The organism is Chromobacterium haemolyticum DSM 19808 (assembly GCF_000711885.1).
GTDB lineage: Bacteria > Pseudomonadota > Gammaproteobacteria > Burkholderiales > Chromobacteriaceae > Chromobacterium > Chromobacterium haemolyticum.
Genome location: NZ_KL543995.1, coordinates 340,024 through 397,694 on the forward strand (window position 1 = coordinate 340,024; position 57,671 = coordinate 397,694).

General features: G+C 62.6%; 47 protein-coding genes (2 of these 47 only partly in view). 21 read left to right on the plus strand and 26 right to left on the minus strand.

Annotated elements, in window-relative coordinates; translation table 11 throughout:
• A protein-coding gene (locus tag BR71_RS25050) for a HoxN/HupN/NixA family nickel/cobalt transporter (RefSeq protein WP_052370966.1) crosses the window boundary here: on the plus strand, window positions 1-871 show its 3' portion. It extends 80 nt beyond the left edge of the window; only the last 871 of its 951 coding nucleotides appear in the window; its start codon lies off the left edge, out of view; its stop codon occupies window positions 869-871.
• Between the two features lie 381 nt (window positions 872-1,252).
• Here BR71_RS25050 and BR71_RS21220 read toward each other — a convergent pair whose 3' ends face one another.
• The 4 genes from BR71_RS21220 to BR71_RS21235 all read right to left on the minus strand — a co-directional run bounded on the left by BR71_RS21220 (window position 1,253) and on the right by BR71_RS21235 (window position 8,856).
• Window positions 1,253-3,697: an alpha/beta hydrolase family protein gene (locus BR71_RS21220; RefSeq protein WP_043641829.1), complete on the minus strand. Its 2,445-nt coding sequence runs from the start codon at window positions 3,695-3,697 to the stop codon at window positions 1,253-1,255.
• Window positions 3,698-3,800: 103 nt separating this feature from the next.
• Window positions 3,801-4,796, minus strand: coding sequence for an LD-carboxypeptidase (locus BR71_RS21225; RefSeq protein WP_231138199.1), 996 nt, complete (start codon window positions 4,794-4,796; stop codon window positions 3,801-3,803).
• A gap of 363 nt (window positions 4,797-5,159) precedes the next feature.
• On the minus strand, window positions 5,160-6,518 hold the full coding sequence (gene fliD / locus BR71_RS21230; protein WP_043641832.1) for a flagellar filament capping protein FliD: 1,359 nt from the start codon (window positions 6,516-6,518) through the stop codon (window positions 5,160-5,162).
• Between the two features lie 286 nt (window positions 6,519-6,804).
• The gene (locus tag BR71_RS21235; protein WP_143330169.1) at window positions 6,805-8,856 is read right to left on the minus strand and encodes a site-specific recombinase; all 2,052 of its coding nucleotides are present in this window, start codon (window positions 8,854-8,856) and stop codon (window positions 6,805-6,807) included.
• A gap of 228 nt (window positions 8,857-9,084) precedes the next feature.
• Here BR71_RS21235 and BR71_RS21240 point away from each other — a divergent pair, with 228 nt between their 5' ends.
• The 3 genes from BR71_RS21240 to BR71_RS21250 are packed head-to-tail and all read left to right on the plus strand — an operon-like array spanning window position 9,085 to window position 11,032.
• Window positions 9,085-9,669, plus strand: a complete 585-nt coding sequence (locus tag BR71_RS21240) for a TetR/AcrR family transcriptional regulator (protein ID WP_043641834.1) — start codon at window positions 9,085-9,087, stop codon at window positions 9,667-9,669.
• A 56-nt stretch (window positions 9,670-9,725) separates the two neighbouring features.
• Window positions 9,726-10,220: a DUF4442 domain-containing protein gene (locus BR71_RS21245; protein ID WP_227108215.1), complete on the plus strand. Its 495-nt coding sequence runs from the start codon at window positions 9,726-9,728 to the stop codon at window positions 10,218-10,220.
• Window positions 10,217-11,032: a crotonase/enoyl-CoA hydratase family protein gene (locus tag BR71_RS21250; protein WP_043641839.1), complete on the plus strand. Its 816-nt coding sequence runs from the start codon at window positions 10,217-10,219 to the stop codon at window positions 11,030-11,032. The genes BR71_RS21245 and BR71_RS21250 overlap by 4 nt, the downstream gene beginning before the upstream one ends.
• A gap of 111 nt (window positions 11,033-11,143) precedes the next feature.
• Here BR71_RS21250 and BR71_RS21255 read toward each other — a convergent pair whose 3' ends face one another.
• The 5 genes from BR71_RS21255 to BR71_RS21275 all read right to left on the minus strand — a co-directional run bounded on the left by BR71_RS21255 (window position 11,144) and on the right by BR71_RS21275 (window position 18,856).
• On the minus strand, window positions 11,144-12,367 hold the full coding sequence (locus tag BR71_RS21255; RefSeq protein ID WP_043641842.1) for a branched-chain amino acid ABC transporter substrate-binding protein: 1,224 nt from the start codon (window positions 12,365-12,367) through the stop codon (window positions 11,144-11,146).
• A 279-nt stretch (window positions 12,368-12,646) separates the two neighbouring features.
• Window positions 12,647-13,735, minus strand: coding sequence for a ferrochelatase (gene hemH, locus BR71_RS21260; RefSeq protein ID WP_043641844.1), 1,089 nt, complete (start codon window positions 13,733-13,735; stop codon window positions 12,647-12,649).
• A gap of 220 nt (window positions 13,736-13,955) precedes the next feature.
• Window positions 13,956-16,253 carry a DNA translocase FtsK gene (locus tag BR71_RS21265; protein ID WP_052370969.1) on the minus strand — a complete coding sequence of 766 codons (2,298 nt, stop codon included), beginning with the start codon at window positions 16,251-16,253 and terminating at the stop codon, window positions 13,956-13,958.
• A 171-nt stretch (window positions 16,254-16,424) separates the two neighbouring features.
• Window positions 16,425-17,522, minus strand: coding sequence for an anhydro-N-acetylmuramic acid kinase (locus BR71_RS21270; protein ID WP_043641847.1), 1,098 nt, complete (start codon window positions 17,520-17,522; stop codon window positions 16,425-16,427).
• The gene (locus BR71_RS21275) at window positions 17,522-18,856 is read right to left on the minus strand and encodes a M23 family metallopeptidase (protein ID WP_043641850.1); all 1,335 of its coding nucleotides are present in this window, start codon (window positions 18,854-18,856) and stop codon (window positions 17,522-17,524) included. The genes BR71_RS21270 and BR71_RS21275 overlap by 1 nt, the downstream gene beginning before the upstream one ends.
• Window positions 18,857-19,097: 241 nt before the next feature.
• On the opposite strand from BR71_RS21275, the gene BR71_RS21280 reads away from it, so the two are divergent.
• The 10 genes from BR71_RS21280 (at window position 19,098) to BR71_RS21325 (ending at window position 30,100) form a co-directional block, all read left to right on the plus strand.
• Complete coding sequence (locus BR71_RS21280) at window positions 19,098-20,105, plus strand: hypothetical protein (protein WP_043641852.1); 1,008 nt, start codon at window positions 19,098-19,100, stop codon at window positions 20,103-20,105.
• A gap of 6 nt (window positions 20,106-20,111) precedes the next feature.
• Window positions 20,112-21,800, plus strand: coding sequence for a single-stranded-DNA-specific exonuclease RecJ (gene recJ / locus BR71_RS21285; protein WP_043641854.1), 1,689 nt, complete (start codon window positions 20,112-20,114; stop codon window positions 21,798-21,800).
• Window positions 21,797-22,381: an AAA family ATPase gene (locus BR71_RS21290; protein WP_244269677.1), complete on the plus strand. Its 585-nt coding sequence runs from the start codon at window positions 21,797-21,799 to the stop codon at window positions 22,379-22,381. Before recJ ends, BR71_RS21290 begins: the two co-directional genes overlap by 4 nt.
• A gap of 2 nt (window positions 22,382-22,383) precedes the next feature.
• Window positions 22,384-23,946 (plus strand): DNA recombination protein RmuC, encoded by a 1,563-nt coding sequence (locus BR71_RS21295; protein ID WP_043642029.1) that lies wholly within the window; start codon window positions 22,384-22,386, stop codon window positions 23,944-23,946.
• Window positions 23,947-24,080: 134 nt separating this feature from the next.
• A complete protein-coding gene (gene gyrA / locus BR71_RS21300; RefSeq protein ID WP_043642031.1) occupies window positions 24,081-26,792 on the plus strand; it encodes a DNA gyrase subunit A in 2,712 nt (903 codons plus the stop codon).
• Window positions 26,789-27,256 (plus strand): PaaI family thioesterase, encoded by a 468-nt coding sequence (locus tag BR71_RS21305; protein ID WP_043641856.1) that lies wholly within the window; start codon window positions 26,789-26,791, stop codon window positions 27,254-27,256. The genes gyrA and BR71_RS21305 overlap by 4 nt, the downstream gene beginning before the upstream one ends.
• Window positions 27,253-27,693: a PaaI family thioesterase gene (locus BR71_RS21310; protein WP_043641859.1), complete on the plus strand. Its 441-nt coding sequence runs from the start codon at window positions 27,253-27,255 to the stop codon at window positions 27,691-27,693. Before BR71_RS21305 ends, BR71_RS21310 begins: the two co-directional genes overlap by 4 nt.
• A gap of 104 nt (window positions 27,694-27,797) precedes the next feature.
• A complete protein-coding gene (gene serC / locus BR71_RS21315; protein WP_043642033.1) occupies window positions 27,798-28,886 on the plus strand; it encodes a 3-phosphoserine/phosphohydroxythreonine transaminase in 1,089 nt (362 codons plus the stop codon).
• Window positions 28,887-29,014: 128 nt separating this feature from the next.
• Window positions 29,015-29,671: an ankyrin repeat domain-containing protein gene (locus BR71_RS21320; protein WP_043641861.1), complete on the plus strand. Its 657-nt coding sequence runs from the start codon at window positions 29,015-29,017 to the stop codon at window positions 29,669-29,671.
• A gap of 84 nt (window positions 29,672-29,755) precedes the next feature.
• Window positions 29,756-30,100, plus strand: a complete 345-nt coding sequence (locus BR71_RS21325; RefSeq protein ID WP_043641864.1) for an MliC family protein — start codon at window positions 29,756-29,758, stop codon at window positions 30,098-30,100.
• Here BR71_RS21325 and BR71_RS21330 read toward each other — a convergent pair.
• The 8 genes from BR71_RS21330 to BR71_RS21365 all read right to left on the minus strand — a co-directional run bounded on the left by BR71_RS21330 (window position 30,097) and on the right by BR71_RS21365 (window position 38,769).
• Window positions 30,097-31,701: an EAL domain-containing protein gene (locus tag BR71_RS21330; protein ID WP_081862778.1), complete on the minus strand. Its 1,605-nt coding sequence runs from the start codon at window positions 31,699-31,701 to the stop codon at window positions 30,097-30,099. The genes BR71_RS21325 and BR71_RS21330 overlap by 4 nt on opposite strands.
• A gap of 33 nt (window positions 31,702-31,734) precedes the next feature.
• Entirely contained in the window at window positions 31,735-32,259 is a 525-nt protein-coding gene (locus BR71_RS21335) for a DUF2165 family protein (protein WP_043641866.1), read from the minus strand.
• 149 nt (window positions 32,260-32,408) lie between these two features.
• Window positions 32,409-35,165, minus strand: coding sequence for a magnesium-translocating P-type ATPase (mgtA, locus tag BR71_RS21340; protein ID WP_052370975.1), 2,757 nt, complete (start codon window positions 35,163-35,165; stop codon window positions 32,409-32,411).
• Window positions 35,166-35,422: 257 nt separating this feature from the next.
• On the minus strand, window positions 35,423-35,782 hold the full coding sequence (locus BR71_RS21345) for a hypothetical protein (protein ID WP_043641870.1): 360 nt from the start codon (window positions 35,780-35,782) through the stop codon (window positions 35,423-35,425).
• A 260-nt stretch (window positions 35,783-36,042) separates the two neighbouring features.
• A complete protein-coding gene (locus BR71_RS23200; RefSeq protein WP_052370977.1) occupies window positions 36,043-36,408 on the minus strand; it encodes a hypothetical protein in 366 nt (121 codons plus the stop codon).
• A gap of 295 nt (window positions 36,409-36,703) precedes the next feature.
• Window positions 36,704-37,075: a hypothetical protein gene (locus tag BR71_RS21355; RefSeq protein ID WP_043641871.1), complete on the minus strand. Its 372-nt coding sequence runs from the start codon at window positions 37,073-37,075 to the stop codon at window positions 36,704-36,706.
• A gap of 529 nt (window positions 37,076-37,604) precedes the next feature.
• The gene (locus tag BR71_RS21360; RefSeq protein ID WP_043641875.1) at window positions 37,605-38,279 is read right to left on the minus strand and encodes a glutathione S-transferase; all 675 of its coding nucleotides are present in this window, start codon (window positions 38,277-38,279) and stop codon (window positions 37,605-37,607) included.
• A gap of 16 nt (window positions 38,280-38,295) precedes the next feature.
• Window positions 38,296-38,769 carry an Lrp/AsnC family transcriptional regulator gene (locus BR71_RS21365; protein WP_043641876.1) on the minus strand — a complete coding sequence of 158 codons (474 nt, stop codon included), beginning with the start codon at window positions 38,767-38,769 and terminating at the stop codon, window positions 38,296-38,298.
• Window positions 38,770-38,908: 139 nt separating this feature from the next.
• Here BR71_RS21365 and BR71_RS21370 point away from each other — a divergent pair, with 139 nt between their 5' ends.
• Window positions 38,909-39,949 carry a histone deacetylase family protein gene (locus BR71_RS21370; RefSeq protein ID WP_043641879.1) on the plus strand — a complete coding sequence of 347 codons (1,041 nt, stop codon included), beginning with the start codon at window positions 38,909-38,911 and terminating at the stop codon, window positions 39,947-39,949.
• Between the two features lie 540 nt (window positions 39,950-40,489).
• Here the strand turns inward: BR71_RS21370 and BR71_RS21380 are convergent.
• Window positions 40,490-41,635 (minus strand): acyl-CoA dehydrogenase family protein, encoded by a 1,146-nt coding sequence (locus BR71_RS21380; protein WP_052370978.1) that lies wholly within the window; start codon window positions 41,633-41,635, stop codon window positions 40,490-40,492.
• 189 nt (window positions 41,636-41,824) lie between these two features.
• On the opposite strand from BR71_RS21380, the gene BR71_RS21385 reads away from it, so the two are divergent.
• From BR71_RS21385 to sbcC, 3 genes are all read left to right on the plus strand, one after another.
• Window positions 41,825-42,298, plus strand: coding sequence for a hypothetical protein (locus BR71_RS21385; protein ID WP_043641881.1), 474 nt, complete (start codon window positions 41,825-41,827; stop codon window positions 42,296-42,298).
• A gap of 73 nt (window positions 42,299-42,371) precedes the next feature.
• Complete coding sequence (gene sbcD, locus BR71_RS21390; RefSeq protein ID WP_043641884.1) at window positions 42,372-43,592, plus strand: exonuclease subunit SbcD; 1,221 nt, start codon at window positions 42,372-42,374, stop codon at window positions 43,590-43,592.
• Entirely contained in the window at window positions 43,589-47,014 is a 3,426-nt protein-coding gene (gene sbcC / locus BR71_RS21395; RefSeq protein ID WP_043641886.1) for an exonuclease subunit SbcC, read from the plus strand. Before sbcD ends, sbcC begins: the two co-directional genes overlap by 4 nt.
• 83 nt (window positions 47,015-47,097) lie before the next feature.
• Here sbcC and BR71_RS21400 read toward each other — a convergent pair whose 3' ends face one another.
• A complete protein-coding gene (locus tag BR71_RS21400) occupies window positions 47,098-47,577 on the minus strand; it encodes a GNAT family N-acetyltransferase (RefSeq protein ID WP_043641888.1) in 480 nt (159 codons plus the stop codon).
• Window positions 47,578-47,660: 83 nt separating this feature from the next.
• Here BR71_RS21400 and BR71_RS21405 point away from each other — a divergent pair, with 83 nt between their 5' ends.
• On the plus strand, window positions 47,661-48,599 hold the full coding sequence (locus BR71_RS21405) for a LysR family transcriptional regulator (protein ID WP_244269680.1): 939 nt from the start codon (window positions 47,661-47,663) through the stop codon (window positions 48,597-48,599).
• Between the two features lie 170 nt (window positions 48,600-48,769).
• Window positions 48,770-49,435: an O-methyltransferase gene (locus BR71_RS21410; RefSeq protein ID WP_043641894.1), complete on the plus strand. Its 666-nt coding sequence runs from the start codon at window positions 48,770-48,772 to the stop codon at window positions 49,433-49,435.
• Window positions 49,436-49,627: 192 nt separating this feature from the next.
• Here BR71_RS21410 and BR71_RS21415 read toward each other — a convergent pair whose 3' ends face one another.
• A complete protein-coding gene (locus tag BR71_RS21415) occupies window positions 49,628-51,181 on the minus strand; it encodes an MFS transporter (RefSeq protein ID WP_052370980.1) in 1,554 nt (517 codons plus the stop codon).
• 159 nt (window positions 51,182-51,340) lie between these two features.
• Between BR71_RS21415 and BR71_RS21420 the strand changes: the two genes are divergently transcribed.
• A complete protein-coding gene (locus BR71_RS21420; RefSeq protein ID WP_081554751.1) occupies window positions 51,341-52,303 on the plus strand; it encodes a LysR family transcriptional regulator in 963 nt (320 codons plus the stop codon).
• On the opposite strand, the gene BR71_RS21425 is transcribed toward BR71_RS21420, so the two are convergent.
• The 6 genes from BR71_RS21425 to BR71_RS21450 all read right to left on the minus strand — a co-directional run.
• Window positions 52,254-53,273, minus strand: coding sequence for a transporter (locus tag BR71_RS21425; RefSeq protein ID WP_043641896.1), 1,020 nt, complete (start codon window positions 53,271-53,273; stop codon window positions 52,254-52,256). The genes BR71_RS21420 and BR71_RS21425 overlap by 50 nt on opposite strands.
• Window positions 53,274-53,366: 93 nt before the next feature.
• Window positions 53,367-54,161, minus strand: a complete 795-nt coding sequence (locus BR71_RS21430; protein ID WP_162179246.1) for a hypothetical protein — start codon at window positions 54,159-54,161, stop codon at window positions 53,367-53,369.
• Window positions 54,162-54,185: 24 nt separating this feature from the next.
• Window positions 54,186-55,121, minus strand: coding sequence for a DUF6708 domain-containing protein (locus BR71_RS21435; protein WP_043641902.1), 936 nt, complete (start codon window positions 55,119-55,121; stop codon window positions 54,186-54,188).
• 43 nt (window positions 55,122-55,164) lie between these two features.
• Window positions 55,165-55,923, minus strand: a complete 759-nt coding sequence (locus tag BR71_RS21440) for a putative type VI secretion system effector (protein WP_156039081.1) — start codon at window positions 55,921-55,923, stop codon at window positions 55,165-55,167.
• Between the two features lie 10 nt (window positions 55,924-55,933).
• Window positions 55,934-56,683: a putative type VI secretion system effector gene (locus BR71_RS21445; RefSeq protein ID WP_043641905.1), complete on the minus strand. Its 750-nt coding sequence runs from the start codon at window positions 56,681-56,683 to the stop codon at window positions 55,934-55,936.
• A 10-nt stretch (window positions 56,684-56,693) separates the two neighbouring features.
• Window positions 56,694-57,671, minus strand: the 3' portion of a protein-coding gene (locus tag BR71_RS21450) for a T6SS effector BTH_I2691 family protein (RefSeq protein ID WP_043641908.1). It continues 1,914 nt past the right edge of the window; 978 of the gene's 2,892 nt are visible here — the last part of the coding sequence; its start codon lies off the right edge, out of view; it ends in the stop codon at window positions 56,694-56,696.

Consider the following 57,671-nt stretch of genomic DNA (forward strand, 5'->3'; position numbering starts at 1 on the left):
TTATCTGATGCTGTTTTCGGCTGTCGTGGTCATGGTGGTGGCAGCCTGGATGCTATGGCGTACTTGGCGAGACAATCTAGCCGCTCGGGCCATGCTGAAGCCGCCTCAGGGCGGCCGCATGATAAACACCGGCCATGGCTTGATGGAGGCGCTGCCCGTGCGGGAGGAGGGGCTGCGCGTGGCCTTGTACCAGTACGACACCGGTTTGCGACGGCTGAAGCCTGATGGACGTGGCTTGTCGCTGGCTTGGCGGCGCGGCGAAGAGCAAGGAGTGCTAGGTTTTGAAACTGAGGGGGAGTATCTGCTCAGCCCGTGTTTGCCCGCTGGAGCGCTTGTAAGCGCTTTGCTCTTGAGTCACGGCGGTCACGCTCATCGCTACCCTTTGCAGCTGGAGGCAATGGGCGGCGCCGAGCGCGCCGGGCCCTACCGTCGGGCGGAGGGCGCGGGGTCGACACAACGAGCGCGTCGCGCGTCGGCGGCGCTGCCCGTTTATCAAGACGCGCACGAACGCGCGCACGCGGAACAGATTCAGCGGCGCTTTGCGGGCAAGGAGGTAGGCAACGCTCAGATTGCGTTGTTTGGCCTGACTGGGGGCTTGATACCGTGCCCGGCCTCGGTGACTATTTTGCTGCTATGCCTGCACCTGAAGCACTTTTCCCTGGGGGCTACCATGGTGGCTGCGTTCAGCCTGGGTCTGGCCTTGGCGCTGGTCAGCGTTGGGGTGTTGGCGGCCTGGGGCGTGCGTCAGGCGAGCGCCCGCTTTGGCGGGCTGGGCGAATGGGCGCGGCGCGCGCCCTATCTATCTGCCGGTTTGATGTTGCTGGTTGGGTTGGCGATGGCCGCGCAAGCCGCGCGCGGCCTGGTCGCTTAGAACCTGTTCTAAGCGTCTGTTTACGATCTCGCGAGCTAAGGCGAGACAAGGCGAATGGCCGAAGAAGCGGAGTGTGCAGTGGTGCATGAGCATTCTGAAGCGGTTTTCAACGCCGTATCGCTGATGCGCAGCAGATCGTAAACAGGTTCTAGGACCCGCTAAGCAAACATCTGATCCTCCCTTGCGCCTCTTTGTCGTTGCCTGCGTCCGCGCGCCTAGGCTCAGGTTCTCCGCGAGGTTTTGTTGGCGGCTTGAAGTCCGCGGCGCATCGTAAGACGTGGCGCGGCGAGTGCTCCTTGCGAAATGCGCATGTACCCCATGTGCATTTCGCCTTTTCTGCGGTTTTCGCCATGTCCCGTTCCGAGACTTTGAACCGGGTACTTAGGATGGCCTCCGCGCGGTGCCGGCGCGGCCCAGGTATCGCTCCAGCCAGCGGTCCTGTTCCCACAGCATGTGCAGTATGGATTCGCGCGCGCGGTAGCCGTGGCTCTCCGCCGGCAGGGTGACCAGCCGCGCTGTGGCGCCTAGCCCCTGCAGCGCTTGATACAGCCGTTCGCTCTGTAGCGGGAAGGTGCCGGGGTTATTGTCCATCTCGCCATGAATCAGCAAGAGCGGGTCTTTGATCTGATTGGCGAAGTTAAACGGCGACATGGCTTGGTAGATCTCTTTGGCCTGCCAGAAATTGCGTTCCTCCGATTGGAAGCCAAAGGGTGTCAGCGTGCGATTGTAGGCGCCGGAGCGGGCGATGCCGGCATGGAACAGCCGGGTGTGAGCCAGCAGGTTGGCGGTCATGAAGGCGCCGTAGGAATGGCCGCCGACGGCGATGCGGGCCGGGTCGGCCACGCCCAGTCGAACCACTTCGTCCACGGCGGCCTGGGCGTTCATTTTCAGTTGCGGCAGGTAGCTGTCGTTCGGCTCTTTGTCGCCTTCGCCGACGATGGGCATGCCTGGGTCGTCCATCACTGCGTAGCCGCGCGCCAGCATGGCCAGCGGCCCCCAATAGCTGACGCGGTTGAAACGGTAAGGGGACTCCGTCACCTGGCTGGCTGCGGCGGCGGTTTTGAACTCGGTGGGATAGGCCCACATCAGCAGCGGCAGCGGGCCATCGCGTTTGGCCTCGTAGTCGGGCGGCAGGTAGAGGGTGGCGGTCAGCTTCACTCCATCGGCGCGTTGGTAGCGCAGCTGCTTTTTGGAGACGTTTTTCAGCTGTGGTGTTGGGTGCGGCATATGCGTTAGGGCAAGCGGTTCGGCGGCGTGCCCCAGCGTCAGACGGTAGAGATTGGGCGGCTGGTCGACGGATTCGCGGCTAAGCAGAAGCTCTTGGCCGGCGTCGTCCAGCAGTGCGGCCGGCTGTTCAAACCAGGGCGCTTGCGATTGCCATAGCCGCGTGGCGCGTTTATCGGCTAGAGCGTAGCGGTCGACGAAGGGGCGGTCGCCGTCGGGGCCGGCGCCTTCGCCCAGCAGATAGACGGACTTGCCGTCTGGCGTGGTTTGCAGCACGGATTGGCCGTTAGCGTTGCTGACCATGGCCGCCTCGCCTGGGTCGCTGTAGCGGTCTTCCGATTTGCGGCTGCTCAACAACTCCGGCGCGACATCCTGATCCGGGCGCGCGCGCCAGACTTTCAGTTCACGGGTTTTCCACCAGTGCTCGCGCACCAGAGCCAGGTCGCCGCGGCCCCAGCGGACGTCGGCAAAGCGGCTGGCTAGCCGCAGCAGCAGCCGCGGGGCTTGTTGAAACGGCGCGGCTTGCAAATAGAGCGCGTCGCGTTCGGTTGCTGCGCGGCCGGGGTCGCCTCCGTCCAGCGCCTCAACCCAAAACAGAGAGGCTGGAGCGTCGGCGCGCCAGGCGATTTCGCGCGGACCAGCCTCCACCGCGTCATTGCCGGACGGCATGCGTTCCAGCAGCGGCCGCTGAGTCACGGTGTGCGCAATACGGCCATGCCGGTCCAGTACATCGATGCGTTTAGGGAAGCGGGATATCGGCACCAGGCCGGAGTAGGGGCGCTGCAGGCGGGTGGCCAGCAGGTATTGGCGATTGGGAGAGCCGCTGACGCTGAGATAGCGGTCCGGTTGACCGATCGTACTGAGCTTGCCGTCCAGGCCGACCAGCGCCAACTGGCTTTGTAGTTGATAGTCGAGCAAGTCGGCGTCGTACGGGGTCTTGAGCAGATCGGGGTAGGTCCGGGTTTGAGAGAGGATGCCGCCTTCGCTTTGCTGGATGTTGGGGCCGCTGGGCGCTTGGGGTTGCTGCGGCGCGGGGCCTTGCTTCGCGGGCACGCGCTTGATCAGCAATTGTTCGCCGAACCAGGCGAAGCCGGAGCCGGTGGCGGCGTTGAGGTGGAAATCGCCCAGCCGGCGGGCGCGGGCGTCGGCGACATCCAGCAGCCACAGCTCCACGCCCTTGACGCCCCACAAGCTGAAGGCCACTCGGCTTTCGTCGGCGGACCAAGCGGTATCTGCGATGCGGGCGCCGGCCGGGAGGCCGCGTACCGTGCGGGCACGGCCTTGTTTCACGTCCAGCAGGGTCAGCGTGTTGCCAAAGTCGAAACGGCTGGCGGCGCGCATCGAGGGATTCAGGCGCAAGCCGGCCAGTTTGAGTTCAGGCTGAGCGACGTCGGCGATGCCGGGCAGGCCGGGGCGATGGATTTGCAGCAAGTTCCGGCGTTTGGGCCCTAGGCTTTGCAAGGGAGGGCGCGGCGCGTCCACTAGCGCTTGCAGCTCCGCGGGCGGGGTTTGATAGCCGTGCTCGGCGGCGCTGAGCGGCGCGGCGGCCAACAGTCCGACAATGAGCGGCGCGCCGGTCAACAGCGGGGAACGAAGGGACATGCGGGACTCCTGGCGAAGAATGGCGGGCAAGTCAAAAAACTTGCCCTAGTCTTGCCGGAGCGTCAAGGCGCGCCGCGCGGGTGCGGCGGCGGCCGAGTGCGCGCTAGAGCGGCGAGGCGGTACTAAGTAGTTCTTTTTGCTGCGGATTTGCCGGTGTCACCGGGTAGTCGAAGAACTGCAGCGTCAGGCCGCCGCCGTCCGCGCTGAAGCGGGCGGGGAAGCCCAGAGGCAGCGTGGTCTTGTCGTGGACATGACCAAAAGGAATGCCTGTCAGCACCGGAACGCCGGTCAGACGGCGGATTTCTTCCAATACCGCGTCCAGGGTGTAGCCGGGGTCGTAAATGTCGACTTGGCGGTTCATATTGAAATCGCCGATGAAAATGGCGCGTTGTTTAGCCAGTACGCCGGCGAGATGCAATTGCTGCAGCATGCGCTCAATGCGGTAGGGCTGTTCGGCGACATCCTCCAGGAACAGCAGACCGCCTTTGATCTCCGGCAGGTAGGGGGTGCCGACCAGGCTGCTGAGCACGCTGAGGTTGCCGCCCCAGAAAATGCCTTCGCCGCTGGCGTTGTGGCGTTGCGGCGTGTCGACGCGCAGTTGGCGGTTGGGCGTGGTGGTGGTGGTCAAGAACTCATTCAGCGTGAAGGCGCTGAGCTGCTTGGCTCCAAAGTCGCTGACCATGGGGCCGGCGAAGCTGCCCAGGCCGCCCTTGGCCAGCAAGGCCAGCTGGATGGCGGTGAAGTCGCTGTAGCCGATCAGTTGGCTGCCGGATTCACGCAGCAGCGGGCAGAGCCGGCCGTAGTCGATATGAGGCAGCAGCCGCGTGGCGCCGTAGCCGCCACGGCCGGCCACCAGCAACTGCGGCGCGCGGCGGCGCGAGATCAGCTGATTGAGGTCGCCCAGCCTTTGCGCGTCGCTGCCGGCGAAGCGCTGGTAGCGGCGGTCCAAGGCCTGGACGTTTTCAAGCTGGTAACCGGCCAAGCGCAGCCGCTCCACGGCTTGCTGTTTTTGGCGCGCGTCCGGCAGCGGGCCGGAGCAGGCGGTGAAGTAGAGGCTGCTGCCGGCGGCGGCCGGCGCGGGAAGCGATTGGTCAACCATGGTGCGACATCCTTGCAAGAGGCCAAGGCCGGCGCTGAGCGCGCCCATCTGGAGTAGTTGGCGACGAGAGTATTGAATGCGGGCAGTCATTGAGTCCGGGGCCGGTAAGGGCTGGTGCAAACGAGGTTCGACAGCGCTAGGCTGCGTGAGTTGCGCCAGTATACGGCAAACGCGGCGACGATGCTGAGCGCCGCCGTCGTGGTGCACTTTGAACAGGCTCATAGAGCCTATTTGCGATCTCGCGAGCTAGAGCGAGACAAGGCGAAAACGGCTGAGAAAGCGGAATGCACAAGTGGTACTTGAGCGTTTTGAGCTTGTTTTTAACGCCGTATCGCTGAAGCGCAGCAGACTATGAACAGGTCCTTAGGCAAGCAGATTGGCCAGGCTGGAAGTGGACTGCTGCATGGCGGACAGTTCGCTGTTCAGCGAGGTGTACTGGTGCAGGAGCGAGCTTTTCTCATTGGCCAACTGGTTGTTGAGCTGGGACTGGAGATTGTTCTCGTCGCTGATCTTGGTGTTGATGTCGCCTTGTTCGGTGGTGATCATGCCGTTGGGCCCCAGCAGGTTATTGATGGCGGTATTGAAGGTATTGGCGTAGCCGTTGTTCTTGGCATTGCCAAACAGATTGGCCACGGCGCCGGGGTCGGCTTTTAGCGCGGAGGTGAAGGCTGTGGAGTCCAGTTTCAGCGTGCCGTCCGCCTGCTGGGTGATGCCGACCTGGGCCAGGTAAGCGTAAGAGGAGGTGGCGTTGACGCCTGGCACCGGGGTGCTGAGCAGGCCGGCTAATTGCTCTTGCAGGCCGATCACATCGCTATTGTTCTTCATGCTGCCGCCCAGCGCGGAATTGCTGGCGCTTATCACCTGATTGTAAGCGCTGACGAAGCTTTGTAGCGTCGAGGTGACATTGGCGGTGTTCTGGCTCATGTTCAGTGTTACCTGGCCCAGTTTGTTGAGGTTGACGGAGGCGCCGTTGATCACATTGCTCAGGGTGTTGCTGCTGCTGGACACGTTGACGCCGTTGACGGTCAGCAACGCGTCCTGAGCGGCCGCGGATTCGCTGGCGGCCGCGCTGCTCTGGCCCAGGCCGGCCAGGGTGTTGCCCGAGGTGCCGCCGCTATCGCTGCCGCCGGCGGAAATGCTGAAGGCGTTGGCGGGGCCGGATTGCGAGGAGGCCAGCACCAGCGAGTAATGGTTGTTGTACTGCACCACCGATGCGTTGACGCCGATGCCGGCGCTGTTGATGTTGTCGGCGATTGAGGAGAGCGAGATGGTGGAGCCGTTCTGGCCCAATTGCACCGTGCTGGTGGTGCCGTTGACGGTGAAGCTCAGTGCGCTGGGGGCGCCGGCCAGCGCCGCGTTCTGGTCGGTGATGGCTTGTCCGCCGGATGTTTGGTCGAACACCAGTTGCCGCGGCTGTGCCAGTTGGGTGACGTTAAGCGCGTAATTGCCGGCCACGCCGCCGGAGGTGGCACTGGCGGTGGCGATGGTGTTGTCGGTGGAGGTGACCTGGAATTGTTGCAGGAAACTGCCCGAGGCCATGGCGGTGACCGAGGTCTGCAAGGCGGACAGCGCCGAGCTGATCTGACCGATGGAGCTGAGCTGGGACTGATAGTTGCTGACCCGGCTTTGGCTTTGGGCCAGCGGCCGGGACTCAATCGACATCAGTTGGCTGACGATGCTTTGAACGTCCAGCGGCCCAACGCTGGTGGTAATGGATGCCATGACGACTTCTCCCCGCGCGATCCGCTGCCATGGGCGCGCTGCAATGCTAGAGATTCAAGAGTTTTATTGTCGTAATGCGTCCGTCACGGTTGAGCCTCCGGCTGCCAGGCCGGCGCGAGCTAGCGCCGCAACTTCCATTGTAGAAGGCGGCGCGCTGCGCGTTGATGAAACCTTATCGACCATTCCCATCCGGACTTTAGCGCGGCGCGCGTGAATGAGCCGGCGGGGTGGTTTCCGTCATAACGCGGGCCGCGGCGGCGGGTTGACGTCGCCGCGGCTCGAGCCGTCACGAACCGTTCTTGAGTTCGGCGGCTTCGCCGGTTTCGCCCCCGTCTTCCGGCGGAGGGCTCTTGGGCGGCAGGAAGAAGGACAGCGGCGCGTTGAGGAAGCGTTTGAACAGCATGGGCACCAGCGGCCACAGCAGGCTGCCGGACAGCTTGCGCGAGCGCAGCGCCACCCACAGCGCCAGCGAGAAGCTGACCGCCAGGTTGGTCAGGCCGATCAGCGCCACGCCGGCGCAGCCCAGCAGCACGGTGGCCAAGGGCAATTGGAAGTCCTGCGCCACGGTGGCGAAGGCCAGGTTTGCGGCGGAAAAGGTGATGTGGCGGATGTCGATGGGCAGGCCGAGGATGAAGCCTATGGTGCCGGTCAGGCCCAGGAACATGCCAAAATAAAAGTTGCCTGCCAGCGCGCCTAGATTGTGCTCGATATAGCTGCCCAGCTTCCAGGCGCGGTGCTCGCCCAGCAACCGCTTCAGGCCGGCGTGGGAGGCGATGCGTTCCGGGATGCGGCGGTAGATCGCCTTGTTGTCGTAGTAGCCGGCGATCAGGCCGGACAGAAACAGGAAGACGCCGGCAATGGCGGCGTGCGGCAGCGCTAGGCTGTGAATGGGGTCGATATCGTGCAGCAGGCTTTGCGCCTTGGCCACGTTCACCACCGGCGCGCCAAAGGCGGCTTGCCAGGCGAAGGCGATCAGGCCGGCGGTGGGGATGGCCAGCAACACGTTGCCGAGGATGGCGACGAACTGAGTGCGCATCACTTTGACCACCAAGTCGGCCAGGTCTTCCAGCTGCTTCTTCTGGCCGTGGTTTTCATGCAGCACCGCGGCGATGCGGGCGGCGGTCATCGCCGGCTGCTTGGTGGCAATGGTGAGGTGCAGGATCTGCACGATGATGAAGCCTATGGCGTAATTGAGGCCGAAGGCGATGCCTTCCCACAGCGGGGGCAAATGGCCGCGGCTGAGCATCAGCTTGATCAGCGCCATGAAGCCGACGATCAGGCCGGCGCCCATCGCCGCCTTGGCCATGGTTGACCACTCCTGGCGGCTCTCGGCGATATAGTGCTCGCCGTGGCGGCCGGCGTGCTCGGTGACTTGCAGCGCCAGCAGCTCCACATTGGACTTGAACAGATCGCGCAGGCTGTATTTGCGGTTCTCCGCGCGCGCGAAGGTCACGATGAGCTGGAACAAATGCGGCTCTGCGGCTGGGTCGTGTTCTGGGTCCAGTATCGCCAGCAGCGCGCGGATGCGGGCGATGCTCTGCGCCAGCCGCAGGCCGTGGTAGGTGAGGTTGACCGAGATGCCGAAGCGCCGCGCATTCTTGCGCACCTTGTTGAGAATGCTTTCACACTGGTCCAGCAGCACCAGCACGTGCTTGTCGTCCTCGGCGCGCGGCAGGCCCTCCACCAGGTCGCGGCGGTAGCCGTCGACATAGCGCTGAACCTCGGCGTTCAGGTTGAGAAAAGGGGATTCGAAGCGCTCGATGTCCGGATTGATGCGCACCAGTTCCGGCTCCAGGCCGATGGCGGTGATCTGGGCCGACAGCACTTGCACCGACTCCAACAATTGCAGCCGGGTCTGCTGCCAGCCATCGGCGTTGTCGTTCTCCTGCCAGGCCATCGCCCGCCACAGCGCGTGCCAGGTGGCGTTGGGGATGGCCGCCAGCCAAATGTAGTCTTGTTTCCAGCTGAACAGCCGGCTGAAGCGGTCTTGCAGCGAATCCGCCTTATAAGGCATGGGCAGGATGCGCTCGCCGACGCGGCGCAGCAAGGTGGAGCCGAAACCTTCGTTGGCCAGGATGCCGCATTCGGTATACAGCGGAATCTGCCGGGTTTCGGTCAGCAATTGCAGCAAGGCCTTGCGCAAGGCCGCGCGGTAATCGGAATGGTGCTCCAGCAGATAGGACAGCGCTTGCAGATTGACCACCGCTTGTTGCGGTTTGCCGGCGTCGTCGGGGCGTAGGCACTGCAGCAGGGCGGACAGGGCGTCGAGCTGGGCCGGCGCTTGGCTGATCTGGCGCAAGGCCTGTTCCAGGCTGGGGGACTGAATGTTTTCGCTCATCTAGGGTGCTGGTTTGGATGAAAGTGAGTGGTGGGGGGCGCGACTCCGGCCTACGACCTTAATGGTAGGCGCAAGCGGCTGGATTTTCCGGCGTGGCGCGAGCGCCTGCTTCGAGGCGCGTGGAATCGGCATTGGGATTTAGAGATGGGGACGATTGATTCAGTTTCCAGCTTTGCTTGCAAAATCACGCAATTGACACCTTACTGACCAGTAAGTAGAGTGCTTCGCATGACTCAAAGCTCCGATCCCAAGACCGACACCCGCAAGCGCATTCTGGACATCGCCGAGCAGTTGCTGCTCAGCCGGGGCTTCAACGCTTTCAGCTACCAGCACATCAGCTCGGAGCTGGGCGTGCGCAATGCCGCCATTCATTATCACTTTCCCAAGAAAAGCGATCTGGGCGTGGCCTTGATCCAGCGTTACCGCCGGCGTTTCCAACGCTTCATCGACCAGCAGGCGGAGCTGGATCCCCAGGCGCAGCTGGAGGCCTACTTCGGCTTGAGCGACAGCTATTACCTGCAGCATCGGCAGATCTGTCCCAGCGGCATTCTCAGCACGGAGTTCCTGACGCTGCCGGAAGACATGCAGCAAGAGGCGGCGGCCTTCATCGACGAGATGCGGCTATGGGCGGTGGACATCACCCGGCGGGGGGCGGCCTGCGGTCAGATGCGTTACGCCGGCACGCCGGAAGCAATTGGCATGATGTTGTTTTCCGCCTTGCAAGGCGCGCTGCAACTGGCGCGCATCGACCAGCAAGCGCTGGAGACCATCAAGCAGCAGGTGCGCTCGGTGCTGGGGCTGGACGGGCATTGAGTGCCGGAATCACGACAACAACAGAGGGGCGCTACATGGAGTACAAGAAAAACAGCATGAGCCGTATTGCCGACAAAGTGGGCAAGTTGCCGGCGGGAATGCGCAGCACCGTATTGAGTATGATGTTCGGCAAGATCGTGCCGTTTCTATCCACGGCCGGCCTGCGTTTCGAGGAAGTGGGCCATCAGCGTTTGACGGTGTCCATCCGCAACCGCAAGAAGGTGCAGAACCACATTCGCGGCGTGCACGCCGCGGCGATGGCCTTGCTGGCGGAGACTTCAACCGGCTTTGTCGTTGGCATGAACATGCCGGACGACAAGCTGATGCTGCTTAAGTCGATGAAGGTCAACTACGTGCGTCGCTCGCAAGGCGATATGCGTGCGGTGGCCAGCCTGAACGCGGAACAGATCCAACTGATGCACGACACGGAAAAGGGCGAGGTGCTGGTGCCGGTGCTTGTCACCGACGAATCCGGCGAATCGCCGATCGAATGCGAAATGCTGTGGGCGTGGATTCCCAAGAAGCGCCCGGAACAAGGAGCGGCGGCATGATCAATCTGGAAACGATGCGGATCGAACTGAACGAACATGTGGCGCTGATTCGTCTTAACCGCGCGGATAAGGCCAATGCCCTGAACCGGCAAATGTGGCGGGATTTGCGCACCGCTTTCGAGTGGCTGGACGACACTCCCGAGGCGCGCGTGGGCGTGCTGGCCGGTGAGGGCAGGCATTTCTGTTCCGGCATCGATCTGGGCATGCTGATGGGCGTGCAGGCGGAGATCGCCGACGATTGCGAGGCGCGCAAGCGCGAAAAGCTGCGTAGGCTGATTCTGGAGCTGCAGGACTGCGTCAATAGCCTGGAACATTGCCGCAAGCCGGTGATCGCGGCGGTGCACGGCGCTTGCGTCGGGGGCGGCCTGGATATCGCGCTGGCCGCGGATTTCCGCTTCGCCGCCGCGGACGCGGTGTTCTCGGTGCGGGAGATCGACGTGGGCATGGTGGCGGACGTGGGGGCGCTACAGCGGTTGCCCCGCGTGGTGGGCGAGGGCATGGCGCGCGAACTGGCGTTGACCGGCCGTGACGTGGCCGCGGAAGAGGCGCTGGCGATGCGTCTGGTCAACCGCGTGCTGCCGGATGCGGCCGCGGTGCTGGAAGCGGCGCTGGAGTCGGCGCGGCTGATCGCCGGCAAGTCGCCGCTGGCGATGCGCGGCTGCAAGGAAGTGCTTAACTACAGCCGCGACCATTCGGTGGCGGACGGCCTTAATTATGTGGCGAGCTGGAACGCGGCGATGCTGATCTCCGAGGATATCCAAAAGGCCGGCATGGCCATCCTGACCGGCCACGCGGCGCAGTTCCGCGACTGAGCGCGGTTTGTCCGTTCCCAATGGCGCCTGCGGGCGCCATTGTCGTTGGCGGCGGGCAAAGAAAAAGAGGCGCGGAGCACCTCTTTTTGAGTCAAGCGGGTTCGGCAGCGCTTACTGAGCGGCGCTGGCGGCCGGCGCGGCGGCGGCTTCGCCGCCGACGGTGGACACCACTTCCCACTTGCCGCCCTTGACCTGATACACGGTGACCGCGCCGTTCTTGATATCGCCCTTGTCGTCAAAGGCGATCTTGCCGGTCACGCCGGTGTAGCCGGTCTTGCCCACTTCGGGCAGATAGGTCTTGGGGTCGGTGGATTTGGCGCGCTTCATCGCGTCCACCAGCACCATTACCGCGTCGTATTCATACGGCGCGTAGATCTGCACCTCGGTGTTGAACTGCTTCTTGAACTTATCGTTGAACGCCGCGAAGCCGGGCATCTTGTCGCGCGGCACGCCGCAGCTGGACGCGTATTGCCCGTCGGAGGCCTCGCCGGCCAGTTTGATGAATTCCGGCGTCTGCCATCCGTCGCCGCCCATCAGTTTGGCCTTGAGGCCCAGGCGCTGCATCTGCTTGGCCAAGGGGCCGGCTTGCGCGTCCATGCCGCCGTAGAAAATCAGGTCCGGCTTGCTGGCCTTGATCGAGGTCAGGATGGCGTTGAAGTCGGTGGCGGTGTTGGTGGTGAACTCGCGTTTCACCACTTCGGCGCCCTTGCCCTTGACCGCTGCCTCGAACTGATCGGCGAGGCCTTGGCCGTAAGCCGTGCGGTCGTCAATGATGGCGATCTTCTTCGCCTTCAGCCCGGTGGCGGCGAATTCGCCCAACGCGCGGCCTTGCTGCACGTCGTTGGCGATCACGCGGAAGGTGGTCTTGAAGCCTTGCTTAGTGTAGTCCGGGTTGGTGGCGGAGGGGGAGATCTGAGGAATGCCCGCGTCGGAGTAAATCTTGGACGCGGGGATGGTGGTGCCGGAGTTCAAGTGCCCCACCACGCCGGCGACGCCGGCGTCAACCAGGCGCTGCGCCACTTGGGTGCCGATTTTCGGGTCGCCTTGGTCGTCTTCCGACACCAGTTCGAATTTGAGCTTCTTCCCGCCGATCTCCACGCCGGTGGCGTTCAGATCGGCGATGGCCAGTTTGGCGCCGTACTCGTTGTCCTTGCCCAAATGGGAAATGGGACCGGACATCGGCGATACCTGGCCGATCTTGACGACGGCGCCGTCGCCAGCGGCTTGAGCCGGGGCCGAAGCCGCCTGATTGGCGGCTGGTTGCTCCTGCTTGCCGCAGGCGGCCAGGGTCATGGCGGCAGCGGCAATGACGCTGAGGCGGACATATTTGTTCATGTGATGTATCCCCTGATTCTCTATTCTGTAGACTCTAGTCATCTCTTTGTGGCCAACGGCATTTTGGTGAAATGACCGTTGGTTGCGTTTGATTATGGGTAGCTGTTTGCGCGAGTGTCAATGTCAAAACCGGGGAGGGATGCAACTATTTGTAAACTTCTTCGCCAATGGTGTGTCTAAAGCGCAAACGCCCCCTGGAATAATTGCCAGGGGGCGTTTCTTGTATTTCAAGTTTTTGAATTTAAAAGACTTGTTCGGATTTTTGCCGGCAGTCTTGTTTCAGGCCTTGGCGCCCAACGTCTGGGCTCGCTGCTGGCGCAGCAGGGCGTTTTCCTCCGGCGCTTCGCACCATCCCGACAGATTCTTTTTGATCATAGTCGAGATTGCGAGAATCCATTGCGGGTTTTCGTTCAAACACGAAATGTATCGATATTCGCCGCCCCCGTGGCTGAGGAAGGTTTCCTTGCCTTCCATCGCGATTTCCTCCAGCGTTTCCAGGCAGTCGGCGATAAAGCCGGGGCAGAGAATATCCAGCTTGCCGGTCTTGTCCTTGCCTAGTTGAGTCAATACTTCGCTGGTATAAGGCTGCAGCCATTCCGCGCGACCGAATCGGCTTTGGAAGCACACCTGGTATTCCTGTTGCGACAAGCCCAATTCTTCCGCCAATAAGCGGCCGGTTTTCTGGCATTCACAGTGATAAGGGTCGCCTTTGTCGCGGGTGAACTGGGGGACGCCGTGAAAGCTCATCACCAATTTGCCGCCGCGGCCATGTTGGCGCCAATGCGAGCGCACTTGTTCCGCCAGCGCGCGGATATAGCCGGGATCGTCGTGAAAATGACGAACGGTGCGCAGCTCCGGCATATTGCGCAGTTTCATCAGGGAGCGGAATACCTGATCCAGCGCAGTGGCGCTGGAGGAGGCCGCGTATTGAGGATACAAAGGCACCACCAGCAGACGTTCCACGCCTTGTTCTCGCATGCGGGCGATCACGTTTTCCACCGAGGGTTCGCCGTAGCGCATGGCGAAATCCACGACTAAGTCGCGCAGCCCCATTTCACCCAACTGGCCTTTGATTAACGCAGCCTGCTTGCGGGTGTGGGTATAAAGCGGCGAACCGTCCTTCTCCCAGATTGCCGCGTATTTTTTGGCGGATTGGGCGGGGCGGGTGTTCAGGATGACGCCGTTGAGGATCAGCCACCAGAGCGCGCGCGGGATTTCGATCACGCGGCGGTCGGAAAGAAACTCTTTCAGGTAGGGGCGCAGAGCCTTGGCGGTGGGGGCTTGCGGCGTGCCCAGATTCATCAGCAGCACACCGGTTTTGGGCGTGTAATCGTGGCGAAAAGGGGGTTCGGGCTTGAAATCCGCCATGCGTGACCTCTTGGTTGGTGCCGGGCGGCGTTGCGCCCGGTTGGGTTTTTAGGGGGGGCAGCGGCCGGGTGATCTTAAGACCTGTTTGCGATCTGCCGCGCGTCGTGAAACGAGGCTCGGTGAGTGCGCCATCCGGAATGCTCATGTACCGTGTGCACACTCCGCTTTCTCAGCGGTTTTCACCTTGTCTCGCCTCAGCTCGCGAGATCGTAAACTGTTCTTAGTCTTCGCGGGACGGCGCCAGCACTGCGCGGTTGCCGTTGCTTTCCATCGCCGAAACCAGGCCGGCGGATTCCATCTGCTCAATCAGTCGCGCGGCGCGGTTGTAGCCTATGCGCAGATGGCGCTGCACAGAGGAGATCGACGCCTTGCGCGTCTTGAGCACAATGGCGACGGCTTCGTCGTAAAGCGGGTCGGCTTCGCCGTTCGCCTCGCCGTCAAGGCCGGAGGGCGAACCGTCTTCGCTGTCGCTCTGGCCGGTGAGAATGCCTTCCACATAGTCCGGGCCGCCGGTGCTTTTCAGGAACTCCACCACATGGTGGACTTCTTCGTCGGCGACGAAGGCGCCATGGACCCGGACCGGATAACCGGTGCCCGGCGGCAGATAGAGCATATCGCCTTGACCGAGCAGGGTTTCCGCGCCCATCTGATCCAGAATGGTGCGGCTGTCTATCTTGCTGGATACTTGGAAGGCGATTCGCGTCGGGATATTGGCCTTGATCAGGCCGGTGATTACGTCCACGGACGGCCGCTGAGTGGCCAGGATCAGGTGGATGCCGGCGGCGCGGGCCTTTTGCGCCAAGCGCGCGATCAGTTCTTCTATCTTCTTGCCGGCCACCATCATTAGATCGGCCAGCTCGTCTATCACCACCACGATCAAAGGCAGGGTGTCCAGCGGCTCCGGGGTTTCCGGGCTCAGGCTGAAGGGGTTGGGGATCTTTTCGCCGGCCTTGTCCGCGTCCTTGATCTTTTGGTTGAACCCGGCCAGGTTGCGCACGCCCAGCTTGGACATCAGTTTGTAGCGGCGTTCCATCTCCGCCACGCACCAGTTCAGCGCGTTGGCGGCTTGTTTCATGTCGGTGACCACCGGGGCCAGCAGGTGAGGAATGCCTTCATAGATCGACAGCTCCAGCATTTTGGGGTCGACCATGATCAGCCGCACTTCCTTGGGCGTGGACTTGTACAGCAGGGACAAGATCATCGCGTTGATGGCCACTGATTTGCCGGAGCCGGTGGTGCCGGCCACCAGCACGTGCGGCATCTTGGCGAGGTCGGCGGACACGGGTTGTCCGGCGATGTCCTTGCCCAAGGCCATGGTCAGCTTGGAAGCCATGTTCTGGTAGCCGTCGGAGCCGACGATTTCCGAGAGGCGCACGATCTGGCGTTTGGGGTTGGGGAGTTCCAGGCCCATATAGGTTTTGCCGGGAATGGTTTCCACCACCCGGATGGAAACCAGTGACAGCGCGCGCGCCAGATCCTTCATCAAATTGACGACCTGAGCGCCCTTTACGCCCACCGCCGGTTCCACCTCGTAGCGAGTAATCACCGGGCCGGGATAGGCCGCCACCACTTTGACGTCGACCCCGAAATCGGCCAGCTTGCGTTCGATCAGCCGCGAAGTGTATTCCACCGTGTCCTGCGACACCGGTTCCTGTTGTTCCTTGGGCGCTTCCAGCAGTGTCAGGCCGGGCAGCGCGCCGTCCTTGGGGTCGGCGAACAAGGATTGCTGCACTGGCTTTTGGGCCTTGGTGGACAGCGGCACGTCCAGCACTGGAGGCTCGATCCGCAGCGGGATTTTCTCCTCGTTCTTCTTTTTCTCGGTGGTGATCTTGGCTTCGCGCTTTTGCGCGATCTCTTTGCCGATTTCGCGATCTTTGCGCGCCTGCCAGTTGTGCCACAGTTTCAAGGTGCCGTCTTCCAGCGCGCCGCCCAGCCGCTCCATGATGTCGAGCCAAGACAGGCCTGTGAACAGGGAAAAACCGATGGCGGCGAGCACGCTGAGCAAGAGGTAGGCGCCAGACAGGCCCAGGCCGTGGGCGATGCCGAGGCCGATGAAATGCCCCAGCATGCCACCGGCGGACAGGGGCAGATTGAGCGCTTTTTCCGCCAGGATGATGGCCTCTATGCTGGCGCTGGAAAACAGCAGCAGCAGAAAGCCGCCGATGGCGGCGACGGTGATGGGGTTGAGCTTGAAGCCCAGTGTTTCCATGCGCTGATAGCCCCAGGCGATGGCCACCAGGCAGAACACCACCAGCCACCAGGCCGACAAGCCGAATACGTAGAGCAACATATCGGACAGCCAAGCGCCGAAAGCGCCGCCGTAATTGCGCACGGTGGGATCTGAGGAGCTATGGGACCAGGAGGGGTCTTGCGGGGAGTAGCTTGCCAGCACCAGCACCAGGTAGACGGCCAATACGGCCATCAGCAACCACCACGCCTCGCGCAGCAGCGAGGCCAGCTGCGGCGGCAACGGGGTCTGGCTGTTTTTGACTACGGCTTTGCGCTTGAAAAGTCGCATTTTTCTCATGTTCGGCTATGACTGTCGCTGATTATAGCCTGACACGCCTCGTTTAAGCGTGTCGGAATGTATTCAGCTTTGCTGACAAGTCTTGATGGCGTTCCCTTTAGAGACTGTGTATCAAAGTCTGTTGTGTAGACACGCAAGGCTTTAGAACAGGCTGTGAGGCGCTTATTTGGGGTATAGTGCGCCGAGTACGCGTTCGCCGGCGGCGCCGGTCACTTCCGGCAGGTTGCCGGCGAGGCGGCGCAGGAAGCGCCAGCCCAGCCAGGCGAAGGCGGCGGCCTCCACTTGGTGTTCGGGCAGACCCAGCGCGGCGGTGCCGGCGATGTGTTGTTCCGACAGCAAGGCGCTCAGGCGACGCATCAGCGCGCCGTTGCGCGCCCCGCCGCCGCAGACGAAGATAGCCTGGTTTGCCGGGCAATGCAGGGCGATGGCCTGAGCGATGCCGCGCGCGCTCAGCTCCAGCAGCGTGGCTTGCACGTCGACGGCGGGCACATGGCGGCCCAGCAGTTTTTGCTCCAGCCAGGGCAAGTCGAACAGGTCGCGACCGGTGCTTTTGGGCGGGGGCTGACGGAAGAAGGGTTCGTCCAGTAGCGCCTGCAGCAGCGAAGACTCCACCACGCCCTGGCTTGCCCATTGACCGTCGGCATCGTAAGGATGGCCCTGATGTCGTAGGCACCAGGCGTCCATCAGCATATTGCCGGGACCGCAGTCGAACCCGATCACCGCTTGGTTTGGGTGAAGGCGGGTCAGGTTGCTGATGCCGCCGATGTTGAGAATCACCCGGTTTTGCTCCGGCGCGCCAAACACCGCCTGGTGGAAGGCCGGCACCAGAGGCGCGCCCTGGCCGCCGGCGGCCAGGTCGCGGCTGCGGAAATCGGCGATCACATCGATGTGGGTCAGCTCGGCAAGGCGGGCCATATTGCCTATTTGCCAGGTGTAGCCGGCGTCCGGGGCGTGGCGTATGGTTTGGCCGTGGCTGGCGACGGCTGCGATGTCGGCCGGCTTCAGCTCTTCAGCGGCCAGAAGGCCGTTAACCGCCTGGGCGTAGAGCTCGGCCAACTCATTGGCCAGCCGGGCGGCGCGATCCAGCTCATTGTCGCCGATGGCCTGCAGCGCCAGCGCCTGTTCGCGCAGTCGCGGCGGGTAGGCGACGAAGTAGTCGGCTTCGACGCGGAGCGCGCCTTGTTCGTTGAAGCGCACCAGCACGGCGTCGACGCCGTCCAGGCTGGTGCCGGACATCAGTCCGATCAAGCGTTGATTCATCAGTCTAGCAATGCGATGTTGGTGGGCAGTTCGCGCAGTAGTTTCAGGTGCGCGGTCAGCGCCTGGTTGCCGGATTTGAATTCGGCCAGCTGAGTGGCGCTCAGGCCCGGCGTCGGCAAGGCGTTGGTGGCCGGGTCCACCGCCTGGCCGTTGATCCGCACCTCAAAGTGCAGATGGGGGCCGGTGGAGCGGCCGGTGCTGCCGACGTAGCCTATCACCTCGCCGGCCTTGACGCTTTTGCCGGAACGGGCGCCAGGGGCGAAGCGGCTCATGTGCGCGTACAGCGTGGTCATTTTTTGATTGTGGCGGATTTCCACCATATTGCCATAGCCGTTTTGGCGTTCCACCTTGACCATGGTGCCGTCGGCAGGGGCAATGATGGGAGTGCCGCTGGCGGCTGCGTAGTCCACGCCGGAATGCAGGCGCAAGGAGCGCAGTATCGGGTGCTTGCGGAAGCCGAAGCCGGAGCTGATGCGTGCGTTGGCCACCGGCTGATGGCTGAAGCCCTGTTTGATGGGCTTGCCCAGCGCGTCGTAATAGGCGCCGGACTCGCTGTCGTGGGCAAAGTAGAAGGCTTGGTGAAGCTTGCCGGAGCGTTGAATTTCCACCGCCAGCAGGTTGCCGGCGGCGATGGGCGCGCCGTTGTAGAGCAGGGTTTCGTACACCAGATTGATGCGGTCGCCCTTGCCCAGAGAGTTGATGTTGAATTGATCGGCGAAGATTTCCGTCAGTTGGGCGCGGATGTCGCGCGGCACCTGGGCTTTGGCCAGCGCGGCGCCGACCGAGCGGGTGATCAGCAGCGAGCGCACCGTCTGCACCGCTTCGGTGGCGATCGGGTCGGCGCTGGCCTGCCATTCGCCGTTGACCTTTTCGATGGCCACCAGCACTTGCTCGCCGTTTTCGTCGTCATTGAGAAAACGCAGGCCGAACAGTTCGCCCAGGTCGTTGGTTTGCACCGACAGGGTGGCGCCGGTCTTCAGCTTGAGGAGGTCCTTGGACAGGGGGCTGGAGTGCAGAAAGCGGTTGGCTTCGCTGTCGCGAATGCCCAGCCGGTTCAGCACGCGGGCGATGGTGTCGCCGCGCTTGATCGCCTCGTCGCGCCAGTAACGGGTGGCGCTTTCGTTGAAGGAAAAAGCCGGCAGGGTCAGCTGCTCGGTCACTTCTTTTTGCAAAACTTCCGGCTTGGCGGGCTGGGCGCCGTTCTGAGCCACGGCGAAGGCGGTGGCCATGCCGAACAAGGGCAGGGAGGCCGCCGCGCCGATCAAGCTCAGATGGTGGTTCATCAGCTTGTGGAAGCATTTTTGCGGGATATGTAGCAGTTTGCGATAATCCATCGTTCACAATAATTAAGGCTGGCCTTGGGCCAACCTTTGTAAATTCCGTATTTGCCAATCACAGGCCTTGCGGCCGCGTCTCAACATTTGGGGAGCTTGCGCGGCATAAGTTCCTGTGCAAACTGTAAATTATAGCCGCGATTCCGGATGCTATCCGCCTGATTTTGTCGGGCGCCCATGCCAGGGCGTTTTTGCAAGGCTTTGATATTACTTCGATCTCGTCATCCAAGTGTAGCGATAAATGAAATTGACATTGTTGTTGCCCGGTCTGCTTTGGCTGGACGGCCACGACGGCGCCGATGTGTGCAAGGGGCTGGAACTTCCCGCCCTGCAGCGCTTGTTGGGCCAGGGAGAACGCGCCGCCGGACCGGCGACGCTGAGCGAACTCTTGACCGCGCCGTGGCGCGGCTCCGTGGACGGCCTGGCGAGGCTTCGGGCGCGCCAGGCCGGCTTGCCGGCGGAACAGGGAGATTGGCTGCTGGCCGATCCGGTGCATGTGCGCGTGGATCGCGACCGCGCCTTGCTGGCTGATGTCGGCGTGATGAGCTTGAGCCAGGCCGAAGCCGAGACCTTGGTCGACGCGGCGAATCGCCATTTCGCCGATGACGGCTGGCGCATCCATCCGCTGGAGCCGGGCCGTTGGCTGTTGCAGCTGGACGCGCCCGCGGCGGCCAGCTTCAGCCCGCTGCCGGATGTGGTGGGCGAGGACATTAACGCGCACTTGCCTCAGGGCGAGCGCGGCCTGGACTGGAGCCGCTTGCTGAACGAGTTGCAGATGCTGCTGTACGCCCATCCGCTGAACGATGAGCGCGAGGCGCGCGGGGAACTCGGCGTCAACAGTTTATGGCTGTGGGGCGGCGGCGTAGAGCCGGGCTGGCGCGCGCCGGCGGAACAGGTGTTCGCCGACGAGGACTGGTTGGGCTGGATCGCGGCCGAGGCCGGCGCGCCGTGCCTGCCGGCGCCTTACGACTTCGCCGGCTTAGTAGAGCAGGCCGGCGTCCGCGACTGCCTGGTGGCGCTGGACGCCTTGCAGGCGGCGGCGCAGTACCGCGACGCCTGGGGCTGGCGCGAAGCGTTGCAACGACTGGAGCGCGACTGGTTCGCTCCCTTGTTGCGGGCGCTGCGTCAGGGCCGGATTGATAGCCTGGTCTTGCGCGCGCACGGTCACGGCGGGCTGGAACTGAAGGTGCGCCGCAACGACCTGTGGAAATTCTGGAAGCGGCCGCTGCCGTTGTCCGCCTTGTATTGAGAAAACATGTCCCAAATCGTTTCCCGAAGCATTCCCGCCGATACTCATGAACAATTGCTGCGTCAGGGCTTGAGCCCGTTGATGGCGAGGCTGTACGCCGCGCGCGGCATTTGCGACTGCGCCGAGCTGGATTACGGCCTCAAGGCGCTGCTGTCCTATCAAAACCTGAAAAACATCCAGCCGATGGCGGAGCGCCTGGCCGAAGCCATCGCCGGCCGTCAACGCCTGTTGGTGGTGGCGGATTACGACGCCGACGGCGCCACCGCCTGCGCGGTGGCGGTCAAGGGCTTGTCCATGCTGGGCGCGCACGTTGACTTCATCGTGCCAAATCGCTTCGAGTACGGTTACGGCCTGACGCCGGAGATCGTCGAGCTGGCTGCGCGTCAACACCCCGACATCATTGTCACCGTGGATAACGGCATCGCCAGCGTGGACGGCGTGCTCGCCGCCAAGGCGCTCGGCATTGAAGTGCTGGTCACCGATCACCACTTGCCCGGCGACGTGTTGCCGGAGGCCTTGATCGTCAACCCCAATCAGCCCGGCTGCGAATTTCCGTCCAAGAACCTGGCCGGCGTGGGGGTGATGTTCTACGTGCTGCTGGCGCTGCGCGCCGAAATGCGCCGGCGTGGAGTGTTTGACGAGCGTAGCCAGCCCAATCTGGGAGAGCTGCTGGACTACGTGGCGCTGGGCACGGTGGCCGACGTGGTGCGGCTGGATCAGAACAATCGCACCTTGGTGGAAAACGGCCTCAAGCGCATGCGCGCCGGCCGCATGGCGCCAGGCATCGCCGCTTTGTTCCGCGTCGCCGGCCGCGTGCATTACAAGGCCAACACTTTTGACCTGGGGTTCACACTGGGCCCGCGTTTGAACGCCGCCGGCCGGCTGGACGATATGAGCCTGGGCATCGCCTGCCTGCTGGCCGCCAATGAGGAGCAGGCGATGCGGCTGGCGCAACAGCTGGACCAGCTCAACCGCGAACGGCGCAGCATAGAGCACGGCATGCAGGACGAGGCGCTGGCGGCGTTGTCCAGCATCGATGCCGACAACCGCTACACGCTGACTCTGTTCCGCGACGACTGGCATCAGGGCGTGGTCGGCATCGTCGCCTCCCGGCTCAAGGAGCGCTTCCATCGGCCGGCCATCGTGTTCGCGCCCGGCGACAACGGCGAGATCAAGGGCTCCGGCCGCTCGATTCCCGGCTTCCATCTGCGCGACGCGCTGGACTTGGTGTTCAAGCGGCATCCCGGCCTGATTCTCAAGTTCGGCGGCCACGCGATGGCGGCCGGCCTTAGCCTGCAACAGACGCGCTTTGACGAGTTCCAGCACGCCTTCGAGGCAGTGGCGCGCGAGTTGTTGGAAGAGCGCCATCTGACCCGCACCATAGAAACCGACGGCAGCCTGGCGCCGCGCGAATTGAACTTGGCCTTCGCCGAGCAATTGGCGGCCGAGGTGTGGGGCCAGGGCTTCCCCGTGCCTTACTTCCACGACCGTTTCGCGGTGATGAGCCAGCGCGTGGTTGGCGACAAGCACTTGAAGCTGCGCTTGGCGCGCGACGGAGAGGAGTTCGACGCCATGTTGTTCAATCAGGTGGAATGGCTGCCGGACAATGTCGACGCGGTGTATCAGTTGATCGCCAATGAATGGCAGGGCCGCAAGGAGTTGCAAGTGTATTTGCAGCATTGGGCGGCGGCGTGAACGAGTGGGCGGATTCACGCCTACGGGTGTTGACCGGTGGTCCGGGCGCGGGCAAGAGCGCCTTGTTGGAGGCCTTGCGAGCCGCCGGATATTCCGTGATGGACGAGGCTGGCCGCGCCATCATCCAGGACCAAACGCTGATTGGCGGGCAGGCTTTGCCTTGGGGAAACCCCCGCGCCTTCGCCGAAGCGATGCTGGCCTGGGAACTGCGCAGCCTGCGGTTGGCGGCGGGCTTGTCCGGGCCGGTGTTTTTCGACCGAGGGTTGCCCGACGTGCTGGGCTATCTCGATTTGCTGGGCCTGCCGATACCCGCGCATATGCAATCCGCCGCAGAGCGGTTCCGCTATTGTCGCCAAGTATTCTTGCTGCCGCCGTGGCGCGATATTTTCATCCAGGACCAGGAGCGCAAGCAGACTTTCGCCGAGGCGGAGCGCACTTGCGCCGCGATGGAATGGACGTATCGACGCCTGGGCTATCAAATAATCGAAGTGCCGCCTGCGCCGTTGGCGCAGCGGCTTCGCTTCGTCATAGAACAATCGCTGCCGGGCCGTGGAGAGCGGGCCGGCCAATTTGAGGCTTGATGATGGAAATGTTGGTTATCGGTCTGTTGCTGGGGCTGCTGGCAGCCGGCGCGGCCGCTGCCTTGCTGCGCAGCCGCTTCGCGAGGCAAGCGGCGGATCAGCGGGCTCAGCAGGAGGTGTCGCGCTTGCAATTGGATGAGTGCAGGGAGCGAGAGCAGGCCGCACGCGCGCAATTGCAACAACAAGCGCAGCAACTGGGCGATGCTCAGACCCAACTGGGCGCTTATGTGGCGCGCGCTCAGCGGGTACCTGAGCTGGAGCGGCAAGCACAGGAGCGGGAGCGGCAGTTGGATGCCCTGCAGGCGGAGTTGCGGCGTGTAGGCGCACTGCTGGCCGCCAGCCAAGAGCAGGGGAAAATGCTGGCAGTCCTGCAAGGGCAAGCGCAGACGCAAGGGGAAGAAATTACCCGGCTCACCGCCCGCGAGCAGGAGCTGATGACGCTGCTGGAGCAGGAGCGCGGCCAGAACGCCGAGAAGCTGGCCTTGTTGGCCGAGGCGCGCGAAAGCATGGCTGGGCAGTTCAAGGCGCTGGCCGGGGACATCCTGGAAGAGAAGGCCAAGCGTTTCACCGAGCAGAACCAGCAGAACCTCGGTCATTTGCTCGGGCCCTTGCAGCAGCGGCTGCAAGATTTCGGCAAGCTGGTGCAGGACAGTTATGAAAAAGACAGTCAGGGGCGCTTGTCGCTGGAGGCGGAGCTCAAGCGCTTGCAAGAACTCAATAGCCGGCTGGGCGACGACGCCATCGCGCTGACCAAGGCCTTGACCGGCGCCAGCAGCAAGGCGCAGGGCTCTTGGGGCGAGATGGTGCTGGAACGGGTGCTGGAAACCTCCGGCCTGCAGAAGGATCGCGAGTACCGGGTGCAAGTGTCCGACGTGGTGGCCGGCGAAGACGGCAACCGCCGCTATCAGCCGGACGTGGTGATAGACCTGCCGGAAGGCAAGCAGCTGGTGGTGGATTCCAAGGTATCGCTGAACGCCTATGTGCGCTACACCGCCGCAGAGGACGAGGCGGAACGGGCGACGGAAATGAAGGCCCATGTCGCGGCCATCCGCAACCACATCCGTACGCTGTCGGAAAAGCGTTACCAGGACTTGTATCGTTTGAACACCCTGGACTTCGTGTTCATGTTCATTCCGGTGGAGCCGGCCTATCTGTTGGCGGTGCAGCAGGATATGAGTTTGTTCAACGAGGCTTTCGAGCGCCGCATCATGATCGTCGGCCCCAGTACCTTGCTGGCGACGCTGCGCACAGTGGCCAGCATCTGGCGCTACGAATACCAGAATCAAAACGCGCAGGAGATCGCCCGCCAGGGCGGGGCGATGTACGACAAATTCGTCGGCTTTGCCGCCAATCTGGAAAAACTGGGCAAGCAGTTGGACGTGGCTCGCGACAGTTTTGGCGACGCGATGAAGCAGCTGTCCGGAGGCCGCGGCAATCTGGTGGCCAGCGCCGAGCGTCTGCGCAAGCTGGGGGTGCGCAATAACAAGCAACTACAGCAGCATCTTAAACTGGGCGCGATGGAAGACGAGGGCGAGGAAGGAGCGGGAGAGCCCGGCCCGGACTGACGGAAGTCGGTTGGAGATGACCGTTTCGTGATAGAATACGAGCTGTCATTACCTATGCTGGCCGCCCTGTGGCGCGCGCGTGAATGCACCCGCAATCGCAGGGCGGCCTGTTCATCCTTACGAATCAAGAAACTATGACCGATAACCTGTTCGCCAAGGAAACCATCCCCATCAGCCTCGAAGAGGAGATGCGCCGCTCTTATCTGGATTACGCGATGAGCGTGATCGTGGGCCGCGCCTTGCCTGATGTGCGCGATGGCCTGAAGCCGGTGCACCGTCGGGTGCTGTACGCCATGCACGAGCTGTCCAACGACTGGAACCGCGCGTACAAGAAATCGGCGCGTATCGTTGGCGATGTGATCGGTAAATACCACCCGCACGGCGACACCGCGGTGTACGACACCATTGTGCGCATGGCGCAGGACTTTTCGCTGCGCTACCCCTTGGTGGATGGTCAGGGCAACTTCGGTTCGGTGGACGGCGACAACGCCGCCGCGATGCGTTACACCGAGATCCGCATGGCGCGCATCGCCCATGAGCTTCTGGCCGACATCGAGAAGGAAACCGTGGACTTCGGTCCCAACTACGACGGCTCCGAGCACGAGCCGCTGATCCTTCCGGCCAAAATCCCCAATCTGCTGATCAACGGCGCCTCCGGCATCGCCGTGGGCATGGCCACCAATATTCCGCCGCACAACCTCAACGAGGTGGTGGACGCCTGCCTGGCCTTGCTGGCCAACAGCGACCTGACCATTGACGAGCTGATCGACATCATTCCGGCGCCGGACTTCCCCACCGCCGGCATCATCTACGGCACCGCCGGCGTCAAGGAAGGCTATCGCACCGGCCGCGGCCGCGTGATCATGCGCGCGCGCGTTCATTTCGAAGACATCGGCAAGGGCGATCGCCAGGCCATCATCGTCGACGAGATCCCGTATCAGGTGAACAAAGCGCGTCTGCTGGAGCGCATCGGCGAGCTGGTGCGCGACAAGCAGATCGAAGGTATTTCCGACCTGCGCGACGAATCCGACAAGTCCGGCATGCGCGTGGTGATCGAGCTCAAGCGCGGCGAAATGCCGGAAGTGGTGCTCAATCACCTGTACAAGATGACCCAGCTGCAGGACAGCTTCGGCATCAATATGGTGGCGCTGGTGGACGGCCAGCCGCGCTTGCTGAACCTGAAGCAGATCCTGGTGGAGTTCCTGCGTCACCGTCGCGAAGTGGTGACCCGACGCACCATTTTCGAACTGCGCAAGGCGCGCGAACGCGGCCACATCCTGGAAGGCTTGGCCGTGGCGCTGTCCAACGTCGATGAAATCATCGCGTTGATCAAAGCCTCGGAAACTCCGCCGCAAGCCAAGATCGCGCTGATGGACCGCGAATGGCGCTCGCCGCTGGTGGAGGAAATGCTGTCCCGCGTCGATCAGGACAAGGCGCGTCCGGACGGGCTGGCGGAAGAGTTCGGCCTCAAGGCCAACGGCTACCGTTTGTCCGACGCCCAGGCCCAGGCCATCCTGGAAATGCGCTTGCAGCGCCTCACCGGCCTGGAGCAGGACAAGATCGTCGCCGAATACCGCGACATCATGGCGGTGATTCTGGACTTGCTGGACATCCTGGCCAAGCCGGAACGCATCAACCAGATCATCAGCGATGAGTTGTCCGCTGTTAAAGCCCAGTTCGGCGACGCGCGCCGCTCCGAGATCGAACCTTTCGGCGGCGATATCAATATCGAGGACCTGATCACCCCGCAGGACATGGTGGTGACCATTTCCCACACCGGCTACATCAAGGCCCAGCCCATCGACGACTACAGCGCCCAGCGCCGCGGCGGCCGAGGCAAGCAGGCGGCGGCCACCAAGGACGACGATTTCATCGACACTCTGTTCGTGGCCAATACCCACGACTTCGTGCTGTGCTTCTCCAGCCGCGGCCGCTGCTACTGGCGCAAGGTCTACGACCTGCCGCAGGGCGGCCGTCAAAGCCGCGGCAAGCCCATGGTCAACGTGTTGCCGCTGGAAGAGGGCGAGAAGATCAACGCGCTGCTGCCGGTCAAGGAGTTCCGCGACGACCAGTACGTGTTCATGGCCACCGCCGACGGCACGGTGAAGAAAACGCCGTTGCGCGCCTTCTCCAAGCCGCGCGCGGCGGGCATCATCGCCATCAACCTGGACGAGGGCAATTACTTGGTGGGCGTGGCGCTGACCTGCGGCAAGAGCGTGGCAGGCCAGGGCGATGAAGATGACGAGGCCATCGTCGAGGAGGACATCGCAGGCGAAGGCGAAGTGATCGAGGATGGTCTGCTGCTTGAAGGCGATCAGGTCATGTTGTTCTCCGACGCCGGCAAGTCGGTCCGCTTCAGCGAAAGCCAGGTACGGCCGATGGGACGCACTTCCAGAGGCGTTCGCGGCATGAAGCTGGGCGAAGGCCAGAAGCTGATTTCCCTGCTGGTGACCAATTCCGAAGACCAGATGGTGCTGACCGCCAGCAACGGCGGCTACGGCAAACGCACCCGCATTGGCGATTTCCGTCTGACCAGCCGCGGCACCCAGGGCGTGATCGCCATGGATCTGACCGACAAAACCGGCCTCAAGCTGGTGGCTGCCAGCCTGGTGGAAGAAACCGACGATGTGATGCTGATCACCACCGGCGGCGTGCTGATCCGCACCAAGGTGTCCGAAGTGCGCGAAACCGGCCGTTCCGCTCAGGGTGTGCGCCTGATCAATCTGGACGAAGGCGAGCAGCTGATCGGCCTGGAAAAAGTGGCCGAGGGCGATAGCGACGACGAGACGGAGGCGCTGGAAGGCGAGGACGGCGTCGAGGCCGCGGACGAGGGCGGCGAGGCATGATTCCAACGCCGGCCAATCCCGAAGTGCTGGAGGCGATGAGCCAGCTTTTCGTCTCCTTTCCGCACTGTCGCACTCTGGGTTTCCAATACATCGGAACCGAGGGACGCCGGCCCACTTTGAAGGTGGACTGGCGCGAGGATCTGGTCGGCAACCCGGTCACCGGCACTTTGCACGGCGGGGTGATCACCTCGCTGGTGGATACCTGCAGCGCGGTGGCGGTGATGGCGCATCTGCCTGAGCTGGAAACCATCGCCACGCTGGATTTGCGCATCGACTACCTGAGGGCGGCCACGCCGGGAAAGCCTATCTTCTGCAGGGCGGAATGCTATCGCCTGGCCAGCCAGATCGCCTTTACCCGCGCCGTGTGTTATCACGAATCGCCCAGCGATCCGATCGCCCACGGCGTGGCCACCTTCATGCGGGAATCCAGCCGGACGCCGATGCTGCCGGAGGCCGCCGCATGAGCCGCTTCATGGAACGTTTCAACGCCTTGCGCGATCAAAAAGCCTATGCGCTCATCGTGGACGAGCTGCCCTACATCAAGCTGATGGGGGTGGAGTTGGGCGAGGACGACGTCGGCGAGTTGCTGTTCCAGTTGCCGTTCTCCGAGCGCAATGTCGGCAATACCGCTCTGCCGGCATTGCACGGCGGGCTGATCGGCGGTTTTCTGGAAAGCGCGGCAATGCTGCATCTGATGTGGATACGGGAGTCGCAGGAAACACCTAAGATCGTCGACTTCTCGCTGGACTATCTGCGCCCGGGCCGGCCGCAAACCTTGTACGCCAAGTGCGAGATCACCAAGCAGGGCAAGCGGGTGGCCAATGTGCTGATCGAAGCCTGGCAAGAAGACCGGCGAAAGCCGGTTGCCGTGGCGAGAGCCCACTTCCTGCTCAGTCAGTAAACTATAACAAAGGCCCGGCGCTTAGCGATCGGGCCTTCGCATACCAAGGCCCGGAGTTCGCCGGTGCGGGCGCCAAGGGCTGTCAACGCAAATAGAGGATGAACATGGCCAAAGTGTACAACTTCTCCGCCGGCCCCGCCGTGCTGCCTCATCAGGTGCTGGCCGAAGCGCAAAGCGAAATGCTGGATTGGCACGGCTCCGGCATGTGCGTGATGGAAATGAGCCATCGAGGCAAGGAATTCATGGAAATCATCCATGACGCCGAGCACGACCTGCGTGGGTTGATGGGCATTCCCGCCAACTACAAAGTGCTGTTCCTGCAGGGGGGCGCATCGCAGCAGTTCGCACAGGTGCCGCTTAACTTGCTGGGCGAGCGCGACAGCGTGGATATCGTCAATACCGGCCACTGGTCCAAGCTGGCGATCAAAGAAGCGCGTCGCTACGCCAAGGTCAATGTGGCGGCCAGCAGCGAGGACCGCAACTTCGCCTACGTGCCGGACGAAGCCGGCTGGCAGCGCGACCCCAAGGCGGCTTATCTGCACTACACCTCCAACGAGACCATAGGCGGCTTGCAATTCCCTTTCGTGCCGCAAAGCCTGCCGGACGTGCCGCTGGTTTGCGACATGTCCTCGGACTTCCTGTCCAGGGAAGTGGACGTCAGCCAGTTTGGTCTGATCTACGCCGGCGCGCAAAAGAATATCGGCCCGTCCGGCCTGGTGGTGCTGATTGTGCGCGAGGATCTGCTGGGCAAGGCCCGCGCCGATCTGCCCACCATGCTCAATTACCAGGTCCACGCCGACGCCGACTCGATGTACAACACTCCGCCCACCTTTCCGATCTACATCTCCGGCCTGGTGTTCAAATGGTTGAAGGAGCAAGGCGGCGTCAAATCCATCGCCACCCGCAACGAGGAGAAGGCCGGCTTGCTCAATCATGTGATCGAGTCCAGCGAGGGCTTCTATCACACCCATATCGACGCGCCGTTCCGTTCGCGGATGAACGTGGTGTTCCGGCTCAAGGATGAGGGGCTGGAAGAAACCTTCCTGCTGGAGGCGCGCAAAAACGGCTTGATCCAGCTGAAGGGACATCGCGCGGTGGGCGGCATCCGCGCCTCCATCTACAACGCGATGCCGATAGAGGGCGTCAAATCACTGGCCAACTTCATGCAGGACTTCGCCCGCATGCACGGCTGAGTTTACGCTGCAGTTCTGTCATAGCCCGCCGGTCGGCGGGCTTTGTTTTGTCCGGCTGGCTTGGCGCGGCATGCCATGCTACGGTGGCGCTTCCATTTGAATCGTTTGCAAGGAGCGAGGAGAAGGCAATGCATTGGCAAGCGAAAATCCTGTTATCGACGGTTTTGGCCGTCTCCATCCCCGCAGGCGCCGGCAGCGGCCAAGCCTTGCTGGCGGCGGCCGGTCGCGGAGATGCGCCTGAAGTGCGGCACTTGTTGCGCGCGGGCGCGCCGGTGGATGTCCGCGATGCCAGTCAGCGCACGCCCTTGCTGCTGGCGACTTGGGGCAATCACCCGGAGGCGGCGCGCTTGTTGATTGAGGGCGGCGCGGATGTGAACGCCAAGGATAAACAGCAGGACAGCCCCTATCTGTTGGCCGGCGCTCAGGGCAGGAATGACATCCTGAGCATGACGCTGCGGCACGGCGCGGACTTGGCCAGCACCAACCGTTATCAGGGCACGGCATTGATCCCCGCCTGCGAGCGAGGGCACGCGGAAGCGGCGCGGCAATTGATTGCCGCCGGGGTCAAGCTTGATCACGTGAACCGGCTGGGTTGGACCTGCTTGCTGGAAGTGGCGATTTTGGGAACGGACAGCGCGCAGCATCGCGACATCGCCCGGCAACTGATCGCGGCCAAGGCGGATCTGAATCTGGCGGATCGCGACGGCGTAACCGCCTTGCAGCATGCTCGCCGCCGAGGGCTGACCGGCGTTGCCGCCTTGCTGGCGGAGGCGGGCGCCCGCTGAACTGCGCAGAACAAAACCGAGCGAGCCCGGTCTATCCCCATTTGCCAAGAGCAAGCCGCAGTTTGTCATTCTAGGAGTTAAAACATGAAATCCATCTTGTTCGCCGTGCTGACCTTGAGCAGCGCCGCCGCGCTGGCCAAACCGCTGACCTTGCCGGATATCCAGGCTGGTCAGCGGCAGGTCGTCCGCTACGTTTGCGCCGATGGCGCCAAGTTGACAGTCAAGTATTACAACGTCAAAAACGGGCAGAGTTTCGCGGTATTGCCGATCAAGGGCAAGACCATGTTGTTGAGCAATGTGGTGTCCGGTTCCGGCGCCAAATACGCGGCCGAGCAATACAGCTGGTGGACCAAGGGGCCGGAAGGTTCGTTGCGCGACGAAATCACCGACAAGGCCTTGCTGGACGACTGCAAGGAAAGCCGCCGCTAAAGCGCCGGACCGGTGTCGGACGCCGCCGCGCGCGCGGCGTCCAGTTCCGGGCGCAGCAGGAACTCGCGTAGCGGCATTGGCCGCGCAAACAGATAGCCTTGCAGCCAGCCCACGTCCAGACGGGTCAGGTAGGCGCGCTGGGCTTCGGTCTCCACCCCTTCCGCCACGATTTCCAGTTCCAATTTGTGCGCCAGCTCGGTCACGCTGTCGACGATGTGGCTGGACGGCGCGTCCGCGCCGATGCTGGCGGTGAAACTCTTGTCTATCTTGATGCAGTCCAGCGGTAGCTGTTGTAGATAGATCAGGCTGGAGTGGCCTGTGCCAAAATCGTCTATCGCTATCTTCACACCTAGTTCCCGCAGCCGAGCCAGCCGTTCGCAGGCTTCGGGGGTGGGCTCCAGTATCTCCCTCTCCGTCAGTTCCAGTACCAGATTCAGTTCCCCAGGCGGGAAGTGGGCGAGAAACTGTCGGCAGTCCGCCAGTAAGGCGTCGTCCCGCAGGTGCGCGGCGGTGATGTTGATGCCCAGATGGAACTGAGGCGGCAGTCGGCTCCGTCCCAGGGCACGCGCCAACTGGCGCATCATTTGACGCGTCATCGGCACGATCATGCCGCAATCCTCGGCGCGTGGAATGAACAGGTCCGGCCGGATCAGTCCATCCCGCGGGTGACGCCAGCGCATCAGCGCTTCCGCCCCTTGCCAGCCTAGCCCGTCGGAACGCACCACTGGTTGTAAAAAGGGCTCGAATTCCCCGTTGTCCAGCGCGCGTTGCAGTTCGACGGTGGGCGACGCCGGCCGGCTTAGTTGCCAGCGCAGGGCCGCGGCCAGCGCCAGCCCCAGCGCAGCCATGCTGAGGAAGACCAGTTCATAGCTGCTGGCCATCTGGTGGTACAGGTCGCGGCGGTTGAAGCCGCTAATCAGGGTATAGGGATGGCGGGAGGAGGCGCGTTCTATCGTAAGCAGGTCGAAGGGCGGACTGGGGTTGGGGTGTACCGCGTGATCCGGCCCTATCCAGAGCGGCCCCACGCGCATGTAAACCGGGCTGTAGTCGCTGGCCATGTCCAGGCTGAATTGCAGGTGCACGCCGTCAATGGCTATGTAGATCGCCGTCGGACCCGATTGCTTGCGGTAAATGATCAGCGGACGGCCCGGGGTCAGCTCGTTGCCGGACTTCAAGCGCAGCTCGGTTTCCGGGCGGGGTTTGTCCGGCGAGGAGATCTGTCTGTGGTAGACCCCGAACAAAGAGGAGCAGTAGAGAATGCCGCCGCGCTCCAGCGTGACGCTGCGGATGAAGGGCACCACGGTGACTTGTTTGCGCAGCGCCTGTTCTATTTGCGGACATGGCTGGTTGGTGAGCGGGGCCACGCTGTCGGCGGCCTGAGCCGCATAGTCCAGCATCAAGTCCAGCATGCTTTCCGCTTGGCCTGTTTGCAAGGTGGCCTGCTGCCGCAGCCGGTTGCTTTCCTGCCAATAGACAATGGGGGTGATGACGGCCAGCGGCAGCAGCGCGGCGACGCCGATCAACAGCCAGCGGCTGATGCGGGCGGGCAGGGTTAGGCGGCGGGACATCATGGCGCGTATGGGGGAGTCGGCATGGTTCATGATATACGAGGGCCGCCGCCGTTGCCGGGAGGGCTAGCGCTCAGCGGCTTCCGGCTGCGACAGGTAGGCCAGGCTTAGCAGGATGAAGCCGATGAAGGCGTAGGCCTTCATCTGGCCGTTCCATTGGCTGGCCCACATGGCGAAATATTCGCCGCCTATCACCGCAAAACCGGTGTACCAGACCAGCAGTGCCGGAATGCAGCCTAGCGTGAATAGCGTCTTGCCTCGCAGATAAGCTTCCTCGCGTCCGCAGAGCGCGCCGCGCAGCATGGCGCCGCCGCCCCAGGCGCAGATCAAGCCGAAGGCCAGTTCGCCGGCGATGATGGCCAGGTAAGCGGCTTGCTGCCAGCCCGGGTGAGTGACGGCGCGGCCTTTCAGCGCTTGGCCGTTAAACCAGGGTTCCATGCTGTCCATGGCCAGCACGTGGCGGACAAACTGCCAGTTGCTGTCGTAGTCCAGAATGTTGCCGCTGGCGGCCAGCAGGCCGAACAAGGCGATGGAAAGCGCGAGCAGGCTTTTAAAGCATTGCTGGGCGCGGCGCAGGGAGGGGAGGCGCATGGGGTTTCCTTATGGTGGGGATAAGGGATTGTGCCAGTGTGGCAAGACGCTGGGAATGGCGGGAGACGGCGTAAAAAAGCCCCGCGAGAGCGGGGCTGGAGTTACGAGGTCAAGGCGCTTAGAGCCTGTTCGCGATCGTAAGCGCGTTCTTAGAACCAGCGGCCGTAGCGTTTGATGTAAATGGTTTTGACGATTTGAGTCAGCGTCATATAACCCATCATGGTGGCCAGCAACCACCAGAAGTAGCTGGTGTCCAGCTTGATGAAGCCAATGCTTTCCGCCAGCGACGAGAACGGCAGGTAGCAACCGATGGCGATGGCCACCGAGGTGGACAACATGACCGGCAGCGAGGCGGTGCTTTGCAGGAAGGGGATCTTGCGCGTGCGCAGCATGTGCACCACCAGGGTTTGCGAGACCAGGCCTTCGATGAACCAGCCGGAGTGCATGATGTTGGCGCCGCCGTCGCTGACGCCGTGGGCCAGGCCGGCGTAGTAGGCCGCGCCGGCGCCGAACACCGTCCACATCAGCGTGTAGGTGGTGATGTCGAATACCGAGGAGGTGGGCCCCAACCACAGCATGAAGCGCTTGATGTTGTTGGCTTCCCACTTGCGCGGTTTTTTCAGGAACTCCGGATCCATCTTGTCCCACGGCAGGACCATCTGCGATACGTCGTAGATCAGGTTCTGGATCAAGAGATGCATCGCCAGCATCGGCTCCCACGGCAGCCAGGCCGAGGCAACCAGCACCGAGAACACGTTGCCGAAGTTGGAGCTGGCGGTCATGTTCAGGTACTTGAGAATATTGCCGAAGGTTTCCCGGCCCTTGATCACGCCTTCTTCCAGCACCATCAGGCTCTTTTCCAGCAGGATGATGTCCGCGGTTTCCTTGGCGATGTCCGCGCCGCTGTCCACCGAGATGCCGACGTCGGCGTCGCGCAGCGCCGGCGCATCGTTGATGCCGTCGCCCAGGAAGCCCACGGTGTGGCCGTTGGCCTGCAGGGCTTTGACCACGCGGGACTTTTGCAGCGGGGTCAGCTTGGCGAAGATAGTGGTGTGTTTGACCGCGCTGCACAGCGCCACATCGTCCATCGCCTCGATGTCTTTGCCTACCAAGGGCACGCCGGGGCTGAGGCCAACGTCGCGGCATACTTTGGCGGTGATGATGGGGTTGTCGCCAGTCAGGACTTTGACCGCCACGCCGTATTCCTTCAGCGCGCGGATGGCCGGAGCCGCGGAGTCCTTCGGCGGGTCGAGGAAGGTCAGGAAGCCGCGTACCACCAATTGGGCTTCGTCATTGGTTTTGTAGTTGCGCTTGGCTTCTTCTGCCGGAATGTCGCGGGTGGCGACCAGCAACACGCGATAGCCCTCGGCGTTATAGTCCTGGCTGCGCTTGAGCAGGGCGGCGCGCTCCTCGGCGGTCAGCGGTTTGATCTGTTCGCCGTCCTGAACATGGCTGGAGACAGCCAGCATTTCTTCCACCGCGCCCTTGGAGATCATCAACTGGCGGCCGCGCTGGTTTTCCACGATCACCGACAGCCGGCGGCGCACGAAATCGAACGGCATTTCGTCCACCTTGCTGTAGCCGCTGGGCTTGACGCGGTCGCCCAGTTCGTCGGCGTGTTCCACCACGGCAATATCCATCAGGTTCTTCATGCCGCTCTGGTGGAAGCTGTTCAGCCAGGCCAGTTGCAGCACGCCCTCGTCTTTGAGCCCATGGATATTGTAATGGTGCTCCAGGATGATCTTGTCCTGGGTCAGGGTGCCGGTCTTGTCGGTGCACAGCACGTCCATTGCGCCGAAGTTCTGCACCGAGTTCAGGCGTTTGACCACAACCTTGCGCCGCGCCATCGCCACCGCGCCCTTGGCCAGGTTGGCGGACACGATCATGGGCAGCATTTCCGGGGTCAGGCCCACTGCCACCGCCAGCGCGAAGGTGAGGGCGGACATCCAGTCGCCCTTGGTCAAGCCGTTGATCATGAATACCACGGGCACCATCACCAGCATGAAGCGGATCAGCAGCCAGGATACGCTGCTGACGCCGCGGTCGAAGCTGGTTTCCACGCGTTTGTGGCTGACCACGCTGCGGGCCAGCGAGCCGAAATAGGTATCGGTGCCGGTGGCCACTACGAGAGCGGAGGCCTTGCCGCTGACCACATTAGTGCCCATGAAGCAGATATTGGGCAGGTCTAGCAGGTCCGTATCGCCATTGGCTTGACCGTTGGCGGACTTCTCCGCCACCGCGCCCAGGGTGTCGTACTTTTCCACCGGCAGCGCTTCGCCGGTCAGCACTGCCTGGCTGATGAACAAGTCGCGGGACTCCAGCAACTTGATGTCGGCGGGGATCATGTCGCCGGCTTGCAGGTGGACGATGTCGCCGACCACCAGTTCGCTCATTGCGATTTCCTGGCGAATGGGGCTGCTGCCGTTGGCCGGGCGGCGCTGTACGGTGGCCGTATTGCGCACCAGCGATTTGAGCTTTTCCGCTGCCTTGGCGGAGCGGAATTCCTGCCAGAACCGCAGCAGGCCGCTGATGCCCACCATGGTTAGCAAGATGATGATGCCGGTCCACTCTTCGTCGCCTGGGGTGGCGAAATAGACGTCGGTGAAATAGCTGATGGCGGCAAGCACCATCAGGACGACGACAAAGGGGTTCTTGAAGGCTTGCGCCAGTTGAATCAGCGGGTGCGGCGCCTTGTCGTGAGCCACTTCGTTGGGGCCGAACTGGGCGTAGCGCTGATGCGCCTCCGCCATGGTCAGGCCGTCTTGGTGGCCGCGTACGCGTTGCAGGGTTTCTTCTACGGAGCTGTCGGCTTCCTGTACCGCGCGGATGACCGGTTTTTCCTGTTTTGCGCTAGGGGTGGCGACATAGCCTTTCAGCTTGTGTCGGCTGCTAGTGTGTTTCGTCATTGTTTCGTCTCCTGCGCGCGTGTCCCGCGCAGTACGGCTGGGGCTGTTCAGGCCGGCCGGATATCTGGCGGACGCAGCACGGGGGGTGTTGCGGGTGTTCTAGGTTCGAGGTGGGCGCCCGCCTGCGTTGTTGTCTGTGTGTGCAGGGCGGGCGGTCGCGGGTAACTGTCGTCAGTCATGGTGTTTCCTTGTAAGAAATGGGAGCTTGAAAATCCCGCGCCGCCGCGGATGAGCGGAGGCCGGCGTGGGACGATGAATCAGGGTTGAGCCAGAGGGCGGACTCCGGCGGACCACTCTGGCCGGACCTGACCGGGCAAAATGTCCAGTCGGACCCGGGCCAGCGGCAGATTGCCTAGCCTTTGCATGATGGCCTCGAGAAAGTGCATGGAGGCGTCGCTGCGGGAGCGGAACTCCGTGGCCAGCATCCAGTTGGCGGGCGCGCCGGAGGCCTGGCACTCGCCAACCAGCAGGGTTTCGTTCCAGCTGGACACTTTCAGCCCGTGCCCTTGCGCGGCGGCACGGATTTCCCGGCGGGCGGCCTTCACCGCTTGCGTGGGGCAGATGACCGACAGCTGATAACGCTGCGGCCGGATGTTGTGGCGGATGATGTCGTTCATGGCGATCTCCTTGCAATCCGGCTTCCGTCGCGTGAGGACGTGCCGGTCCCTGCCTTACGGCATGCAGGCAATGACAGGGTTGTGTTTGACGGTGGCGAGGCGCGCGAGCCTATCTCGCCGCCGTCAGGCGGGGGAGATTAGGCGGTGCGGGCGGCCTCGGGTCTGCAAGATCGGGGTTCCGGTTCTTCAGACATGGCTGGCCTTTCGTGGCGAAGAGGGTTAAACGGCGCGCAACAGCGCGGCGGACATTGATCGAATGCTCAGGCGCTGGCCGCCCAGCGACGGGGCGTTGCCCGCGCCTCCGGCTTGCGACGGCCCCAGCGCACTCGATGGATTTCCGGTATTTTGCTCAGGCGCAGCGCCATTTCGTTGAAGGCGCGGCGCAGGGCCACAGGGCAATCCAGCCGTACGCTCAGGCAGGCTTGTCCAGCGGCGGAGGCGGGCGTGATGGTGACGTGGGTCGCCGTCAGGCCCAGGGTGTGCATTTCCCAGAATAATTGTTTGCGCAGCGCGGTAATCACCGGGATGTCGCAAATCACATTCAGATGGCAGCTGGTTTCGTCTTGGCGTTTGCTTGGGGTGCGCGCGAGATAATTAAATAGCCAAGCCAGTTTATTGTGGCGCATGTTTCACTCCCTCATTTTCATTTTGAAAATGCGACAGACAGCATTATTCCCTTTCTGTGTTTTATAGACGCAGAAATGAAAATATATTCAAGGGTCGATTGCGATGGTCGGCGGCGGCTAATTGGCCGGTCCCGCTGTCGCAATAAGGGAGAGGCTCAGATCAGCAATACGCCAAAGGCCGGCGCGGTCGCGGTTCAGGGTCTTCAATCAACATCAGAACCTCCTGCTGGCTGGCAGCGTGTGCGTTTCAAGAATGCGCGCGGATTTGCCCGCGCCCGGAAAGAATTGGGGCTGGTCAGTGCGCCAAGTGGGCACGTTGGGCCAGCAAAAAGGCGCGATTGGGCACGCGCGGGCGCTGTGCGTGGCGCGCCCAGTGAACTCGGTTCACCTGCGGCAGCTGGCAAAAATGCGCGGCGAGCTGATTCAGGCAACGGCTAGCCACATCGGGGCAAGCGAACAGCACGCTCAAACAGGCCAGGTCGTTGTCGCCGGCGGTCAGGGCGATGCGTTCCACTTCCAGGCCGCGGGCGTGCAGCTGTTTGGCTGCTTGCACGCGCAGCATGGTCAGGTCCGCATGGACGCAAAAAATGTTCAACTGATAAACGGCGGCCGGGGCGATGGTTTTGCCTGGGCGCAGCAAGGCTGCCAGTTTGGTGATCAAGCGCATGATGATTCCTCCCGTTGGCGATGCAAGGAGGACGCGACGAAGATCCGAAGGCAAGCGCCGTCAAAGGGAATCCGTGCGCAATGAGGCGGCAAACCGCCAGTGCGGCGCGAATTTGGGGATGTCTGAAATGGGAGGCCGTTTGGCCTGGGTTTCGGCTCGCACTGGACTGCGCAACAGGCGCGCCGCTGATGTGCGTTGTTGCCGAATTTTTAGACACCACACCCTGTCATTGCAGGATGTGGCAGAGAAAAGGTTCTGCTAAATCCTGCAAGACGGCGTTGCGATACAAGATCGACTACTTCCGTCGTTGTCCACGATGAACCTTTGCAGTATTTGAGATGCCCGGATTATAGGGGGCTTTGAGAGGATAGGCAATCCTTAATCAGACTTTTTTACATTTTTGTGTGCGCCGCAACACTAAATAAGCCGTGAGCATGGAGGGAAATGAAAACGCGGGCTGCATTGTCTTGAGCAAGCCGGCCCATGTTGGAGATATTCTCTGGCTTTGATGTTAATTAATATCACGCCTTCAATCGGCGCCGTAAGCGTAAGGTCCGCCTTTTTCCAGCGCGATTTGATAAGCCGGGCGGGCGTGGATGCGTTGCAGGAAGTCCAGCGCATGAGGATGCTCTTGCGTCAGAAGGCCGCGCGCGCGCGCCACCTCCAGCGGAAAACTCATCTGGATGTCGGCGGCGCTGAAAACGGGGCCGGCAAACCAGCCGTTGCGAGCCAGACTGCGGTCGGCATGACTCAACAGCGCATCCAATTGAGGCTTCAAATAAGCGCGGCGGACGCCGTCTGCCAATTTGCGCGCCAACGGCCTCAGCAGCCAAGGCACCGGCGGCTGGTCCAAGCGCGAGAATACCAGGCTCATCACCAGCGGCGGCATCAGCGAGCCTTCGGCGTGATGTAGCCAAAACAGGTAATCGCTGTGTTCCGGCGCGGCTGAGGCGGGTTTGAGCCGTCCTGAGCCGTAGGTGTCCACCAGGTATTCGACGATGGCGCCAGACTCGGCCAAGCTCAGTTCGCCGTCGCTGATCACCAGAGACTTGCCCAGCGGATGTATCGCCTTGAGTTCCGGCGGAGCAAGCAGGGTGTGCGGATCGCGCTGGTAGTGTTGAATTTGGTAGTGAAGATTCAACTCCTCCAGCAGCCAGAGCACGCGTTGCGAGCGGGAGTTGTTCAAGTGATGGACGGTAATCATGGGCGGGTTCTCCTTATTAGATGGGGAGCCGGCTGCCGGCTTTGACTTCGCGCAGCGCCAGGCTGGAATGGATGGAGTGCAGGCCCGGCGTGCGGCGCAACACGGTCTCGATGAAGTCGCTGTACGCGTCCAGATTGGGCGCGACTACTTGCAGCAGGTAGTCGGCGTCGCCGGTGATTTTGTGGCAGGACAGCACTTCCGGGCGCTCTCGCATCTGATCTTCAAAGAGGTTGGGGGCATCATCGGCGTGTTCTCCGAAGCTGAGCCGGACGAAGGCCAGTACGTCGTAGCCCAGTTTGCGGCGGTCCAGATTGGCCTGATAGTCCTTGATGTAGCCGGCTTCCTCCAGCCGTTTCAGGCGGCGCCAGCACGGAGTTACGCTGAGGGATAGCCGCTCGGCCAGCTTGGGATTGGACATGGCGCCATCCTGTTGCAACAGCCTTAGAAGAGTTAGATCCGTTTCATCTAGTGAATTTTTGAGTCTGTTCATACTCAATTTCCGCCAATATTGTTGATTTCTTGCTCCAGATTAGCGCCTGAGGCGGCGTAAAAGCAAAACTATTCCAGCGGCCGCGGCGCATACTGGGTTTTTCCTTATTTATTCGAAAAGCAAGCAAGGAGGGCTGACGATGCTGACAATTTACAGTGACGCGCACCATCTGCATCACGGTTGCGAGTTGAAGGATGGGGTGTTGATGCCTTGTTTTGAGCAACCGGGGCGGGCGGATACCATCTTGGCGCGCGTGAGGGCGACGGGGCTGGGCCCGGTGGCCGCGCCGCGTGAATACGACAGCGCGCGCTACGCCCGGGTTCACAGCCCGCGCTATGTTCGTTTTTTGGAGCGGGCCTGGGATGAGTGGACAGCAAGCGGGCGCAGCCATGATGCGCTGCCGTTGATTTGGCCGGTGCGCGATCTGCGCGGCGATATCGAGCCGGAGTTTATCGATGGCAAATTGGGTTTTTACGCGATGGACGCCGGGGTGGCGATCACCGCGGGAACCTGGAAAGCGGCGCGCGCCAGCGCCGACGTGGCCTTGACCGGAATGGATGCTTTACTGGTAGGCGAGAGAAGCGCCTTCGCCTTGTGCAGGCCGCCCGGCCATCACGCGGCGGCGGAGTATATGGGCGGTTATTGCTATCTGAACAATGCGGCGATCGCCGCGCAGTCCTGCCTGGACGGCGGTGCCGGCAAGGTGGCTTTGCTGGATGTGGATTACCATCACGGCAACGGAGGGCAGAGCATTTTCTACCAGCGCGAGGACGTGATGTTCCTGTCCCTGCACGGCGATCCCAAATATTCCTATCCGTATTTTTCCGGCCATCGCGACGAAACCGGGGCGGGTTCCGGCCTGGGCTTCAATCACAATTACCCGCTGCCGCATGGCACCGGTTGGCCGGCCTACAGCGAAGCCTTGAACCATGCTTGCGGTCGGATAGCCGCCTATGCGCCGGATGCGCTGGTGGTCTCGTTGGGCGTGGATACCTTCAAGGATGATCCGATCAGCCAGTTCCGTCTGGAGAGCGAGGACTTCCTGCGTTTGGGGGCGCGCATAGCCGAACTGGGTCTGCCGACCTTGTTTGTGATGGAGGGGGGCTATATGGTGGACGACATCGGCGTCAACGCGGTGAATGTGCTGGCGGGCTTCCAGGCGGGCGGTATTGGTGTTTGACCTGGGTCAGTCCGGCTGCGAATAAAGCGCTAGACGGGCTGTCGGCAAGCCGAGCTTGTGAAAAAAATGTAAAAAGCATAGAGTGGCGGGTGTAAAATTGCTTACACCCGACAACTTCAGAGTTATTTCTCATGAAAAGCGGCCATTCCGACTCCGCGGATCGAAGCCCCAGCGCGTTTTATCAGCATTTTTCGCCTCATATATCCTTGGCTGGCGCCAAGCGCCAGGCCAAATGGAGGCTCAGCGCCCGGCAAGAGGAAGTTTTGCTGCATGCGGCGCTGATCGCTTGTATCGCATTGGTGGCGCTGTTTGCTTACCTGCGCCACTAAGAAACTGTTCAAAGTCTGCTGCGCTTCGTGAAGCGTTGCACGGTGAGTACAAGCTCAAAATGCTCATGTACCAATTGGCCATTCCGCTTTTTCGCTGGTTTTCGCCTTGTCTCGCTCTTGCTCGCGAGACTATGAACAGGTTCTAAGCGTCTACCCAACATTTTGAGCGCAAAGCCTGCGCCGTCGATGCGCGGCTGACATTGAACCGGTTCTAAGCCGGCTGCGGCTGTTCCGCGTGGTGAATCTCACGGCGCAGCTGCTTCAGCGTAGGCGTCACGATGGCGATGAAGCTGGCTTCGCGCAGCCGGCGTTGCGCCGGGCTCGACAGCAAATAACCGGCGGCGCCGGCGTGCAGTTGGGCCGACATCGCCGCGCGCAGGCACAGTTCGCTGACCTCTGCGCGCAGCCGCAACACGCGAGGCGGCGCGGCCTGGCCCGCCTCCGCCAGCGGCGCCAGCGTTTTTGCCTCGCGCCACAGCGCGGCCAGTTCCGCCGCCAACTCCTCATAAGAATGATCCAACCAGCGGTTTTGCTCGCCGTCGCGCAGATTGGCGGCCTGGATGTCGTCCAGACAACCCTGCACGATGCCCAGGCCAACCGCCGCTTGAGCCAGTACGAAGCCGGGGCGCACGCGGCGGATGAAGCCGACGAAGGCCGCCGGTTCTGCCAGTACGCGTTCCGAAGGAATCAACACCTGATCCAGCTTCACGCACAAGGTGCGGGTGCCGTTCATGCCGGCGATGGGCGGGCCGGCGTTCAACCGTACCCCTGGGGTATCGCAGTCTGCGAGGAAAACCAGTTTGCCGCCGTCGGAGCAGCTTGCCGCCGCGACGAACAGATGGCCGGCGCCTAGGTTGGACACCCACGGCAGTTCTCCGCTGATCCGATAACCCTGAGGGCAGAGCTCGGCGCGCAAGCGCATAGCTTCCAGGCCGGCAAGGTGTTTGATGGCGTTGGACAGGCCGGGGCCGCCCAGCCGGCGGCCGGCGGCCAGCTCGGACAGCGTCGCGCTCAACTCCTCCCGCGGCGCGGCATGGCGCAGCAAGTAGACGCAAGCGCTTTGACACCAGGCGAGGAAGGCGGTGCTGCCGCACGCCGCGCCCACCTCGGAGATGGAGGCCATCAGCGTGGCCAGGCCCAGGCTGCTGCCGCCTTGCTCGGCGGGCAACAGGGCGGCGTAGGCGCCGTCCTCGCCCAGGCCGCGCAGCATGGCCTGGGGGTAGAGCGCTTGTTGGTCGATGGCTGCCGCCTGCGGCGCCAACTGTTGACGCACGCGCTGATCAATGCGGCGAAGCAGGGCTAAGGATTCGGCTTGATGCATGGCGCTGGGCAAGGGTAGTTGAAGAATCAGCGGCATTCTGGGCGCGATGGCCGTCGCTGTCCATGCCTACAGCATGGCGTCTGTGCGTATGGATCGCGCGCTCGGGCGGAACTTGGCGGCGTTTCATGGCTCTATCCTGCTTGCCCGTCCCCTGTCTTCATTCACACCGTTCCCGCCGCGCCTATGGCGCGGGAAATCAATATCGCGGAACGGGGAAAGGTTCCAATGAGAGCATCTCCCACCCTTACCCTTGGTCTGCTGCTGGCCGCGCTGGGCCTGGCAGACCCCAGCCTGGCGCTGGACCTGGATCTCAAACCGGCTCCGACCGAAGCGCCCAGCCCGGCGGTCAAGCCGCTGCCGGGCTGGAGCCAGGGGTATGACAGCAAGCGCTTCAGCTATCCGCCGTCCGAACAAACCCGTAGGCTGGCGGACCAGGCGCTGCAAAGCAAGCAGGAGCCCAAGACGCCCGTGGATTGCCAAAGCCATCCCGGCTACGCCTATTGCGAGCCCAAGAACGCGGAACGCAGCCACATTCCCGCTCCGCGCTCGCCCATGGGCAGCGCCAAGCTCTGCGACCAGGACCCCTATGCGCCGCAGTGCGCGGACAGCGCGTTGCAGCTGCACACCCGCAACAGCAATTGCGCGCCGGACGATAGAAACTGCCAGGGGCTGGGTCTCAGCCTCAAGTGGGGCGACTGAGCCGAGGCCCAGGGCTGGACGAGGCCCGGCAAGCGGGTAAACTGCCGGGCATTGATTCCATTGAGCGGCCGGCATGCGCATTCTCCACACCTCGGACTGGCACCTGGGCCAGCATTTCATCGGCAAAACCCGCTTGGCGGAGCACCAGGCCTTCATCCACTGGCTGCTGGAGCAGGCGGAAAGTCGCCAGGCCGATGCCGTGCTGGTGGCCGGAGACATCTTCGACACTGGCGCGCCGCCCAGTTATGCGCGCGAGCTCTACAACGGCCTGATCGCCCAGGCTCACCGTGCCGGCGTGCAACTGGTGCTGCTGGGCGGCAACCACGACTCCGTGGCCACGCTGGCGGAAAGCCGCGCGCTGCTGTCCTATCTGTCCGCTTGCGTGGTGCCGGCCCTGAGCGAAGACCCTGCAGAACAAGTGTTGATTCTCAAACGCCGAGACGGCGAACCGGGCGCGTTGCTGTGCGCGCTGCCCTATATCCGCCCGCGCGACGTGTTGCGCAGCCAGGCGGGCCAGAGCGCGGAGCAAAAGCAGCAATCCTTGCAGGACGCCATCCGAGAACGCTACCAGCAGGTGTACGAGCAGGCGCTCCGCCTGCGCGAGCGGCTGGGCCGGCCGCTGCCCATCATTGCCAGCGGCCATCTGACCACGGTGGGCGCCAGCGCAAGCGAATCCGTTCGCGAGATCTACGTTGGCGCGCTGGAGGCCTTCCCCAGCAACGCCTTCCCGCCTGCTGACTACATTGCCCTCGGCCACATCCACCGGCCGCAGAAAGTGGGCGGCCACGAACATATTCGTTACAGCGGCTCTCCCATCCCGCTGAGCTTCGACGAAGCCTGCCAGGGCAAGGAGGTGCTCTTGGTGGAGCTGGACGCCCAGGGCTTGCGCGGCGTGACGCCGCTGGAGGTGCCTTGCTTTCAGCCCTTGCGTTCGGTGCGCGGCAGCCTGGCCCAGCTGCCGGGGCTGTTGGCCGAGGCGGCTGAAGTCGGCTCCGCCGAACGGCCGGTGTGGCTGGAAGTCGTGGTGAGCGCCGACGACTACTTGAGCGACCTGTCCGCCCGCGCGCAGGCAATGTGCGCGGAACTGCCGCTAGAGCTGTTGCGCGTGCGGCGCGAGCGCGGGCAGGCCGCCTCAGGACTAGCCTCGACCGCCGGCGAAACCCTGGCAGAGCTGACGCCGCTGGACGTGTTCGAGCGCCGGCTGGCGCTGGAAACGCTGGAGCCGCCGTTACAGGAGCAATTGCGCTTGCGCTACCGCGAAATCCTGGCCTCGCTGCAGGAGGAACAGGCATGAAAATCTTGACCCTGCGTCTGAAAAACCTCAATTCGCTGCAAGGAGAGTGGAAGCTGGACTTCAGCGCCGAACCCTTCGCCGGCAGCGGGCTGTTCGCCATCACCGGCCCCACCGGCGCCGGCAAATCCACATTGCTGGACGCCATCTGCCTGGCGCTTTACCACAAGACGCCGCGGCTGGACGCCGTGACCCAGGGCAGCAACGACATCATGAGCCGGCACACCGCGGACTGCCTGGCGGAGGTGGAGTTCGAAGTCAAAGGCCGGCGTTACCGAGCCTTCTGGAGTCAGCGCCGCGCGCGCGACAAGCCGGACGGCGCGCTGCAGGCACCCAAGGTGGAGCTGGCCGAAGCCGACGGCGAGATCCTCAGCAGCCAGGTGGCGGACAAGCTCAAGCGCATCGAAGCCATCACCGGGCTGGATTACGAGCGCTTCACCAAATCCATGCTGTTGGCGCAAGGCGGCTTTGCCGCCTTCCTCAATGCCGACGCCAATGCGCGGGCCGAATTGCTGGAGGAACTGACCGGCAGCGAAATCTACGGGGTGATCTCGCAACAGGTGTTTGAACGCGCCCGCGATGCCCGTCAAACCCTGGAGCAATGGCAGGCGCGCGCCGACGGGGTGGAGCTGTTGGCGCCGGAGCAGCGTGAGGAAATGGAAGCGAGGCTGGCCGAGCTTGGCGCGGCCTCGCGCCAGGCGCAGGCGGATTGGGAATTGGCGCGCAAGCAGTGGCAGTGGCGCGAAGCTCTTGAGCAGGCGCGGCGTCAGAGCGCGAAAGCCGACGGCGAATGGCGGGAAGCCTGCGAGCGAGAAGCGCAGGCGGAGCCGGAGCTGGCGCGTTTGCGTGGCGACGAACCGGCGCGGCGCATCCAGCCGCAGTGGCGCGAAATGGAACAGGCGCGGGTGGAACTGCGGCGTCTGGAGGCGGAGAGCCAGGCGCTGCGGCAAGAACAAGCGGCGTTGAACACGGACTGGCAGGCCGGCCACTGGCGAGCCTTGAGCCAGGCCCGTCGGTTGGAGCGGGCTGAAGGCGCGCGTCTGGACGCGCTCAAGGCCGTGGCGGATGAGCAAGAGGCGGCCGCCCGGCGTCTGGGGCATCACGCTCGTTTGGGCGAACTGCTGGAACGCTGGCGCGCCGGCTTCGAACAACAGGAACGGTTGCGCCAACAGCGCGACGGCTGCGCCGCGCGCATTGCGGAATTGGACGCGCAAACACTGCGTCAGCGGCGGGACCTGGCGGCCTTGAGCGCGGAAGTCGAGGCGCAGGAGCGGCGAGGCCTCGAGGCCGCCGACCAGCTGCGGCGGGCGGAAGAGAACGGGCGCGTGGCGCTGGACGGCCGCAGCCTGGCCGAATGGCGCGAGCAATGGCAGATCACGCTGCGGCAAACCACGGTTTTGCGCGGCCTGGCGACGTTGGCCGCCGAACTGAAGCCGCTGGAAGCGCGGCTGGCCAGCCGGCGCGAGGAGAGGGCTGCGCTGGAAGCCGAACATGCCCGCCATGACGCGGACTTGCAGCGGCTGCGCGCCGATTATCGACAGGCGCAGGAGCAAGCGGCGGACAAACGGCGGTTGCTGGAACAGGAACGGCGCATTCTCAGCCTGGAGCAGCACCGGGCCGCTTTGCGGCCGGGCGAACCCTGCCCGCTGTGCGGCGCCAGCGAGCACCCAGCGGTGGCCGCTTATCAGTCCCTGGACATCGGCGCCGCCGAGGCGGCTCTGAACGCCAAGGAGGCCGCGCTTGAAGCCCTGCGCGAACAAGGCCAGCAGGCCGCGGCGCAACTGGCGCGAGACGAAGCGCGGCTGCGGCAGTTGGATGAATCGATGGAACAGGAGCAAGCGCGCCGCGAGCGTTTGGCTGAGCAATGGCTGAGCGAGGGCGCGCCCTGGGGGCTGACGGACGGGGACTGGAGCGGGCCCAGGCTGGAACAAGTCAGCCAGGATGCCGAGCGGCTGCAACAGCGGCAGGAAAGCGCGCTGCGCGCCGCGGAACAGGCTGAAGCGGCGCTGGAACAGGCGCGCGGGGACGCGCGGCGTCAGAGCGAGGCCGTCCAGGCGCTGAGCCAGGAGCGGGCGTTGCAACAACAAGGTCTGCAGAATCTGGAACAAAGCCTGCACACCCTGCAGGGCGAGCTTGCGCAGCGCGAGGCCGAGTTGCGGGAACTGGCCGATGGGCGCGACGCCGACATCGCCGCCGCGGGGTTTGTTGCGCCGGAATCCGGACGGGAGGCGGGCTGGCTGGAACAGCGCGCCGCCGACTGGCAAGCCTGGAAGGATTTGGAGCAGGCCCGCCGGCAAGGGGAGGCAGACGCGAAGGCCCAGGCCGCCGCGCATCGGTTGGCCGGCGAACGCGTTGCGGATTGGGAGGCGCGTTGGCGGAAGCTGGAGCTGCCGGACTGCGCGCCTTTGCCGGACGATGCCGACGTCGAGGCCGCTTGGCTGGCCGCCGTCGCGGATTGCGAGGCGCTGGCGCGGAGCTTGGCCCGGAACCGGGGTGCGCTGGAACGGACGGAAAGCGACGCCGTGCGCCAACGGCAACGCGCGGAGGAGGCGGAGCAGGCTTGGGACAGGACCTTGGAAGCCAGCCCGTTTGCGGACGCCGCCGCCTTCCTGGCGGCGGCCTTGCCGGAGGAGGAGCGCGAGCGTTTGGGCGCATTGAGCCGACAACTGGAACAGGAGCGGCTACGCGCTGCGGCGTTGCGGCAGCAGGCAGCGGAACGGCTGGAAACGCTGGAGCGGGAAAACGTTTCAGACCAGCCAGAGCCGGAGCTGCGCCAGCGAATGGAGGCGCTGGACGCCGAGAGGCAACGCCTGGCCGGCGAGGACGGGGCCTTGCGCGCCTTGCTGAACAACGATGCCGCGCGCCGTGACGGCCAGCGAGAGCTGTTTGCCCGCATCGACGGCCTGCGCGACGAGGCGGATGTCTGGCAGCGGCTGAACGGCTTGATCGGCTCCGCCGCCGGCGACAAATACCGCCGCTTTGCTCAAGGCCTGACGTTGGAGCATCTGGTCGCGCTGGCCAACCGCCATTTGAGCCGGCTGCACGGCCGCTATTGGCTGCGCCGCCGCGCAGACGGCGAGTTGGAGCTGGAAATTGTAGACAGCTGGCAGGCTGATGCGGCGCGGGACACCCGTACCCTCTCCGGCGGGGAAAGTTTCCTGGTCAGCCTGGCGCTGGCACTGGCGCTATCCGACCTGGCCAGTCACAAAACCTCGATCGATTCCCTGTTTCTGGACGAAGGCTTCGGCACCCTGGACGGCGAAACGCTGGAACTGGCGCTGGACGCTTTGGACGCGCTCAATGCCGGCGGCAAAACCATAGGCGTGATCAGCCATGTGGAGGCGCTGAAGGAGCGCATCCCGGTGCAGATCCGGGTCAGCCGCGCGGGCGGCGCCGGTTGCTCCGTGCTGGCGGTAAGCGGCTGAGAACCCGTTCATGGTCTGCTTCGCGTAGAACGCCTTGCCTCGCTCTTGCTCGCGAGAGCATAAAGGCGTTCTATTGGGCAGATTTAGCCGGAGGCGAAGTCGGAGAGGGCGGCGCCGTCCATCCGGTAGCGCACCCATTCCGCCTGCGGCTTGGCGCCGATGGACAGGTAGAAATCGATGGCCGGCTGGTTCCAGTCCAGCACGCTCCATTCAAAGCGGCCACAGCCTTGCTCCACCGCCAGCTGTGCTAGGCGGCGCAGCATCAGCTTGCCGCCGCCGCCGCCGCGCTGCCGCGGCGAAATATACAGATCCTCCAGGTACAGCCCCTTCTTGGCTTGCCAGGTGGAGTAGCTGAAGAAGTAGACGGCGTAGCCGGCCGGCTCGCCGTCCACTTCGCAGATCAACGCCCGCGCCGGGCTGTCCGCGCCAAACAGACTGGCGACGATGCCGGCCTCGGTGGCGGCAACCTGATCGCCGGCACGTTCGTAAACGGCCAGCTCCTTGATAAAGCGCAGAATCAGCCCGGCGTCTTGGGCCTGGGCGGGACGGATGTGGATGGACATGGGCGGGGCCTGAATCGTAGTGAACGGATAAACCGCTATACTACGGCCAAGACAAAATGCATGTGCTGCATTGTTTTCAATTCATGATGAACATTTTGCATTCCGATCTGCGCCGTTTGGATCTCAACCTGCTGCTGGTCTTCGACGCGCTGCTGCGCCAGCGCTCGGTCAGCGCCGCCGCCGACGAACTGGCGATGAGCCCGTCCGCGTTCAGCCACGCGCTGGCGCGGCTGCGGGCCGCCTTGGGCGACGATCTCTTCGTCCGCATCGGCAATGCGATGCAGCCCACGGCCTACGCCGAGCGGCTGGCCGGCGCGGTGAGCGCCGCGCTGGAAACGCTGTCGCAAGGGCTGGCTCAGGCCGGCGGCTTTCAGCCGGAACGCAGCGAGCGCGCCTTCGTGATGGCGGTGACCGACTACACCGCCTTCGCGGTGATGCCGCGCCTGCTGGCGGGTTTGCAGCGGGCCGCGCCGCGGCTGCGCTTCAAGCTGGTGCACTCGCGCGGCCGCGAGTCCGCCGAGGATCTGGCCGCCGGCCGCATCGACTTCGCCCTGGGCTATGTAGAAGACATCGCGGAACCCGCTGCCGGGATCGAAAGCTTCGATTGGCTGGAGGACCGCTACGTGGCCATCGTCAGCCGCGCCCACCCCGACATTCGCGGCAGCCTCAGCCTGGAGCAATACCTGGCGGCGCGCCACGTGGTGGTGACGCCGTGGGGCGAAACCCGCGGCGGCATCGATCGGGCGCTGGAGCGGCGGGGCCTGCGCCGCGACGTGGCGCTGCAACTGCCGTCGGTGCTGGCCGCGCCTTTCATCATCGCGGAGTCAGACTGGGTCATGACCCTGCCGCGGCTGGCGGCTGAGACCTTGAGCCAGGCCGCGCCCATCGCCGTCCACCCCGCGCCTTTCGATATTCCGTCCTACACCCTCAAGGTCTATAGTCACGCCCGGCACGGCCGCAGCGCCGCCCATGATTGGCTGCGCGCGCAATTACGCGCCTGCGCGCCCTTGCTCCAGGACTAGCCGATCCTCGTCGCCTTGATATCGGTCATAGCCTTTCCCATGAGGGAAAACCCCCTGAGCGCAATGACAGGCTCGGAGTTGCTTGAGCCCGCAATGCGCTTATCATGTGGCTTCAACCATGCGCGGCCAAGACGGGCCATCGCCCAGGGCGGCTGCGAGAGGAGAAGCCGATGCAAGCAGAATGGAGCGGCCTGGACCGCTATTACACCGCGGCGCTGCAGGTAGAGGACAGCGCCTTGAACAGCGCCTTGTCGGCCAACGCCGCCGCCGGCCTGCCGGCGCAGGACGTGTCGCCGCTGCAAGGGCGCTTTCTGCATATCCTGGCGCGCTTGATGCAGGCGAAGCGGGTGCTGGAGATTGGCACCCTGGGCGGCTATAGCACCATCTGGCTGGCGCGTGCGCTGCCGCCCGGCGGCCGGGTAGTGACGCTGGAAGCCAATCCCGCGCACGCGGACACGGCGCGGGCTAATCTGGCCGCCGCCGGCGTGGCGGAGAAGGTTGAGCTGCGCGAAGGGCCGGCGCTGGACAGCCTGCCGCTGCTGGCCGGGGGCGAACCCTTCGACCTGATCTTCATCGACGCCGACAAGCCCAATAATCCGGCTTATCTGGAGTGGGCCTTGAAGCTGGCGAGGCCCGGCGCCGCCATCGTCGGCGACAATGTGGCGCGCGGCGGCGCGGTGGCCAATGTGGTCAGCCAGGACCCCAGCGTGCGCGGCGTACGCCGTTTCCTGGAAGACATGGGCACCGAGCCGCGGCTGACCGCAACCGCGCTGCAGACGGTAGGCGTCAAGGGTTGGGACGGGTTTTCCATCGCCATTGTCAATGAAATGGCCTGAGAACCTGTTTACGAACCGCTGAGCGTTGTGAGACGTGGCACGGGGAGTACCGTTTCAGAATGCTCATGTGCCACTTGCACACTCCGCTTCTTCAGCCATTTTCGCCTTGTCTTGCCTTGTCTTGCCTTGGCTCGCGAGATCGTAAACACGTTCTGCGCGCCGGTTCATGGGCGAGCAAACCGGCGCCCGCGCTCAAGAGCCGGCGGAATCCAGCGCCGGATCCGTGGTCGTCTGCTCCGCTTGCGCCTGGCCGGCGCCGCGCAGGAACAGCGCCACCACCAATGCGCTGAGCACGGTGAGGCCGGACAGTACCGTCAACAGCCGCTGGAAAGCGGCGGCGTAGCTCAGGCTTAAGGTTTCCGGCGACAGGCCGGGCAACAGCTCGCCGGCGGCGGACAGCTTGCCCAAGGCGCCTTGGCTGGCGGCCGCGGCCAGAGTCTGCGGCTCCACCGTGGACACAGCGGCCAGCCGCTGTTGCAGCAGCGCCGCCAGCAGCGCGCCCACCAGGGCCAGCGCAATGCCTTCGCCCGCCACCCGCGTGGTGCTGAAAATCCCGGCGGCCATGCCGGCGCGCTCCTTGGGCACCACGCTGACAGCCAGGCCATCCATCAAGCCCCAGGGCAGACTGATGCCCACGCCTATCAGCAGCAAGGGCCACAGCGTCTGCTGCAACGCGGACAGTTGCGGGTAACGGCTCAGCCACCACAGCCCCAGCGCACACAGCAGCAAGCCGCCGGCGGACAAAGCCGCGGCAGAAAACCAGCGCGTCAGCCAGGCCGCGCACAACGGCAGCGCCAGCATGGGCGCGGACAAGGCCAGCATCACCCGGCCGGCCTCCGCCTCGCTAACGCCCTCCGCGGCCACCAGGCGCAGCGGCAACAGCACCAGCAACACCACAAAGGCGTAAGCCGGCGCGGCGGCCAGGCATTGGACGCCAACGAAGCGCGGGTAACGGAACAGGCTCAGGTCCAGCATCGGGCGCGGCGCGCGGCGCTCCAGCGTCACGAATAACCAGAACGCCGCCGCGGACCCCAGCAGCAGGCCAATCACCAGCGGGCTGTTCCAGCCCCGCTCCGGCGCGGCCAGCGCGCCGTAAGTCAGCAGGCTCAGCGCCAGCGTGAAGCTGAGCGCGCCCGGCCAATCCAGGCCAGTGGCCTGCGGATCGCGCGATTCGCGCATGCAATAAGCGGCCAGCCCCAAGGCGAGCAGCCCCACCAAGCCGGCCAGCGCGAAAATCGCGCGCCAGCCCAAGGCCTGAATCAGAAGGCCGCACAGCAAGGGGCCGAAGGCCAGGCCGATGCCGAAGGTGGTGCCTATCAGGCTGAAGGCGCGCGTGCGCGCCGCGCCGGCGAAGCTTTGCGCCAGCGCCGCCAGTCCGCTGGCGAAGGACAGCGCCGCGCCCAGGCCCTGGACCGCGCGCCATATATCCAGCCATAGCAGGCTGCCCACCAGGAACAAGCCCAGCGAGGACAGCGAGAACAAACCGACGCCAAGCAGAAACACCCGTTTGCGGCCGTATTGATCGGCCAGCGCGCCGGCCGCCATCAGGCTGCCGCCGAAGGTGAGCATGAAAGCGTTGGTGACCCAGGTTAGCGCCAGCGCGTCGCCGCCCAGCTCACGGCCTATCGCCGTCAGCGCCAGGGCCGGGCCGGTGAAGCTGAGCGGCATGGTCAAGGCGGCCAGGCATACGGCGGCCAGGGTTAGAAGATGGGCGCCTTGGGAGGGCGCCGGTTTGGAAAGCTGCATGAGTTCGCCTTTTCAAAGAGTGGGACAAGCGCCCGCGCGCTGCTTGCGGGCGGATACGGATGGTCATTGGGCGAAAACATGATAATTTGGCGGCAATTGACGAAAAATAGGCTATCCGTCCAAACTAGGCGGACAAAAACTCCGCAATAAGGGCGTTTCATGGATAGTTTGAGCGGCTTGGCCGCCTTTGTGCGCGCCGCCGAGGCGCAAAGCTTCGTCGGCGCCGGCCGCGCGCTGGGGGTGTCCTCGTCCGCCGTGGGCAAGAGCGTGGCGCGGTTGGAAGAGAAGCTGGGCGTGCGGCTGTTCCAGCGCAGCACCCGCCACGTGCGGCTGACGGCGGAGGGCGAGCTGTTCTACGAACGCTGCCGCCGCATTCTGGACGACATTGACGACGCCGAGGCTGAGTTGGCGCAAAGCCGCGCCACGCCGCGCGGCAAGCTGCGGGTCAGCCTGCCGGTGATAGGCTATCGGATGCTGCTGCCCATCTTGCCGGACTTCATGCAGCGCTATCCGGAAGTGGAGCTGGATCTGGACTTTTCGGACCGCATGGTGGACGTGATAGAAGAGGGCTGGGACGCGGTGGTGCGCAGCGGTCCGCTGGCGGATTCCCGGCTGATGGCGCGGCCGCTGGGGCCGTTCCGCCTGCTGGTGGTGGGCTCGCCTGGCTATCTGCGTGAGCGCGGCACGCCGCAAAGCCCGGAGGAGCTGGCCCAGCACGCCTGCCTGCGCTACCGCTTTCCCAGTACTGGCAAGCTGCAAACCTGGGCGCTGGACGGCGCGCCGGCCGGTCAGGACTGGCCGCCCAGCAGTGCCATGAGCTGCAACAATATCGAGGCGCTGATCTGCGCCGCCAGCCAGGACCAGGGCCTGGCTTACCTGCCGGATTTCATCGTGCGCGACGCGCTGGCCGCCGGCCGGCTGCAAACTGTATTGGCGCCTTACCTGAACCAGACCGGCCTGTTTCACGTGGTATGGCCATCCAGCCGCCAGCTGTCGCCCAAGCTGCGCGTCTTTGTCGATTTTCTATGCCAGCGGCTGTTCGCGCCGCCGGACGGAGCCGCCGCCGCGAAGCCTACACGCCGCGCTGACGGCGGAACGCCCACCAGCCGGCCAGCAGGCTGAAGCTGGCCACTAGTAGCACCAGCACCCAAAAGCCGTGTGGATGATTGGCCAAGGGCACGCCGCCCACATTCATGCCAAAGAAGCCGGCGACGATATTGATGGGGAGCGCCAGCACCGTCACCAAGGTCAGTGTGAACAGGGTGCGGTTGCTTTGCTCGTTCAGGCGCGCGGCCAGCTCTTCCTGCAAGAGCTTGATGCGCTCTACCAGCGCTGACAGGTCGTTCAGCGTCAGCGCGAACTCCTCCGAAGACTGGCGCAGTGCCTGCGCATCGGCGGCGTCCAGCCAGGCCGGCGGCCGGTTCAGCAGCCGGAACAGCACGCTGGGCTCCGGCGCCAGCAGGCGTTGCAGGCGCACCAGCGAGCGGCGCATCGCCGCCAACTGCGCGCGCTGATCGTCCAGCCTTTGCGCCAGCAGCCTGTCCTCCAGCACATCCACTTGCGCGCCGCTGGTCCGCACGATGCCCGCCAGCGCGTCCGCCTGGTTCTGCAGCAAATGCACCAGCAAGGCCGCCGGCGAACGGAAAACCGCGCCGCCGCGCACCGCCGCGCGCAGCCGGTCCACCGAATGCAGAGGTTTGACGCGTGCGGTGATCAGCACCCGCGGCTGAGCATGCGCCCACAAGGTGGCGATGTCCGACGATGCCAGGCCAAAGCTGAAGGCCACATCGTTTATCACCGCCAGCAAGGCCAGATCCAGCAACTCGATGCGGGTAGAGTTGGAACCGCCGCGCAAGGCCTCGAAGAAATCCTCCTGCAGCGGCAAGGCCGCGCGCAGCCAGCGCTCGCTGGCGGCATTGGCCAGATTGAAATGCAGCCATAGAAAGGCGTCGCCGTCCGGCGGCGCGCGCAGCCAGGCTTGCGCCTGAGCGGAATCGATCTCTTCGCCGGCGCAATCCGGATGAAAACGAAAGCCGCAGATCAGCCCGGCCTGGTCCGAGCCGTATTGCTGCTGGGTAATGACGTGGTTCATGGCGCGCGGCCGACATGGTGGAATACAGCTCAGCTTAGGCGCGGCGGATGACGGAATGGTGACGATGAGATGACGGGCGGCCTTGAAGTCTGTTCAAGGCCCCGTCTTGACGTGAGCCAGGGCCACGTTCTTGAGTAGCTGTTTTTCTTGTTTGGGGGAATGAAAAAGTGGGGGTATGCGGCAAGCGAGCTTATTCTGAGCGGAAATGAAAACACCGCAGTAAAACAAGGCGGCGAATAAACCTTCCATAATCAGGGCGGAGGTAAAAGACATCCCTAATGCAACAAGATGGGAGGAAGCGGCAGGGTGATAGTTCCTTAATAAAAACCCGGACAATATCGAGACAAAAAATATAAGTTGCAGCGCGATGCTGGGCCCGCTCTGGCCTAGCTTATTGACAAAAAAGGCTTTGCGATCAGTAATGGTGTTGACAATGAGAAGAATGGACGCGGCTCCCTTTCTCGAAAACTCGCTTGTGGTCAGCGCGACGGCTTCGTCAAACTTTTTAATATGGATTTTAAGGCTGTGAATAGGGACGAGTAAAAACAAAAACCAGCAAGCCATGGCGGACAGGGAGGGCTTGCCAATGTAGTAGGCGGAAATAATGAAGATGCTGGGAAAAAGCAGAGCTGATAGAGCGAGTGTGACGAAGGAAATGGCACTGGCGACAATGGTTTTTTTCTGAGTCGTCATGACCCAGATATTAACTCCTGTGAGAGCTATGGCGATGGCGAGGTAGACTGAGGCTATGGTCAATGAGGTTTTTACGCTTGAATGGCTTGCCTTATAGGTCATGGCCAGAGCGGAGGGAACCATCAGCCATGAAAAAAATATTGTCGCCATGGAAGGCGCGTTTGGCGATGGCCTTATGTTTTTTTGTTTAGCCATGAGTGTTTAAAATATCGTATAAGCTCATGGGTTCATTGAGGCATCACGATAATAGGGGTCGTCAGGGGTGACCAGGCATTGCTTTTCCACATTCTCGGGCCAGACAGGGATGCTACTTGTCCGCATGGCAAGCCATCTGCCAGGATAGGTGGCTATATAGATCAATAAAAACGCCAGCCTTACCGACAAGGGCGTGGTGTTTACATAAAAATCATTGCGCTGCACGCCAAACCAAAATGCTTCTCTTTGCTTAGCAATCGGCAGGCAAGCCTTGACTTCCTGGATGACGCTGGCGGGGCCATCCTCCATATAGCGGCGGATGAACTCCCAATGCTGTTTCAGCAGCTCCCGGTCTTTCACCCCTACCGCCAACTCTGAGAAGGCGAAAGTAGCGGACACCTTGCCTTCCGCATCCAGCTTGTGGGCCTGAATCTCCCAGGTATTGCTTTTGCCCAGACCCAGGCAAAAAAAGCTGTGGTCCCAGTCAAACTCCACGATCTTTCCCCCAGGCTGAAACGCGAATATTTTCCTAGATTTCCTGTTTAGACGGATCGGGTAGTGGGTCAGCGCGAAGGCCTCTTTTCTTAACAGCCAGATCAAGATGCTGCCTATCAAGCCGGGGCCAAACAGCAGCAGCAACACCGCCTGGGTCCAGGCTTGTTGCTGGGAGTAATAGGGACTGGGACTGGCGCCGCTGGCAATCAGGATGAAATCCAGCGCGATAGTAGCGCAGCCTATGGGAACGATGTAGAAGATGGCCAGCAGCACGCTACTCATCACGCCCTTCCAGCGGAAATACTTGTCCACCAGTTCTAGATAAGTGCTGTTGATCCTGATCACGGCCAACTGATAAGCCAGTGGTAAATCCAGTTTTTGGTGGATGTTCAGAGCGTGCTCATGCTCTGAACGGGTCAAGGGGCGGTTGATGGCGTATTTTTGATATAAGCCGGTATATTCCATGGTTGTGAGGGAGTAATGGACGGCATGCCCGTCTAGATTGGGTTCAGTAGTTGAAATACATTACGCCAAATGCACCAGGGTCACCTGGTTTGCGCTTTGTGCGTTTGGGGAGGTCGATATTGTCGGGGTCTGGCAATCCTAATGCTTTAAAAACCTGCGTGGCCGCGTGCACGTACATCATAAATTTTCTTCCAGTGACGAGCGAGTATGTTCCTAGGAATAGATGCATAAATATAGTCGCATACAAATACTCTGCTCCAAAAAAAGAGAACAGTTTCTTTTCCCCCCCGATAAGATCAAATATTGTAAATAATATCGGGATAAATATGGTCACCAAGAAAGTTGTTGCTAGAAACCACCACTTGATGATGGTGGTGATGTGAGATTTTTTGCCGCGAGAGCAATGTGGGTATAAGGCAATGGTGCGGTCTTGAGGTCTCGCAATGGCGATGATTTCAAAGTAGCCCTCTTGGAATGTGCCGATTAGTTCTACTTCATCTCCATTTTTAAATGGGCTAAACCATACCCAGCCTTTTGCGGGGTGCCCATTAACTTCCATCTCAACGTAGTCGGCCTGCTCGCGTAAGTTGGTTGCATCCCTGGCGGTATTGGCCGCGATGCCGGCAGCTCCTGCCAAGGCTCCTGCAATGGCTGACAGGCTCATGATGTTGCGGTCGCGGTCGGTGAAGAAGAAGTTGGCCATCTCTCGCGTTTTTTTGTAGCGGGAAATTTTGCCTCTGATCTTGCTTAGCGCCGTTGTTGCAGCAAGAGGCGCTAAACTGTTGGGTGGTGAAGACGCCATGTTGGGAGGCTCAGTAGTTGAAATACATCACACCGAATACCCCAGGGTCGCCTGGTTTGCGTTTTGTAAATTTAGGCAGATTAACTTCGTCAGGGTCTTGCAGATCTAATGTTATAAAAACTTGAGTTGCGGCATGAACGAACATCATAAACTTCTTCCCGTTTACAAATGAAAAGGCCCCAGAGAGTGCGTACATGCCTGCACAAATATAAAGGTAGTTGATGTCCAAGAAAAAATACGGCTCCTTTTCGCCTGAAATTAAATAAAATAACATAATTAACAACGGGAAGACAAGAAACATATAAATGGTCATGGAGCCAAGCCACCATTTTATAATATTCTTGATGTGAGCTTTTTTGCCTCGGGAGCAATGTGGGTAAAGTGCAACAACTCTGTCTTTGGGGCGAGCTATTGCAATAATTTCAAAATAACCATCTTGTTGGGTTCCAATAAGCTCAACTTCATCTCCATCTTGAAATGGACTAAACCAGACCCAGCCTTTGGCGGGTTGCCCATTAATCATCATTTCGACATAGTCGGCCTGCTCGCGTAGGTTAGTTGCATCTCTGGCAGTGCTAGCCGCCATGCCAGCGGCACCAGCCAGAGCCCCCGCAATAGCTGACAAGCCCATGATGTTACGGTCGCGATCTGTAAAGAAAAAGTTGGCCATCTCCCGTGTTCTCTTATAGTGAGATATTTTGCCACTTAATTTGCTTAACCCCGTCTTTGGGTTTAGGCTAACGGTGCTGTCTATGCGCATGGCATTGCTCCTAGATTTGTTCGCTTGCTTTAGGTTTTGTGAATATTTTTTCTAGTGATTGAGTTAGATCTTTTATATTATTTGGGGCTTTGGAGTTTTTGCTGTCCTTGCCAAATGGAGTTTGACTAATCCAGATTTGTAAATCGTCATCCTCCAAGGCCCAAATTACGCCCTGTAAAACAAAAACAGTTAACGTCACCCAACTGCCAATAGTCATAAAAACAAGGCGCGTCGCTAGTATTGCAGCTGAGCGAGCCCCCAGCGCTGCAGCGGTTTCCGCAATAGCTACATTGCTGCTAACTCTTAATATGACAGGTGCGGCATAAGTGAATGTGGATAATCCTGCCATTCCTAAACCAATTCCTCCCGCCATCGCTTTTGCCGCATATAACCCAAAGATCAGTGTTTGGCCTTTCTTTGATGCTTGAAGCCCGCTGATGGTATCTTGATAAACCCCAATCCCATTCGATGCCGCCATCAACAAACCACCCATCAGTTTCAGGCGCTGTATGCTGCGGGCTTGTTCTCCGCCCTGCATGATCTTGCTCAGGGGCAGGCTCATGATATCGATGGCCTGGGCCGTCAAGGCCAGGCCGGAGGCGGCCAGGCTGGTGTAGACCGCGCCGTCCTTCTCGTTTTGCAGCAGCAAACGTCCCAGGTAGACCCCTTCTATCATCATCACGAGCAGAGTCAGGCGGGCGTCCTTGACCACGGACAGATGGTCTTTGGGCTTCTCCACCCGCAGCTTATTGTAGGCCTGCTGTAGTTTGGCCCCCTGAGTCCGGCGGTATTCCGCCTCTTTGCGCAATGCTTTTTGCAAGCGTTTGTTCTTGGTGCGCTGGCTTGGCTCTTTTTTCTTGTTGATATCCGCGCGTTGGCGGAAATCCGCATACTCGGCGGCCACCAAGGCCTTGATGTCGGCGGTGCTGACCAGCGCGCGGCAAGCCAACACCATTTGCAGCAGCTTTTCGCCCAGATAGATCTCGGC

Coding starts and splice junctions, on each gene's coding strand:
- BR71_RS21220 (WP_043641829.1), bottom strand. CDS start 3,697: ATGTCCCTTCGTTCCCCGCTGTTGACCGGCGCGCCGCTCATTGTCGGA.
- BR71_RS21225 (WP_231138199.1), bottom strand. CDS start 4,796: ATGGTTGACCAATCGCTTCCCGCGCCGGCCGCCGCCGGCAGCAGCCTC.
- fliD (WP_043641832.1), bottom strand. CDS start 6,518: ATGGCATCCATTACCACCAGCGTTGGGCCGCTGGACGTTCAAAGCATC.
- BR71_RS21235 (WP_143330169.1), bottom strand. CDS start 8,856: ATGAGCGAAAACATTCAGTCCCCCAGCCTGGAACAGGCCTTGCGCCAG.
- BR71_RS21240 (WP_043641834.1), top strand. CDS start 9,085: ATGACTCAAAGCTCCGATCCCAAGACCGACACCCGCAAGCGCATTCTG.
- BR71_RS21245 (WP_227108215.1), top strand. CDS start 9,726: ATGAGCCGTATTGCCGACAAAGTGGGCAAGTTGCCGGCGGGAATGCGC.
- BR71_RS21250 (WP_043641839.1), top strand. CDS start 10,217: ATGATCAATCTGGAAACGATGCGGATCGAACTGAACGAACATGTGGCG.
- BR71_RS21255 (WP_043641842.1), bottom strand. CDS start 12,367: ATGAACAAATATGTCCGCCTCAGCGTCATTGCCGCTGCCGCCATGACC.
- hemH (WP_043641844.1), bottom strand. CDS start 13,735: ATGGCGGATTTCAAGCCCGAACCCCCTTTTCGCCACGATTACACGCCC.
- BR71_RS21265 (WP_052370969.1), bottom strand. CDS start 16,253: ATGCGACTTTTCAAGCGCAAAGCCGTAGTCAAAAACAGCCAGACCCCG.
- BR71_RS21270 (WP_043641847.1), bottom strand. CDS start 17,522: ATGAATCAACGCTTGATCGGACTGATGTCCGGCACCAGCCTGGACGGC.
- BR71_RS21275 (WP_043641850.1), bottom strand. CDS start 18,856: ATGGATTATCGCAAACTGCTACATATCCCGCAAAAATGCTTCCACAAG.
- BR71_RS21280 (WP_043641852.1), top strand. CDS start 19,098: ATGAAATTGACATTGTTGTTGCCCGGTCTGCTTTGGCTGGACGGCCAC.
- recJ (WP_043641854.1), top strand. CDS start 20,112: ATGTCCCAAATCGTTTCCCGAAGCATTCCCGCCGATACTCATGAACAA.
- BR71_RS21295 (WP_043642029.1), top strand. CDS start 22,384: ATGGAAATGTTGGTTATCGGTCTGTTGCTGGGGCTGCTGGCAGCCGGC.
- gyrA (WP_043642031.1), top strand. CDS start 24,081: ATGACCGATAACCTGTTCGCCAAGGAAACCATCCCCATCAGCCTCGAA.
- BR71_RS21305 (WP_043641856.1), top strand. CDS start 26,789: ATGATTCCAACGCCGGCCAATCCCGAAGTGCTGGAGGCGATGAGCCAG.
- BR71_RS21310 (WP_043641859.1), top strand. CDS start 27,253: ATGAGCCGCTTCATGGAACGTTTCAACGCCTTGCGCGATCAAAAAGCC.
- serC (WP_043642033.1), top strand. CDS start 27,798: ATGGCCAAAGTGTACAACTTCTCCGCCGGCCCCGCCGTGCTGCCTCAT.
- BR71_RS21320 (WP_043641861.1), top strand. CDS start 29,015: ATGCATTGGCAAGCGAAAATCCTGTTATCGACGGTTTTGGCCGTCTCC.
- BR71_RS21325 (WP_043641864.1), top strand. CDS start 29,756: ATGAAATCCATCTTGTTCGCCGTGCTGACCTTGAGCAGCGCCGCCGCG.
- BR71_RS21330 (WP_081862778.1), bottom strand. CDS start 31,701: ATGAACCATGCCGACTCCCCCATACGCGCCATGATGTCCCGCCGCCTA.
- BR71_RS21335 (WP_043641866.1), bottom strand. CDS start 32,259: ATGCGCCTCCCCTCCCTGCGCCGCGCCCAGCAATGCTTTAAAAGCCTG.
- mgtA (WP_052370975.1), bottom strand. CDS start 35,165: ATGACGAAACACACTAGCAGCCGACACAAGCTGAAAGGCTATGTCGCC.
- BR71_RS21345 (WP_043641870.1), bottom strand. CDS start 35,782: ATGAACGACATCATCCGCCACAACATCCGGCCGCAGCGTTATCAGCTG.
- BR71_RS23200 (WP_052370977.1), bottom strand. CDS start 36,408: ATGCGCCACAATAAACTGGCTTGGCTATTTAATTATCTCGCGCGCACC.
- BR71_RS21355 (WP_043641871.1), bottom strand. CDS start 37,075: ATGCGCTTGATCACCAAACTGGCAGCCTTGCTGCGCCCAGGCAAAACC.
- BR71_RS21360 (WP_043641875.1), bottom strand. CDS start 38,279: ATGATTACCGTCCATCACTTGAACAACTCCCGCTCGCAACGCGTGCTC.
- BR71_RS21365 (WP_043641876.1), bottom strand. CDS start 38,769: ATGAACAGACTCAAAAATTCACTAGATGAAACGGATCTAACTCTTCTA.
- BR71_RS21370 (WP_043641879.1), top strand. CDS start 38,909: ATGCTGACAATTTACAGTGACGCGCACCATCTGCATCACGGTTGCGAG.
- BR71_RS21380 (WP_052370978.1), bottom strand. CDS start 41,635: ATGCCGCTGATTCTTCAACTACCCTTGCCCAGCGCCATGCATCAAGCC.
- BR71_RS21385 (WP_043641881.1), top strand. CDS start 41,825: ATGAGAGCATCTCCCACCCTTACCCTTGGTCTGCTGCTGGCCGCGCTG.
- sbcD (WP_043641884.1), top strand. CDS start 42,372: ATGCGCATTCTCCACACCTCGGACTGGCACCTGGGCCAGCATTTCATC.
- sbcC (WP_043641886.1), top strand. CDS start 43,589: ATGAAAATCTTGACCCTGCGTCTGAAAAACCTCAATTCGCTGCAAGGA.
- BR71_RS21400 (WP_043641888.1), bottom strand. CDS start 47,577: ATGTCCATCCACATCCGTCCCGCCCAGGCCCAAGACGCCGGGCTGATT.
- BR71_RS21405 (WP_244269680.1), top strand. CDS start 47,661: ATGATGAACATTTTGCATTCCGATCTGCGCCGTTTGGATCTCAACCTG.
- BR71_RS21410 (WP_043641894.1), top strand. CDS start 48,770: ATGCAAGCAGAATGGAGCGGCCTGGACCGCTATTACACCGCGGCGCTG.
- BR71_RS21415 (WP_052370980.1), bottom strand. CDS start 51,181: ATGCAGCTTTCCAAACCGGCGCCCTCCCAAGGCGCCCATCTTCTAACC.
- BR71_RS21420 (WP_081554751.1), top strand. CDS start 51,341: ATGGATAGTTTGAGCGGCTTGGCCGCCTTTGTGCGCGCCGCCGAGGCG.
- BR71_RS21425 (WP_043641896.1), bottom strand. CDS start 53,273: ATGAACCACGTCATTACCCAGCAGCAATACGGCTCGGACCAGGCCGGG.
- BR71_RS21430 (WP_162179246.1), bottom strand. CDS start 54,161: ATGGCTAAACAAAAAAACATAAGGCCATCGCCAAACGCGCCTTCCATG.
- BR71_RS21435 (WP_043641902.1), bottom strand. CDS start 55,121: ATGGAATATACCGGCTTATATCAAAAATACGCCATCAACCGCCCCTTG.
- BR71_RS21440 (WP_156039081.1), bottom strand. CDS start 55,923: ATGGCGTCTTCACCACCCAACAGTTTAGCGCCTCTTGCTGCAACAACG.
- BR71_RS21445 (WP_043641905.1), bottom strand. CDS start 56,683: ATGCGCATAGACAGCACCGTTAGCCTAAACCCAAAGACGGGGTTAAGC.